At 39.3% G+C, this 57,671-nt stretch carries 44 protein-coding genes and 1 riboswitch (1 of these 45 running past the window's edge); of the genes, 21 read left to right on the top strand and 23 right to left on the bottom strand.

What is annotated here, in order from left to right; translation table 11 throughout:
• The 5 genes from ACRD69_RS10530 to ACRD69_RS10510 form a co-directional block, all read left to right on the top strand.
• Nucleotides 1–2,570: the 3' portion of a SusC/RagA family TonB-linked outer membrane protein gene (locus ACRD69_RS10530; protein WP_430815042.1), read on the top strand. 634 nt of this gene lie to the left of the window's left edge; the window shows 2,570 of its 3,204 coding nt (coding positions 635–3,204); the start codon falls outside the window, past its left edge; the stop codon is at nt 2,568–2,570.
• A 10-nt stretch (nt 2,571–2,580) separates the two neighbouring features.
• Nucleotides 2,581–4,095, top strand: coding sequence for a SusD/RagB family nutrient-binding outer membrane lipoprotein (locus tag ACRD69_RS10525; RefSeq protein ID WP_430815041.1), 1,515 nt, complete (start codon nt 2,581–2,583; stop codon nt 4,093–4,095).
• 457 nt (nt 4,096–4,552) lie between these two features.
• Entirely contained in the window at nt 4,553–7,720 is a 3,168-nt protein-coding gene (locus tag ACRD69_RS10520; protein ID WP_430815040.1) for a SusC/RagA family TonB-linked outer membrane protein, read from the top strand.
• Between the two features lie 11 nt (nt 7,721–7,731).
• Nucleotides 7,732–9,309: a RagB/SusD family nutrient uptake outer membrane protein gene (locus ACRD69_RS10515; protein WP_430815039.1), complete on the top strand. Its 1,578-nt coding sequence runs from the start codon at nt 7,732–7,734 to the stop codon at nt 9,307–9,309.
• Nucleotides 9,310–9,361: 52 nt separating this feature from the next.
• A complete protein-coding gene (locus ACRD69_RS10510; protein WP_430815038.1) occupies nt 9,362–10,144 on the top strand; it encodes a hypothetical protein in 783 nt (260 codons plus the stop codon).
• A gap of 55 nt (nt 10,145–10,199) precedes the next feature.
• Here ACRD69_RS10510 and cobU read toward each other — a convergent pair whose 3' ends face one another.
• The 9 genes from cobU to ACRD69_RS10465 form a co-directional block, all read right to left on the bottom strand.
• The gene (gene cobU / locus ACRD69_RS10505) at nt 10,200–10,709 is read right to left on the bottom strand and encodes a bifunctional adenosylcobinamide kinase/adenosylcobinamide-phosphate guanylyltransferase (protein WP_430815037.1); all 510 of its coding nucleotides are present in this window, start codon (nt 10,707–10,709) and stop codon (nt 10,200–10,202) included.
• Nucleotides 10,709–11,278: an alpha-ribazole phosphatase gene (gene cobC / locus ACRD69_RS10500; protein ID WP_430815036.1), complete on the bottom strand. Its 570-nt coding sequence runs from the start codon at nt 11,276–11,278 to the stop codon at nt 10,709–10,711. The genes cobU and cobC overlap by 1 nt, the downstream gene beginning before the upstream one ends.
• Nucleotides 11,279–12,082, bottom strand: a complete 804-nt coding sequence (locus ACRD69_RS10495) for an adenosylcobinamide-GDP ribazoletransferase (RefSeq protein ID WP_430815035.1) — start codon at nt 12,080–12,082, stop codon at nt 11,279–11,281.
• Between the two features lie 21 nt (nt 12,083–12,103).
• A complete protein-coding gene (cobT, locus tag ACRD69_RS10490; protein ID WP_430815034.1) occupies nt 12,104–13,138 on the bottom strand; it encodes a nicotinate-nucleotide--dimethylbenzimidazole phosphoribosyltransferase in 1,035 nt (344 codons plus the stop codon).
• Nucleotides 13,139–13,219: 81 nt separating this feature from the next.
• Nucleotides 13,220–13,413, bottom strand: a riboswitch (cobalamin riboswitch).
• A gap of 177 nt (nt 13,414–13,590) precedes the next feature.
• A complete protein-coding gene (locus tag ACRD69_RS10485; RefSeq protein WP_430815033.1) occupies nt 13,591–14,349 on the bottom strand; it encodes a hypothetical protein in 759 nt (252 codons plus the stop codon).
• Nucleotides 14,350–14,370: 21 nt separating this feature from the next.
• The gene (locus ACRD69_RS10480) at nt 14,371–15,069 is read right to left on the bottom strand and encodes a YkgJ family cysteine cluster protein (RefSeq protein ID WP_430815032.1); all 699 of its coding nucleotides are present in this window, start codon (nt 15,067–15,069) and stop codon (nt 14,371–14,373) included.
• Between the two features lie 193 nt (nt 15,070–15,262).
• Nucleotides 15,263–15,811: a DUF4136 domain-containing protein gene (locus ACRD69_RS10475; protein ID WP_430815031.1), complete on the bottom strand. Its 549-nt coding sequence runs from the start codon at nt 15,809–15,811 to the stop codon at nt 15,263–15,265.
• 245 nt (nt 15,812–16,056) lie between these two features.
• A complete protein-coding gene (locus tag ACRD69_RS10470; RefSeq protein WP_430815030.1) occupies nt 16,057–17,358 on the bottom strand; it encodes a M18 family aminopeptidase in 1,302 nt (433 codons plus the stop codon).
• A 589-nt stretch (nt 17,359–17,947) separates the two neighbouring features.
• Nucleotides 17,948–18,139: a cold-shock protein gene (locus tag ACRD69_RS10465; RefSeq protein WP_212189250.1), complete on the bottom strand. Its 192-nt coding sequence runs from the start codon at nt 18,137–18,139 to the stop codon at nt 17,948–17,950.
• A 401-nt stretch (nt 18,140–18,540) separates the two neighbouring features.
• Between ACRD69_RS10465 and ACRD69_RS10460 the strand changes: the two genes are divergently transcribed.
• From ACRD69_RS10460 to ACRD69_RS10430, 7 genes are all read left to right on the top strand, one after another.
• Nucleotides 18,541–20,898 carry a type IA DNA topoisomerase gene (locus ACRD69_RS10460; protein WP_430815029.1) on the top strand — a complete coding sequence of 786 codons (2,358 nt, stop codon included), beginning with the start codon at nt 18,541–18,543 and terminating at the stop codon, nt 20,896–20,898.
• A gap of 94 nt (nt 20,899–20,992) precedes the next feature.
• The gene (locus tag ACRD69_RS10455; protein WP_430815028.1) at nt 20,993–22,468 is read left to right on the top strand and encodes an arylsulfatase; all 1,476 of its coding nucleotides are present in this window, start codon (nt 20,993–20,995) and stop codon (nt 22,466–22,468) included.
• Nucleotides 22,469–22,618: 150 nt separating this feature from the next.
• The gene (locus ACRD69_RS10450; RefSeq protein ID WP_430815027.1) at nt 22,619–24,988 is read left to right on the top strand and encodes an amino acid ABC transporter substrate-binding protein; all 2,370 of its coding nucleotides are present in this window, start codon (nt 22,619–22,621) and stop codon (nt 24,986–24,988) included.
• An 82-nt stretch (nt 24,989–25,070) separates the two neighbouring features.
• On the top strand, nt 25,071–27,020 hold the full coding sequence (locus ACRD69_RS10445) for an ABC-F family ATP-binding cassette domain-containing protein (protein WP_430815026.1): 1,950 nt from the start codon (nt 25,071–25,073) through the stop codon (nt 27,018–27,020).
• A 58-nt stretch (nt 27,021–27,078) separates the two neighbouring features.
• Nucleotides 27,079–27,825: a 23S rRNA (guanosine(2251)-2'-O)-methyltransferase RlmB gene (gene rlmB / locus ACRD69_RS10440; protein ID WP_430815025.1), complete on the top strand. Its 747-nt coding sequence runs from the start codon at nt 27,079–27,081 to the stop codon at nt 27,823–27,825.
• Nucleotides 27,826–28,052: 227 nt separating this feature from the next.
• Nucleotides 28,053–29,114, top strand: a complete 1,062-nt coding sequence (locus tag ACRD69_RS10435; protein WP_430815024.1) for a uroporphyrinogen decarboxylase family protein — start codon at nt 28,053–28,055, stop codon at nt 29,112–29,114.
• Nucleotides 29,115–29,349: 235 nt separating this feature from the next.
• Nucleotides 29,350–30,888, top strand: coding sequence for a SulP family inorganic anion transporter (locus tag ACRD69_RS10430; protein WP_430815023.1), 1,539 nt, complete (start codon nt 29,350–29,352; stop codon nt 30,886–30,888).
• Between the two features lie 88 nt (nt 30,889–30,976).
• On the opposite strand, the gene ACRD69_RS10425 is transcribed toward ACRD69_RS10430, so the two are convergent.
• From ACRD69_RS10425 to purB, 3 genes are all read right to left on the bottom strand, one after another.
• Nucleotides 30,977–31,627: a hypothetical protein gene (locus tag ACRD69_RS10425; protein WP_430815022.1), complete on the bottom strand. Its 651-nt coding sequence runs from the start codon at nt 31,625–31,627 to the stop codon at nt 30,977–30,979.
• 300 nt (nt 31,628–31,927) lie between these two features.
• Nucleotides 31,928–33,748 carry an ABC transporter ATP-binding protein gene (locus ACRD69_RS10420; protein WP_430815021.1) on the bottom strand — a complete coding sequence of 607 codons (1,821 nt, stop codon included), beginning with the start codon at nt 33,746–33,748 and terminating at the stop codon, nt 31,928–31,930.
• A 133-nt stretch (nt 33,749–33,881) separates the two neighbouring features.
• Nucleotides 33,882–35,237: an adenylosuccinate lyase gene (purB, locus tag ACRD69_RS10415; protein ID WP_430815020.1), complete on the bottom strand. Its 1,356-nt coding sequence runs from the start codon at nt 35,235–35,237 to the stop codon at nt 33,882–33,884.
• A 97-nt stretch (nt 35,238–35,334) separates the two neighbouring features.
• Here purB and ACRD69_RS10410 point away from each other — a divergent pair, with 97 nt between their 5' ends.
• Together ACRD69_RS10410 and proC are read left to right on the top strand one after the other, a co-directional pair.
• Nucleotides 35,335–36,123, top strand: coding sequence for an EI24 domain-containing protein (locus ACRD69_RS10410; protein WP_430815019.1), 789 nt, complete (start codon nt 35,335–35,337; stop codon nt 36,121–36,123).
• 114 nt (nt 36,124–36,237) lie between these two features.
• Nucleotides 36,238–37,044 (top strand): pyrroline-5-carboxylate reductase, encoded by an 807-nt coding sequence (gene proC / locus ACRD69_RS10405; RefSeq protein ID WP_430815018.1) that lies wholly within the window; start codon nt 36,238–36,240, stop codon nt 37,042–37,044.
• Between the two features lie 72 nt (nt 37,045–37,116).
• Here the strand turns inward: proC and ACRD69_RS10400 are convergent, their stop codons facing one another.
• From ACRD69_RS10400 to ACRD69_RS10370, 7 genes are all read right to left on the bottom strand, one after another.
• Nucleotides 37,117–38,241 (bottom strand): PLP-dependent cysteine synthase family protein, encoded by a 1,125-nt coding sequence (locus ACRD69_RS10400; protein WP_430815017.1) that lies wholly within the window; start codon nt 38,239–38,241, stop codon nt 37,117–37,119.
• Nucleotides 38,242–38,481: 240 nt separating this feature from the next.
• Nucleotides 38,482–39,369 (bottom strand): hypothetical protein, encoded by an 888-nt coding sequence (locus ACRD69_RS10395; protein WP_430815016.1) that lies wholly within the window; start codon nt 39,367–39,369, stop codon nt 38,482–38,484.
• A 99-nt stretch (nt 39,370–39,468) separates the two neighbouring features.
• Complete coding sequence (locus tag ACRD69_RS10390; protein WP_430815015.1) at nt 39,469–39,972, bottom strand: Spy/CpxP family protein refolding chaperone; 504 nt, start codon at nt 39,970–39,972, stop codon at nt 39,469–39,471.
• Between the two features lies 1 nt (nt 39,973).
• Nucleotides 39,974–40,321 (bottom strand): hypothetical protein, encoded by a 348-nt coding sequence (locus ACRD69_RS10385; protein ID WP_430815014.1) that lies wholly within the window; start codon nt 40,319–40,321, stop codon nt 39,974–39,976.
• 45 nt (nt 40,322–40,366) lie between these two features.
• Nucleotides 40,367–40,942, bottom strand: a complete 576-nt coding sequence (locus ACRD69_RS10380) for an RNA polymerase sigma factor (protein ID WP_430815013.1) — start codon at nt 40,940–40,942, stop codon at nt 40,367–40,369.
• 101 nt (nt 40,943–41,043) lie between these two features.
• On the bottom strand, nt 41,044–42,048 hold the full coding sequence (locus ACRD69_RS10375; protein ID WP_430815012.1) for an endonuclease/exonuclease/phosphatase family protein: 1,005 nt from the start codon (nt 42,046–42,048) through the stop codon (nt 41,044–41,046).
• A complete protein-coding gene (locus ACRD69_RS10370) occupies nt 42,035–43,459 on the bottom strand; it encodes a hypothetical protein (protein WP_430815011.1) in 1,425 nt (474 codons plus the stop codon). The genes ACRD69_RS10375 and ACRD69_RS10370 overlap by 14 nt, the downstream gene beginning before the upstream one ends.
• 249 nt (nt 43,460–43,708) lie before the next feature.
• Between ACRD69_RS10370 and ACRD69_RS10365 the strand changes: the two genes are divergently transcribed.
• Nucleotides 43,709–44,824, top strand: coding sequence for an AI-2E family transporter (locus ACRD69_RS10365; RefSeq protein WP_430815010.1), 1,116 nt, complete (start codon nt 43,709–43,711; stop codon nt 44,822–44,824).
• Nucleotides 44,825–44,971: 147 nt separating this feature from the next.
• On the top strand, nt 44,972–46,069 hold the full coding sequence (locus tag ACRD69_RS10360) for a phosphotransferase enzyme family protein (RefSeq protein WP_430815009.1): 1,098 nt from the start codon (nt 44,972–44,974) through the stop codon (nt 46,067–46,069).
• Nucleotides 46,070–46,132: 63 nt separating this feature from the next.
• Here the strand turns inward: ACRD69_RS10360 and ACRD69_RS10355 are convergent, their stop codons facing one another.
• Complete coding sequence (locus ACRD69_RS10355; RefSeq protein WP_430815008.1) at nt 46,133–48,367, bottom strand: TonB-dependent receptor plug domain-containing protein; 2,235 nt, start codon at nt 48,365–48,367, stop codon at nt 46,133–46,135.
• Between the two features lie 437 nt (nt 48,368–48,804).
• On the opposite strand from ACRD69_RS10355, the gene ACRD69_RS10350 reads away from it, so the two are divergent.
• Complete coding sequence (locus tag ACRD69_RS10350) at nt 48,805–50,988, top strand: B12-binding domain-containing radical SAM protein (RefSeq protein ID WP_430815007.1); 2,184 nt, start codon at nt 48,805–48,807, stop codon at nt 50,986–50,988.
• 4 nt (nt 50,989–50,992) lie between these two features.
• Here the strand turns inward: ACRD69_RS10350 and ACRD69_RS10345 are convergent, their stop codons facing one another.
• Nucleotides 50,993–51,727, bottom strand: coding sequence for an acyl-[acyl-carrier-protein] thioesterase (locus ACRD69_RS10345; protein WP_430815006.1), 735 nt, complete (start codon nt 51,725–51,727; stop codon nt 50,993–50,995).
• 255 nt (nt 51,728–51,982) lie between these two features.
• Between ACRD69_RS10345 and ACRD69_RS10340 the strand changes: the two genes are divergently transcribed.
• Nucleotides 51,983–53,653 (top strand): alpha-amylase family glycosyl hydrolase, encoded by a 1,671-nt coding sequence (locus tag ACRD69_RS10340; RefSeq protein ID WP_430815005.1) that lies wholly within the window; start codon nt 51,983–51,985, stop codon nt 53,651–53,653.
• 200 nt (nt 53,654–53,853) lie between these two features.
• On the opposite strand, the gene ACRD69_RS10335 is transcribed toward ACRD69_RS10340, so the two are convergent.
• Entirely contained in the window at nt 53,854–54,387 is a 534-nt protein-coding gene (locus ACRD69_RS10335; RefSeq protein WP_430815004.1) for a DUF4251 domain-containing protein, read from the bottom strand.
• Nucleotides 54,388–54,564: 177 nt separating this feature from the next.
• Between ACRD69_RS10335 and ACRD69_RS10330 the strand changes: the two genes are divergently transcribed.
• Together ACRD69_RS10330 and ACRD69_RS10325 are read left to right on the top strand one after the other, a co-directional pair.
• Nucleotides 54,565–54,762 (top strand): hypothetical protein, encoded by a 198-nt coding sequence (locus tag ACRD69_RS10330; protein ID WP_430815003.1) that lies wholly within the window; start codon nt 54,565–54,567, stop codon nt 54,760–54,762.
• 10 nt (nt 54,763–54,772) lie between these two features.
• On the top strand, nt 54,773–55,318 hold the full coding sequence (locus tag ACRD69_RS10325; RefSeq protein ID WP_430815002.1) for a hypothetical protein: 546 nt from the start codon (nt 54,773–54,775) through the stop codon (nt 55,316–55,318).
• A 375-nt stretch (nt 55,319–55,693) separates the two neighbouring features.
• Here ACRD69_RS10325 and ACRD69_RS10320 read toward each other — a convergent pair whose 3' ends face one another.
• The gene (locus ACRD69_RS10320) at nt 55,694–56,458 is read right to left on the bottom strand and encodes a YdcF family protein (protein ID WP_430815001.1); all 765 of its coding nucleotides are present in this window, start codon (nt 56,456–56,458) and stop codon (nt 55,694–55,696) included.
• A 95-nt stretch (nt 56,459–56,553) separates the two neighbouring features.
• Between ACRD69_RS10320 and ACRD69_RS10315 the strand changes: the two genes are divergently transcribed.
• Nucleotides 56,554–57,087, top strand: coding sequence for a nitroreductase family protein (locus ACRD69_RS10315; RefSeq protein WP_430815000.1), 534 nt, complete (start codon nt 56,554–56,556; stop codon nt 57,085–57,087).
• Nucleotides 57,088–57,671 lie beyond the last annotated feature (584 nt).

Genomic DNA, 57,671 nt, shown 5'->3' with positions numbered 1-57,671 from the left:
ACCTTAACCCTGCTGATATTGAAAGCATCAATATTCTTAAAGGTAGTGCTGCGACGGCGCAGTATGGTAGCCGTGGACAGAACGGTGTTATTATGATCACAACCAAGTCAGGTAAGGCTGGTAAAAAATCATTCGCAGTAGATGTTAATTCTGGAATCTCTTGGGAGAGTGCTTATATATTCCCAAAACAACAGAAGGCCTATGGTGGTGGTTTAGGTGATTTCAAAACTGAAGAGATTGGAGGTACTGACTATGAAGTAGTTCGTTATGGAATGGACGAAAGTTGGGGACCAAAGTATGATCCAAACAGACAAGTGTTACACTGGTGGGGTGCAGCCGATTATGAACAAGGTCTTACATCGACTCCGGAAACAGCACCATGGGTTTATCCAGAGGAGAACTTTGAAAAATTCTATGAAACAGGTGTTGCATATACAAATTCGGTATCTGTTCGTTCAACAAATGAAACATCAGCTTTACGTGTTGGATATACCAATGTTAACATGACTGGTACATCACCAAATCAGAAGCAGGAAAAGCATACCTTCAATATTAATGGTAGCGCTAAACTTTGGGATGGTTTTGCTGAGGTTAATGCCAATATGACATATGTAAATACCTATACAAAAGGTCGTCAAGAAGGTGGATATGGTGATAAGTCAGTTTCACAAAAGTTCTACCAGTGGGGTCAAACTCAATTAGACATGAATAGATTGAGAAATTATAAAAACCCTGATGGAACGCAACGTACATGGAACAGAACAGCCTGGGATGATCCTACTCCTGTTTATTCAGATAACCCATATTGGATGGTATACGAAAGTTATGCTGATGATGACAGAGCGCGTGTATATGGTACAACAGGTTTAAAATTGAATTTAACTGATTGGTTAACAGCTGAAGGTAATGCATACCTGGATACATATACTTTCAATATCCAGGATAGAATGGCAGTTGGTTCACAAGCGCAATCATATTACTATAAAGCAACCAGACAACGCACTGAATTAAACCTTGAAGGAAAACTTAACTTCAAGAAACAATTCGATAATTTCAATATTTTTGGTTACGTTGGTTTGAACCAGAGAAAAGAAAATTATCAGTCTTTAATCGGACAAACGGATGGTGGTTTAGTAGTTCCAAATCTTTATGATTTAAATAACTCCGTAAATCAACCAACAGTTTTTGATTATAAAGAAGAGAAAAAAGTAAATAGTTGGTTTGCATTTGCAAGTTTTGGTTGGAGAGATATGCTTTATTTAGATGCATCTATTCGTCAGGACTATGATACATCCTTACCTTCTGATGATAATGTATATACATATCCTTCGGTTTCTCTTAGTTATATTCTGTCTGAAAACCTTGATTTACCATGGTTAAATATGGCTAAGATACGTGCGAATTATGCAGGTGTTGGTAATGGTACTGATCCATATCGTGTTAAAACATTATTTGAAACAGGTACACCTTTTAACGGAACACCTACATTTACTTTGCCAAGTACATTAAACAACCCTGAATTAAAGGCTGAAAGTACTTCAGAGTATGAAATCGGTGCTGAAATTTCAGCATTTAATAACCGTTTATTTGTTGACTTTAGTTATTATAACCGTGAAACGAAAGACCAGATTATTGCATTGGATTTAAGTCCAACAACTGGTTATGCAAGCAAGTATATCAATGCTGGTAAGATTCGCAATAATGGTATTGAATTATTAATCTCCGGTACTCCTGTTCAAATAACTAATTTTAAATGGGATGCTACTATTACATATGCTAAGAACAGCAGTGAAGTACTTGAATTACCTGATGAAATTGATCGTGTTCAATTAGGTCGTGCGCCATTTGGAGGAGCTTATGTAAATGCTTCTCAAGGTGATCCGTATCAGATGTTATGGGGATATGACTACGTATATGATCAGAATGGAAAACGTGTTGTTGGAGATGATGGATTCTATTTAAGAAATGGAGAATTGTCACCAATTGGTTCTGCATTACCTGATTATAATATGGGTATCAGAAACACGTTTACAATTTTCAAGAGCTTTGATGTTTCTGCATTAATTGATGTACAAAAAGGTGGTAACTATTACTCACTAACAAATATGTGGGCTATGTATTCAGGTATGGATGCTAAAACGGCTACTGCAACTTCTGGTGGAAATACAATTCGCGAGGATGGTTTAGTCTTAGACGGAGTAATCGCAACTGCATACGACTCTGACGGTAATGTTACAGAAAGTCGTCCTAACGATATTAATATTTCAGCTATTGATTATGGTGCGAATCATTATCATGGTTTTGGTACACCTAGTGCAACCAGCTTCTTTGATGCTTCATATGTAAAATTAAGAGAAATTACAATTGGATATACATTACCTCAATTTACTGATGTAATAAAGAATGTTCGTGTATCTCTTTATGGACGTAATATTGCTGTATGGAACTTAGACAATGAAGGTATTGATCCTGAAGGTATTGTTAATGGTTCTGGTAATATTCAGGGACTTGAAGGAGGTATTATTCCGACAACAAGAACATTTGGATTTAATGTACAACTAAATTTCTAAAAAGCGGATTATGAGATTATTTAAATATTATATAGCAATTATTTTTGTTGCTGCGTTGACTGCTTGTGATGTTGAGTATTACGACAGTCCAAACCAGGCAGCAGTTGTACCAACACCCGGTATTCTTAACCGAGTGCAGAAGCAGTTGATGGTAGATACCAGGGATGAATGGTTCTCAGGTCGTCAGGCACTTCTTTGGGTTCAGTACTGGGGACAGGTAAATTACACAGAAGAAGATCGTTATCAGTATCGAGAAACTGTTAATGAGGCATCGTGGTTTGATTTTTACCTACATGCAGAGGATTTAAAGGCAATTATCGACTTTAATACAAATGAAGCTACTATGGGTGATATGGCAGCATATGGTCCTAATGAAAATCAGATAGCTGCATCTCGTATTATGTTGGCTTATATCTTTTCAAAGGCTGTAGATGTATGGGGTGATATGCCATATTATTCGTATGGAAGTGATGATCCTGATTTTCAGGCATTAGATTTGGTTGAAAATAATCAAACATATCCTGCTTATGCCAGTCAGTCGAAAATTTATGAAGATATACTTAAGGAACTGGATGAGGCTGAAGCACAAATTACAGGTGATTTTGTAATGGAAGGAGATAACTTCTTTGATGGTGATGCTGCTCAATGGAAGAAGTTTGCTAACTCTTTACGTCTAAGAATTGCTAACCGTATTAAAGGTGTAAATCCAACATTAGCTAATCAGCATATTGCTGATGCATCAACAAATGTAATGACAAGTAATGATGATAATGCTGGTGTGACTTTTACTGCAGATAATAATGCAAATACAGCTCCAATGTATGCTGCGTTTTATATTGATAATCGTTTGGATTTTGCTCCTGCTCATACATTTGTTGAGTTATTAAAAGGAGAAAGAGGTCCATTCGGTGCTGACCCTCGTATTGATGCTATGGTAGCTGATAATGCTGAAGGACAAAAAGTTGGTATTCCTGCAGGTGCAAGTCGCGATGTAGTAGGTGAATTTGAATGGGAATCATTGCCAGGTGATGGTATCCTTGATCCTAAATACAAAGAACTTTATATGGAATATGCAGAGGTATGTTTCTTATTGAGTGAAAACAATGCTTGGGATCAAACATGGTACGAAAGAGGAGTTGAAGCTTCAATGCAAAAATGGGGCGTTGCTCAAGCGGATATTGACGCTTATTTAGCAACATTACCTGCTGCTACAATGGAAACAGTTTTAACTCAAAAGTATATAGCTCTTTATATGCAACCATATGAAGCATGGGCCGAGTATCGTCGTACAGGTTATCCAAATACCCTTGTGATGCCTGGAGGTTCATACGATGTTGTTGTGCCTAGAGGTGATGGAACAACCACTACATGGAGTTATGATTTTGATCCTCTTGAGGATTTAACGGATCTACCTGATAGAGTTCGCTATCCTTTATTGGAACAAAACCTTAATGGTGATAACAGAGCTGCAGCTGCAAATGCTATAGGAGGTGACGAAATGGACACTGAATTATGGTGGCAGTAAAAAAAATATATCATAAACTTTTAAGCTGTGATGGAACGTAGATTAAAGGTTTAGTTGTGTGAGGAAGGGGATGTCAAAGGACATCCCCTTCTGATTTTTATAAACTTTTATATGTGTGTTAGGGAATTAACTAATTAATTAAAAATAGTTAAATATTGTAATTTCATATTAAATTCATATATTAGTATTTCGAATACCCTAATAGGCTGTTCGAAACGACGATTATAGTTGGTGATTTGATTGATAAAACAATTCATACGAACTGATAAAATCGTATTAACTTAAACCAAAATCTAGTCCCAGTAGATTTTTAATTATTCCTGACATGTATTTGGACGTATGCCAAGAGGCATATGCGTCTTTGCTATTGCTACAGGTTTAATAGTTGTGTGAATTTCAAAATACTAATTCTGCCCACGAGGCACTAAACACAATTATTAATTAAAACCTTTAGTCTATGCGGAAATTTGCATGTTTGTTGTTCGCACTTCTTTTAGTCGGACAATCTATTTTGTTTGCTCAAACAACCATTACTGGTCGTGTTATCAGTAGTGAAGACGGAGAACCCATTCCGGGTGTATCTGTTGTCGTAAAAGGCACATCCATTGGTACTGTTACCGATTATGAGGGTAACTATTCTTTAGCCACTCCTGATGATGCACAAATTTTAATTTTCTCATTTGTCGGAATGACCACTCAGGAAATCGCCATTGAAGGACAGACAGTCATTAATGTCAACCTTCAGGGTGATGAAGTTAAAGTTGGTGAAGTTATGGTTGTAGCTTATGGTACGGCCAAAAAAGAATCATTTACCGGTTCAGCCGAGGTTGTAGGAGTTGAAAAACTCGAAAAAAGGGTTGCTGCCGACATAACCAAAGCCATTGATGGACAGGTGGCCGGTGTGCAATCAACTTCAGGTTCAGGACAGCCTGGTGAGGGAGCGTCCATCCGAATCAGGGGATTTGGTTCTATAAATTCAAGTAACGCCCCTCTGTACGTTGTTGACGGTGTACCTTATGATGGTAATTTAAATGCGATCAGTAACAGTGATATTGAATCTGTTACAGTATTGAAAGATGCTTCAGCAGGAGCTTTGTATGGTTCGCGTGGTGCCAATGGTGTTGTATTAATTACCACAAAAAAAGGTAAAAGTGGAAAAACATCTATTGAGCTTAAGGTTTCAAGAGGTATTGCCAACAGGGCTATTAAACCTTATGAAACACTTAATGCCACTGATTTTATTGAAACAGCTTTTCAGGGGTATAAGAACCAGTTGATTTATCAGAAAAATGTGGCGCCACATTTAGCGGGTGAATTGGCTATTAGTGAAATGAATGGCAATAATGGCATTTTTGGTTCTAATGAGCAGTATAACTTCTTTGATGTTCCGGTGGCCAGCCTGATTGATCCTGTAACAGGTAAGGTTGATCCTAATGCCAACCTTCGTTTTGAAAGTGACTGGCAGGATGAAATTACCAATGATAATGCTTTGCGCCAGGAGTATCAGATTCTGGTTAATGGAGGTACTGAAAAGATGCAGGTATTTTCTTCGTTTGCCTACCTTGAGGAGGAAGGATTACTTAAGAATACCAGTTTTGAACGATTCTCAGGCCGTGTAGGTGCTGAGTTTGAGACAGAACCATGGATTAAATATGGCGGTAACGTCAATTTTGCCAAAACAAAGACCGATTACCTTTCGTCAACTGGTTCTGCATCGTCGAATGTATGGTATTCAGCTCAGTTTATGCCATCTCTTTATCCGGTTTATATTCGTGACCGTAATGGTGATTTGATCTTATCTGAAACTGGTGAAAAACAGTTTGATTATGGTCCTAACCGCCCTGGTGGAGCCAATGATAACTTTAACTCAGTAGCCACATTATATGAAGATGAGAGTGTTCGTAACTTTGATAATGTATCCGGACGTTTTCATATCGATTTAATTGGTGATGGAATTGGTGGTTTCATAAAAGGATTAAGCTTATCAACAACTCTTGGTTTTGACTATGTCAATGAAAACCGACACCTTTATAATAACCCTGATTTTGGTGACTATGCTTCGGCCAACGGTTATTTGTATAAGTATAATATCCGAACTTTTTCTTATACATGGAACCAGATACTCAGATACACCAGGGATATTAAGAATCATAGCTTAAGTGTGTTACTCGGGCATGAAAATTATGAATACAAGTATAACTACATGCTTGGTGTTAAGTCTGGTTTCCCATTTGCAGGCATCAAGGAATTGGCGCCGGGAACTACCACCAAAGATTTAACTTCCTATGAAGATAACTATGCTATCGAATCATATTTTACCAATGTGACTTATGACTTTAAAGATCGATACTATGTAAGTGCGAGTTTCCGTGCCGATGCATCATCCCGTTTCCATAAAGATAACCGTTGGGGTAATTTCTGGTCAATTGGTGCCTCCTGGCGAATGTCTGAAGAAGGCTTTATGGCAGGAATTGAAATGATCGATAATTTAACCCTAAAGGCAAGTTATGGTCTCCAGGGTAATGATAATATCAATACCGTGGATGAAGATAACTATTATGCGTGGCAAACACTTTATGATTTAACATGGCCTAATGCAACGCTTGGAGGTTCACGCCTTGCTGATCTTGGTAATGAAGATATCAAATGGGAAGAGAACTTAAACTTCAATGTGGGAATTGAGGCACGTATGTTTAACAGGGCCAATTTCACCCTGGAATACTACAACCGTAAAACCATTGACATGCTGATGAAGCGACCAATGCCGTTATCGGCTGGTTTTGACAGCTATTGGGATAATGTTGGTGAAATGCAAAATAAAGGTATTGAGTTCAGTACTGCTATTGAGGTGATTAAATCAACTAATTTCAACTGGATTGCAACAGGTAACCTGTCAACGGTCAAGAATGAGATCCTTAAGCTGGATGGCGAGACGGATCAGATTATAAGTGGTATCCGAATCAATCGTGTAGGAGAGGAGATCAATTCATTCTGGCTGGCACAGAGTGCAGGGGTTGATCCGACCAACGGAGCTCAGTTATATCATGTATTTGAGGAAGACGAAGAAGGAAACAGAACGTATTCGATTTCTGACCAGAAGAATGAGGCTGTTAATTCAAGTGCCATAAGTGGAAGTCGTATTCCTGATTTCTATGGTTCATTTGGCAGTGAATTCACTTTCCTTCGCAATTTTGATGCATCGTTCTTAACAACCTTTTCTGTAGGTGGATATGTGTATGATTACTTATATCAGGATTTGCTTAATCCAATTTATATTGGAGCTAATTACCACAAGAATATTAAACGAGCATGGCAAAAGCCTGGTGATATAACCGATATACCGCGTGTGGAAAATGGTACCGGTTTTGCCAGGGCACAGAATGACGCCGGCTTAATTGATGCTTCTTATTTTGCTATCAAGAACGTGACCGTAGGTTATACACTGCCTCAAAATGTCGTTTCTTCAATCGGTATAGATAAGGTTCGTTTATATGTAACCTTAGATAATATTGCCTTATTCTCTCACCTTGATGGTTTAGATCCTCAGTATAACTTCTCTGGTTCAACCGATTATGTTTATGCACCGGTTAGTACTACATTATTTGGTATCGATGTTAAATTTTAATGACTGAAAGAATGAAGAACTTAAAATATATTTTACTGATATGCATGGTATTTGCCATTGCATCCTGCGAAGATAACCTGGACACCTTCCCAACAGACCAGGCTGGTGGGGCTGAATTGTTTTCTGATGTTGATAAAGCGATGAGTACCATCAACGGGCTTTACAGAGCCATGTATGTTACCGAATGGGGTACTGGTTGGGAACATGAGCAATTTGGACACATCTCTATTATTCACTCAGGTAACCTGATGGCCGAAGATATGGTTCAGGCTGAAATGGGTAGCGGCTGGTTCTATTATGATTATATGTACCAGGTTAAATCTGATTTTACCAATACGCAGGGACGCCCTTATTCGAGCTGGAATTTTTATTATACTTTGATTACCAATGTTAATTCAATACTGGCTTCCAAAGATGTACTTCAGGGCGCTCCAAGTAAGGTGAATTCGCTAATGGGGCAGGCATTTGCTCTCAGGGCCTTTTCTTACTTTTACCTGGCGCGTTTCTACCAGCAGTCTTTAGCAGTTGGAGGTGGTGATTTACCGGGTGTGCCAATCTATACACAACCAACTTCCATTGAGACTGAAGGTGTTGGAAGAGGCACGTTAAGTGATGTTTATGAATTGATAAATGCTGATATTGATAGTGCTATTGTACGCTTACATCCTGATGTATCCCAGGAACGGGTTCATATTTCAAATCTTGATTACTATTCAGCTAATGGCCTTAAAGCCCGCATTGCACTGGAACAGGAGAACTGGCAGGAGGCCTTTGATGCAGCTGCCGAAGCGTTAAAAGGAGGTACATCCATGTTGGCAGGTTCTGATATATCAGGTGGTTTTGCCTTTAACGATTCAGGTCAGGATTGTGTATTATGGGGATTTGAAATTTTAGATGATCAGGTGGCCGGTGCCGGACGAGCAATGTTATTTGGTCATATGGATGCCAGTGCCAGCGATTATTATGCCAGCCGTTCACGGGTATGCGTCAGCAGTTGGTTATATAACCAGGTTAAAGCGAATGATGTGCGTAAAAACTGGTGGTATGGTCCTATTGAGGATGAACAGGCAACAGGAACACAAAAGAGCTATAATCAGTTTAAGTTCCAGTTTGCCAATGTAGCTACGGGAGCAGGCGATTATATTTTTATGCGCCATGCCGAAATGTTGTTAATGCAAGCCGAAGCTAAATGTATGTTGGGACAATATGGAGAGGCAAGAACTATTTTGGAAGCTTTAATGGCCGATCGTCAACCTGGTTATGATATTAGTGGCCTTACAGATGCCAATACACTAACAGTTGATAGTGAAAACGGACCAACAACACCTGCATCAGGAAGCCTTACTTTACTGGATGAAATTATGTTGCAACGCCGCATCGAATTATGGGGTGAAATATCACGCTTATATGATGTGAAACGCCAGGGAACAGGGTTTACACGCGATTTTGAAGGAAGCAATCATAGCGAATTAATTCCGTATGTTGATTCACAAAACCCCTTATGTCCTGACTGGGTTATGGCAATACCACAGGCTGAGTTCGATGGCAATAGTGCTTTGGACCCTGTTATTGACCAAAATCCATGGTAACAGTTGATATGTTAGATGTGATATTATATCAGTTTAATTTAAAAGTAAAAAGATGAAGAAAATAATATATGCTTTAATGATTTGTCTTGTAGCACTCAGTGCGTGTGATCAGGACAATATACAAACGAAATATGATACAGGAGGTGTTGATTATGTCGCTGTTGGTGTAACTGCCGTTGATGAACCGTATAAATTAAATGCAGATAACAGTTACACGATAGCATTTCCTATACACCGCTCACTTAAAGATGTTTCAGGAACTGTTGCCAACCTGGTATTAGTCAGCAGTGATGAAACAGGACTTTTTGAGCTGGAGAGTGAAAGCCTGACGTTTGAGGATGGAAGTGCGGTGGCTTATGCAAATATAACGGCTACTAATCCTTCCGCTATTGATCCGGCTACTATCTATTCGTTTGAACTGATGGTAGTTGGTACCAATGCATCACCATTATACCACACGGCTGCATTTAGCGGACAACTTGAGTTGAGCTTTGAAACGGTAGGAACAGGAAGCTTTGAAAGTACCTGGGATGAAGTAACACGTCCTGTTAACCTTTATAAGGCAGTTGGTTTAGATATTTATAAGGCTGAGGCTTTGTATGAAGATGGTTATGATATTCTTATCATTGCCGATGAGGGTGCTGCAACAGTGTCGTTACCTGAGCAAAGAGGATGGTTCCATACAGGTGTCGAATTACCTGTTCGAATTGCCGGATCTGGCACGATTTCAATCAATGGCGATGGTAAAAAGGTCTTTACAATGCAAATAGAACATTATTTGCCGGAGTATGATCATACATGGGGCGAATGGGATGAAATTATCACGTTCCCATAGTACCTTGTGGTTTAGATTTAGTGATGATGCCCCCGGGAAACCGGGGGCATCTTTGTTATTTTACTTTTAGCGGAATACCCGATACCATCAGGTATACTTCGTTTGCACGCTCTGCAATATATTGATTCATCCAGCCTTGCAGGTCGGTGAATTTTCGCTGAACAGGATTTTCGGGCATACCGCCCAGACCTATCTCATTGGTGACAAATATAAAGGTAGCCTCTTGTTGTACCAGGACATTAAACTCAGCTTTCGCTTCTTCAAGCGATTGCTCAATGGCGCTATCATTATCGAAAAAGAAGTTGGTTAACCACAGGGTGATACAATCAATTAGTACGGTTTTGCCTTCGAATTTATGTTTCGACAGCTCTTTTTCTTCTTCTATATTGACCCATTCATTACCTCGGTCGGCTTTGTGACGCTCTATTCTTAGTTGATGTTCTTCATCCCAAATTCTTGAGGTAGCCAGGTAAATGGGATTTGGAGATAACTGCAGTGCCATATTTTGTGCATGAGAGCTTTTGCCTGAACGTTGTCCGCCTGTTATAAGAATGATTTTTGCCATTATGCTTTAATAAATTTTACTTTCTGATACTTTTCAGAGTGAATTGTGGCTTTAACAATACAACCAAAGGATAAATCAAGGCTGAAGACTTTTGTTTCCGGTATTTGAAGGTACCTGATCAGAAAGGCACGGATAATTCCCGAATGTGTAACTAAAGCAATGGTGTCGTCAGAGTCGGTATTAAGTCCGTCAATAAAAGCATTTGTTCGCTCAAGTAGCTGTCTGAAGCTTTCTCCATTGGGAACCTGATTGTTAATGTAGTCATCACTCCATTGATTCATTTCATTCCGGGGTATGGCTTCCCAGGGTTTACCTTCCCAATCACCAAAGTCAATCTCTTTAAGAAGATTACTGTATGTAATTTCATGTTCGGGAAATAATTCTTCAGCAAGCTTTTTACAGCGTACCAGCGGACTGGCAAATACCTGTTTGAAATCTATAGCTGCCAGGTGTGTTTTAATAGCATCAGCTTCTTTTTTAAACGAATCAATAATGTTTAAATCGAGCTGTCCATAGCATATGCCTTTGTCGATGTCGGGGGTTGTATGCCTGATTAACCAGATGTCCATTTAAAAGATGTTGTTTAATTGAATGTCAAAGGAATATTGATGTGCCTGGTAGTTTGCAACAGCCAGAATTGTCAGGTAAATAACAACTTCAGTAACTTGTTGTATGCTACCTAAACAGTCACCTGTGTAACCACCAATCCACTTTTTAAAATAGCGTTCCAGCCAAAATTTGGCAATAAAAGCAGGTAAAAGAACGACAAAATACAAGGCATCACCAAATAAAAGTAAAACAGGAAGAGAAAGCATAAAAGCCAATGCCAGATCTTTGTTTTGAAGTGATTTGGTGATAGGTTTTGATTTACTGCTTTCATCTTCCCTGACATAGTTTAATGAATGCATTGTCCACACGGCCATTAGGCGGCTTATTACATGTGACGAGATAATTGATTTAATGACCAAATCGGCTTGTATTTCATTAATTGCCACGAATTTCAGCAGTAATAAAAGAAATATGCCAATCGCACCATAAGCTCCCACTCTGGAATCCTTCATGATAAGAAGGATCCTCTCCCTGGTCCAGCCACCACCAAAAGCATCGCAGACATCGGCAAAGCCATCCTCATGAAAGGCACCTGTTAGCAATACCGATGTGATCATTGACAGGATAACAGCTACTGTACCTGGTAAAAATAGTGAAGCAAGGTAGAATACCAATGCAGTGATACTGCCGACAAGCAATCCCACAATTGGCAGGTAACGATTGCATCGATTCAGGTTCTCTTGCGAAAAGGCTATTTTAAATGGAATGGGTATACGTGTGAAAAAGCCAAAAGCGGTAAGCAGCAGGTTAATTTGTTGTTTCATCGTTCTTCCGTCCTCTGTTTATTATAAATTACTCACTCCGGCGTCATCAAAACTACTCATCTCATTGATGAAATTAACAGCCGACTGAATAATTGGGAAAGCAACTGCCGAGCCGGTTCCTTCGCCTAGGCGCATGCCTAAATGAAGAATTGGTTCGGCCTTCAGGTGCTGAAGCATCAATTTATGACCTTGTTCATTGGACTCGTGGGCAAACAAGCAATACTCAGTTACATGAGGGTTAATAGCATGGGCTGCAATGAGGGCTGATGTGGCGATAAAGCCGTCTGATAGAATAATCATTTTTAGTTCAGCAGCTTTTAAAATAGCGCCACAAATAGTTGCTATTTCATATCCGCCAAACGTGGCTAAAATCTGCACGGCATCTGTTGTGTCGGTATGTAAGGCTAAGGCTTTTTCAATAACTGCTGCTTTGTGTTGAATACCTTCAGCATCAAGTCCTGTGCCTGCACCTGACGCTTCAGATGCACTGTAGCCGGCATATTTGCAGAGCAAGGCTGTTGCTGCAGTTGTATTGCCTATGCCCATCTCGCCAAAGCCAACAATGTTAGTGCCGTTTTTATGAAGTTTCTCGATCACTGAGGCACCGTTTTTCATGGCGGTTTCACACTCTTGCACTGTCATGGCAGGTTCAACAGCGAAATTGCGAGTCCCTTTTCTCACTTTTAAATCCAACAGTTGCTCCGATGGTTCAAAGTCAAAATTGACACCAGTATCGGCCACCAGTAAATTAATGCTGTGCTGACGGCAAAATACATTGATGGCGGCCCCGCCACCTAAAAAGTTCATAACCATCTGAAAGGTTACTTCCTGTGGGAAAGGACTTACTTTTTCCTGGGTAATGCCATGGTCGCCCGCACAAACCAATATAGATGGTTTATTGAGTTGCGGTGACAAGGTGTTTTGAATACGGCTCACTTTAAAAGCGATCTTCTCCAATGTGCCCAACGAACCCAGAGGCTTGGTCTTTAAATCGATTTTCTTCCGGATTTGCTCATCCAGACTTTTTTCAACAGTAGTGATTTTTGACTCCTGCATTGTTAATTGTTTAATAGTTTAACATGCTTCAGGAGGATACATGAAAGGCATTAGCTTAAAGCTAATCATTTTCACTTTACCCCGAAGTATCATGTTAAGGCAGGTCTTCTGGCTTACCTCAGTCTTGTTACCTTCCCATCGGCCCAAAGCAGATAGTGGTATACTACAAAACTTGTTCAATGAGGCTTACAGCTACGGGGATAGCTCCGGAATTTGCAAACTGCAGCACCGGATTCCCATTTTAAGCTTTATGCACCTTAACAGTTGCAAAAATAGAAATAATAGAGCTTAAGACCTTAGTTCTGGCCGAAATTATCTGTTGCACTTACCAGTGTTTGTGAATCAGTGATTAAGCATGCAGTTAAACACACGCCTGAATTTCACATTGTTATTGCAGATCTTACAGTCGGGAAGTGGCGAGGACAAAAAGGGATTACATTGCTTTAGTATCATCACCATTGAGTATCCAACATATGCTCTTTCTTGGCATTATCCATATCAAGAACTGAAATATAAATGTCTTTGTCAGGCATTAGCTTTTTCAGCTCGTGGTAAATGATTTTAGCAGGCATGGCATCTGTTGAAAAATCATTCATGTAATGATAAACCGAATACAGGTAAATGGAATTATCAACCGCCTTAAGCATATAATAGTCAATAATCGAGCCTCTGTTAAAGCGTATGTTGTCAATGGCCCGGCTTACATCCTCAATAATATTTTGTGGTGTTTGAGGCGATAGCTTAATGCGATTATCTCTTTGAGTACTTATTAGCTCTGCATCATCATTGAGATAATCACTATGCACATTAATTTCTTCGTTATATCTGATTATAAAGCCGTCTTCACAGTCGTACTCATGCCTTTTTGATGCGTCACGAAATACCCTGTCAACAATGTGCTTGGGAGGATATGGTTTCAGAACCCTGAAATTAAGTGAGTCGCCTAGTTCCAGATCCTGACCCATTACATAGTCGATCTTATCAAAGTAGGTGATATCATTGTGCTGGTAATAATACTTAAGCGTATAGACTTCGTAGCGTCCTCCTTTAAAGATACTTTCGCCATATACTTTTCCAGGTGCAATGGCATTAAATACCAAAACATAGTAGTACAGGTAGATAACTACCACATTAAGTACCAGTATTGATGATATAATAATGGTACGCATCCGAAATTTTCTGCGTTCTTCGTTAGAGCTGTATTGGTTCATGGGTAAGGTAGGTTTGTTGGTTTACAATTCTTTAAAAAGCGGGTGCCTATTTAATTGATCTTTATCTGTTTTTTCTCCGTTGTTGTGAGCAATTAATAATCCTTCTTCCATCAGGTATTCATTGTTGCTGATGGCAAGTTTCTTCAGGCCTTCAGAAAAGCCTTCGTTCATCATCTGCCCGGCACGTAGGGGAAATTCGAGTAATGCCGGATAGTTTTTTTCATCCTCAGGGTGATCGTGATACTGTTTGCAGCTGGCCTCTGACATTGATAAATATATACGACAAGCCATTGGGCGGGCAGGATAGGCTCTGCAGGCACCGTTCTTCAGCAAGGGGCAGGGGAGTTTACTTTTTTCCAGTTCTGACTGGGATAAACGCCCTCGTTTCTGGTAGTTGTCAAAAGCATTTTGAAGCACCTCTTTCTGTTCGTCTTCACTCATGTTGAGCTGGATAAACTGCCACAGATAATGAAATTCGTGTGAAACACCAAAAATAGGCTGATGACAGCACCAGCTGCAGCCTTTACGACAATTGATGGTTACATTGTGCTTTTGAGCTTCCTCGCTCAAGGCGCCAATAAGACCTTCCATGGCGTCTTGCTCCTGTCTGGTTGCCTGCCATAATTTCTTCTCATCAAGAGTGTCAACAATGGTGTCTGCTAGTCGTAAGCCATCCTGAAAAAAGGCCTTGTCGGTATCTGAGAGTTCTGATTTATTCATTGTGCTAATTTGCTTGTTACCATTAGGCTTGTATTACGAATTGGAGTTAATGTGCGACTGTTTTTTGCCGTGTTAATGCATATTAACCGTTTTTAAATAACGAACCAAGCTTGTTACAAAAGTAATAATTATTTAAAGCAAAAAGGGTGACCAGTTTATTGCCGGTCACCCTTTCGCTTATTTTATTGTTTAGCTATTTTGAGGGAGCCAAAGGATATGTATTAAAAATTTTATTAATGATCCTGTCAACTGATTCTTCCGTTAGTTTCTTTCCATTTTTAGCTGCACCACTGGCTCTTCCTTGCCAGATCAACTCTTTTTTCTCACGGTCGATAATATCAATAATGATGGTACCTTCGGTATGTGTGTCATAGCTAACCTTATTAACACCTGTGTTTAAACCCCATCCATATGGGTAATATGTGCTGCCATAATAGAAATTGTCATTACGTTGCAATGATGTTGTCTCCTTGGTTTGTGTCTTGATCATCACCTTAACCAGCAAATCCGGGCTCTTGTTTTCGTTATAGCCTCTTCTTGTCATTTGCTTATTAATCGCTGAATGCAGCCATCCTTTGGTATTGTCATTGACAGGCATTGATTTCATATGCTGCAACACCATAAAGTTGCTGTAGCTGTCAAACTTGGCATTAGGATCAAAGTCAGAGTATATCTCTGTTGTTTTACATGCGCTTAATGAGCCAATGATAAGTGTTATAAATAGAATGTTCTTCAATTTCATGTATTTGAGTTTTAGGTTTAATTCAACTTCTCTTTAAAATATTATGTCTCTCCAAAATTAAGTTTGGCTTAAAAGTAACATTTTTGAGCATAAAAATGGCAGTGCTGAAGAAAGCACTGCCATCAAATGTTTTAATATTATGCCGGGCGTGATTTAATAATAAGTTGTCAGCCCGCTGAAACAAAGGGCAATATCAGTGTATAATGCAAGCTTTTGACGCCACTTTGCTTCTTCGTCAAAGGTTTTTACATATTGTAAAATGTTTCAAAGGCCTTCATCACATATGTATGATCATTTGTACCACCTAACTCACGAACCGAGTGCATACCCAGCATAGGGTTACCTATATCTACGGTACGAATATCAATTTTACCTGTAGAAACGTTTCCAAGAGTTGAGCCACCCACCATGTCAGAGCGATTGACAAACTTTTGAACAGGTACATCGGCTTGTTTACAAATCGATTCAAATATGGCTCCACTTTCACCATCGGTAGTGTACTTTTGGTTAGCATGGATTTTGATAACAGGACCTGCATTCATAAGCGGATGAAGCACAGGATCATGTTTTTCAGGATGATTAGGGTGAACAGAGTGCGCCATATCAGCCGAAATCATAAATGACTTATAAATGGTACGCTGGTAATCTTCCTGTGATTTGCCCAGTTTTTCCATTATGCGTTCAATTATGTTGCGTAATACTGGCGAACCGGCACCTTGCTTGGTTACACTGCCAACCTCTTCATTGTCAAATACGCAAAGAATGTTGGTTGATGCGGGGTTATCGCTTGCCACTAATGCTTTTAATCCGGCGTGTACCATTGCCAGATCATCAAGTTTAGGCGACGAAATAAACTCCTGATTCGGACCAACAAGGCATCCTTTTTCGTATTCATATACAAACAGATCAAAGTCAAGAATGTCCTCGCTGTTGACTTTTAACTCATCGGCAATAAGTTTAAGAAGGTAGTTCTCCTTTTCAAGCGTGTCTTTTACAATGGTCATTAGTGGTAACATATCAACCTGCTTGTTAAGCTCAATGCCATCGTTAACACTACGATTAAGGTGAATTGCTACACTAGGGATGATCAATAACGGCTTTCTGAAATCAACCAACTGGTGCTTTGGGTTTAAAGCATCTTCACCTTTTAGTAAAACACGTCCGGCCAATGATAGTGGACGATCGAGCCAGCTCATCAGAATAGGACCTCCGTATACTTCGGTATTTAGTTTAAGGTATTTGTTGTCCACAAGCATTTCGGGCTGTGGCTTAATTTTGAAACCTGGTGAATCACTGTGTGCACTAACCAGTTTTAAACCAATATTTTCTGTTTCATCAGTTCCGATTTGAAAAGCAAATAATGCCGAACCACTTTTGGTCGTGTAATATTTACCACCTTTGGTTATATTCCAGGGAGAAGTAATGTCAAGGTATTCATAGCCATTTGCCTCCAGTTCTTTTGCCGTATTTTCTACAACATGAAAGGCCGTTGGACTTTGATGGATAAACTCAATTAATTCTTCTGCCAGTTTAATCTCTTGTGCCATTATAATATGTTTATGGATGTTATCAAAAATGGCAAGATATAGATTTTCAGATTCAGATAAGATGAGAAAGGTCATTTATTGCTTAGAATCGGCTATGGTATCGATAAGAGGATTCTACACAATGAAAAATCCAATAGCAGTATCATAGTATGATGTTTGGCGATTCTCCAATTTAGCCGATAAATTCCTTCAGAACTGATTTACAGCTTATAATTACAAACCATGGATCAATCGGATTTAGCTTCGCTGATTTTCAACTAACAGATTATAATGGCTTTGGCTTAGGAATTTGCCTGATTACTAAGTTCAACATTTAAATACCTTTCCCTTTCAAAGCAATAGTTTTGACAGAGCCTTGACATGTCTCCCGTCTGAGCAGGGACAAACGGCGCGAGCAGGCAGTGGAGAGATATACAAGAATGAAGGAGGAGATTGGCTTGTGTGAACGGAAGAATTCATCAAGGATGCCATGGTCTTAATCGTAACATGATCCGCTATCCGATAAATTCATTTAATCAATTGTATAAAACGAAAAAAAGCTGCTTCGACGGAAACAGCTTTTAATAATCTCATTAAATATAAATCTAATCTATGCTAGTTTTACATTTACCGCGTTTAAACCCTTACGGCCTTCTTGAAGCTCGTAAGTAACTTCATCGTTTTCTTTGATTTCGTCAATAAGACCTGTTACGTGCACAAAGTACTCTTTGTTGCTTTCTTCGTCTTTAATGAATCCGTATCCTTTAGAATCATTGAAGAACTTTACTGTACCTTTATTCATTTATAAAAAATTGTGAGGCGTATTTGTATTAAGGAGCCTCTTGTAAATAATTGTTCGGTAACAAATGTAGGAACATTTTTGACATATGTTCTCTTTTTACCGAGTATTTGATTCAAAAAACTTCAATTTATTTAAAAAACAACATAAATGCACTAAAAGTTAATGATTTATTAAAATTATTTTACTTGTTAGTCAAGGATTTAATTTTAAATGTTGATAACTCGTTTAATTTGCTGAAAGTGTATTTTTTCAGGAAATAGTATATTCGCTTTTAAAAAATTGCCCCAATTTTGTTTTTGATGCCTGGATCAGTTGTCTTGGTATTGTCAAAAAAAACAAAATTGAAGCCGATTATAGCATTAGTTAATAAAGTAGTCTGAATCCGCAGTAAAAGAAAGTCAATGATTGTTTGTATTGCTGAGAAACCGAGTGTAGCGAATGAAATTGCCCAGATAGTTGGTGCGAAATCCAGGCGTGATGGTTATTATGAAGGCAATAATTACCAGGTTACATGGACTTTTGGTCACCTTTGCACTCTTAAAGAGCCGCATGAATACCTGCCCGAATGGAAGCGTTGGAGCATGGGATGGTTGCCTATGATACCATCTCGTTTTGGTATAAAGCTGATAAGTGATTCGGGTATTGAAAAGCAGTTCAAAACCATTGAAAAGCTGGTACAAAATGCTGAAGAGGTTGTGAACTGTGGTGATGCCGGACAAGAGGGAGAGTTGATTCAGCGTTGGGTATTGCATAAAGCCGGTACTAAATGCCCCATTAAGCGACTTTGGATTTCTTCACTAACAGAAGAAGCGATCCGGGAAGGATTTGAGAAGCTTCGTTCAAACGATGAGTTTAATAATTTATATGCAGCTGGCACATCGAGGGCTATAGGTGATTGGCTGCTGGGAATTAATGCTACCAGGTTATATACCTTAAAATATGGCCAGCAAGGACAGGTGCTTTCCATCGGAAGGGTACAAACACCAACACTGGCATTGATCGTTGAACGTCAAAAAGCCATTGATAACTTCAAGCCTGAACCGTTTTGGGAGTTGAAGACTAAGTATCGTGATGTGGTGTTTTCGGCCACCAAAGGACGTTTTACAAAGAAAGAAGAAGGAGATACTTACCTTGAAACCATTAAGTCGACAGAATTTGAGGTGAAGGACTTCTCAAAAAAGAAAGGGAAAGAAGCACCTCCGCGCTTGTTTGACTTAACCTCATTACAGGTTGAGTGCAATAAAAAGTTTGGCTTCTCAGCTGAGGAAACGCTTAAAACTATTCAGTCCTTATATGAAAAGAAACTGACAACGTATCCGCGTGTTGACACCACTTTTCTTAGCGATGATATATATCCGAAAGTGCCAGGTATATTAAAGGGGATGAAAGATCATCATACCCTGACTGAGCCTTTGTTAAAAGCCAAGCTTAAGAAATCGAAGAAGGTCTTTGACGACAAAAAAGTAACAGATCACCATGCCATCATTCCCACAGGGGTTTATGCCAACAATATGAGTAGGGATGAAAAACTGGTGTATGAACTGGTCGCTCGTCGTTTTATTGCAGCTTTTTATCCCGATGCGACCATTTCCAATACCCAGGTGCTGGGCGATATTAACGGTGTTGATTTTAAGGCGACCGGTAAACAGTTGCTTGAGCCGGGCTGGCGCATTGTGTTTATGGATGGTAAAGAAGCTGAGAAAAAGCAGGATGATATAATGCCTGAGTTTACGGTTGGTGAAAAAGGGCCGCATGAGCCATTGTTGATAGAAAAAGAAACACAGCCTCCAAAGCCATATACCGAAGCGACCTTACTGCGCGCCATGGAAACGGCTGGTAAGCAGGTTGATGATGAAGAGTTACGCGATGCCATGAAAGAAAATGGTATAGGACGACCATCAACCCGCGCTGCTATTATCGAAACCATTACTCGTCGTAAATACATTACTAAGGTACGTAAGAATTTGCATCCTACTGTGACTGGCATTCAGTTGATTGATACCATTAAAAATGAGTTGCTGAAATCGGCCGAACTAACAGGTATATGGGAGAAGAAACTACGCGAGATTGAAAAAGGGCAATACGATGCCGGTGAGTTTATGAATGAGCTCAAGCAGATGGTATCTGATATTGTTTTTCATGTGAAGCACGACAGAAGTGAGAAGAAGATTGAAATAGTTACGGAGGAAGAAAAGAAAAAGAAAGCGACAAAGGAAAAAAGCGCTTCTAAACCCAAAGAACTGACTTGCCCTAAATGTAAGGAAGGGGTCATGCTGAAGGGAAAATCGGCCTGGGGCTGTTCCAAATATAAAGACGGATGCAAAACGCTTATCCCCTTTGAGTTCATGGGGAAGAAGCTAAGTGATAAGCAAATTGAGCAACTTATTATTAAAGGGCAAACAGCTAAGATCAAGGGATTTGCAGATGGTGACAACAAAGTTGACGGAGTAGTTAAGCTCGATGCTGAATTCAAATTGACTTTTGAAAAGACCGAAGCGGCCCTATGGATATGCCCTGTGTGTAAAGTAGGTACTGTTGTTAAAGGAAAGGCTGCTTATGGTTGTAATAACTTCAATAATGGATGTCGTTTGCGCATTCCTTTTGAGTTTTTGGGCAAAAAGTTAACCGAGAAACAGGTCGAAGCTTTAGTGCTGAAGCAAAAAACACCTCTTATTAAAGGCTTTATTAATCCGGATAACAATGAGGTGTTCAATGGCCGAATTATCATTAAGGAGGGTGGTCAACTCTCAGTTGAATAAGAATTCCACCAAATTACCCTCATTTGAACATATTTATCTGTTGCCAGAATGTCAGATTCTGCAATTTTGTAAGGAATAGTCAAATAAAAAGATCATGAAGAAGCTGTTTTTTGTCTTGCTTGTATCACTGTGTGCATTTGTGTCTGCACAAGATAAGCCGCATGTTTTTTTAATAATGACCGATCAGCAGAGGGGCGATTGTATTGGGAAAGAGAATCCAGATATAATAACACCTAATCTTGATAAGCTGGCTGATGACGGGGTTTGGTTTTCCAACGGATATTCCTCAGTTCCGAGTTGTACACCGGCACGCGCAGGATTGCTAACGGGTATGTCTCCCTGGAATCATGGTATGCTGGGTTACTATAAAGTGGCCGAACATTACAGATATGAGATGCCTCAGATGTTGCGGGACAATGGCTATTATACCCTTGGGATAGGTAAAATGCATTGGCACCCTCAGCGTAACCTGCATGGTTTTCACCAAACATTCCTGGATGAAAGCGGACGGGTTGAGTCGGATGATTTTGAGAGTGATTACAGAACGTGGTTCAGGGAGCAGGCGCCCCATTTAGATCCTGATGCCACAGGGATTGGCTGGAATGAACACAGGGCAGGGACTTATGTGTTGGCCGAAAATCTGCATCCGACATACTGGACAGCCCAAAAAGCTATTGATTTCGTAGAAACCTATGGTGAGGAAAAGCCTTTGTTTATGAAAGTGAGCTTTGCTCGTCCGCACAGCCCTTATGATCCGCCAAAACGTTACCTGGATATGTATGAAGGAGCCAGCATTCCCGAACCGTATATGGGAGAGTGGGCAGGTAAATTTGCTGATTATCCGGAAAGCAAGGATGCAGCATTTGGTGATTATGGAACGAACCATGCGCTTAATTCGCGCCGGCACTATTATGCTGCTATCACCTTTATTGATGAACAGATCGGACGCTTTATTAATGTGTTGAAAGAAAAAGACATGTATGATAATGCATTGATAATTTTCACCTCAGACCATGGCGATATGTTGGGAGACCACAACCACTGGCGCAAAACATATGCCTATGAAGGTTCAACCAAAGTGCCTTTTATTCTAAAGTGGCCTAAGAATCATACTGCCGGTGCGAAAACGTCTGGTGAACAATTGCATTGCGTTGAATTGCGTGATATTTTACCTACCATGCTTGATGCTAGCGGAGCAGAAGTTCCGGCAGAGATGGATGGCCAATCGATGATGAATATTGTTGAAGGAAAAGATGGTGAATGGCGTGAATTTATTGATCTGGAGCATGCGACAACCTACGATGAGCACAATTACTGGTGTGCCCTTACCGATGGAAAAATGAAATATGTCTGGTTTTTTAAAACAGGTGAAGAGCAATTATTCGACCTTATAAATGATAAGGGAGAAGAGCGCAATTTACTGACAGACGCTGCTTATAAAAAAGATATGAAGCAATGGCGTAAAAGAATGATCAGCCACCTTAGGGAGAGGGGTGAACCGTACGTGACAAAAGGAAAACTGACACCTTTCGATAAAAATATCCTGATCAGCCCGAATTATCCACAATAGGGCAAAGCTTTTAAAAAATATTAATTGCGGTATTACCTTTGTTTGGTAGCACCGCTTTTTTTATTTTTGGACATTCATCTCGAAATCTATCTTAGTATTATGACCAGGATCCAATATGAGATGATAGTATCAACATGATCAATGAAACATATGAAGTATTTCGCAATTACACTGATAACTATATTCATTTCTTTTTCTGCATCTTTTGTAACCCGGGTTATGGCGCAGGAGTCTATTCCTGAAGGAACAGAAAAAACAATTGTGGATGGGAAGGAGTATTATCTGCATAAAGTGCGTAAAAGCGAAGGCTTATATCGTATTGGGGTTATTTACGGCGTTTCACAAAAAGAAATATTAGAAGAGAACCCTTCTGCTGCTTTTGGCTTAAAACTGGGGCAGATTATAAAGGTACCTGTAATTAAAGGTCGAAATAGTACTCAAGAACAGCTACAGAACGAAAAATACATTTACCATACCGTCGAGCCGGGTCAAACCGTTTTTTACATCGCTAATAAGTACCGGGTTGACAAGCAGGATATTTATGACAATAACCCCGGAAGTGAGGAAACTTTGTTGTTGGGCACAATCATCAAAATACCTAAGCAAGAGGTGCGTCGCGAAAATGAGGATAAACGTGAAGATGGCTATTATGTGCATAAGGTTGAGCCCAAAGAGACATTGTATGGTATTGCCCGACGTTATAAGCTCCGTGTTGAAGATATTCTGAAGCATAATGAAGGGCTTGAATCGGGCATGCTAAAAACAGGGACTTATGTGCGTATTCCAGCTGATTCGATTAACAAGGAACAGCCTGTTCTGACAGAGAAAATAGAGGGAACGGAAGATGCCTTGTATTTCTATCACAAAATTCAGCCTGGTGAAACATTGTTCAGTATTGCTGATAAATACAATGCCAAACAAAATGAAGTGGCAGTGGCCAATAGTTCCATACATGCCAATGACTTGCCGGTTGGTTATATACTTCGAATACCCAAATCAAGCATTAAAGCAGCAAAGGAAAACAAATTTGCGGGAGAGGCTGGTCTGATCAATCACAAAATAAAGAAACGTGAGTATTTGTACGATGTTGCTAAAAAGTACGATGTTCCGTCGGAGATGATTGAGAAAGTAAATGAAGCAGCCGGCATTGATCTTAATAAATGGCGTAAGGGAATGGTTATTAAAGTGCCTTCCAAGCAATGGGTTGAGCAGTATTATGAGTCAGAACGTCAGGCTAAGGAAGTTGATACAGATCGTAGTTCTGAAGCTGTTTTTGCTTTCGAGAAAAAAGAGTGCGACAATTATGATTATAGTCTGACTAAGCCAACCCTTAAGGTGGCCTTGCTTTTACCTTTTAACGTAGAGGCTACGCGAAAAATGAATTTCAAACACGAGGAAGTTGATGGGGAAATTGTTGAGATAGCCAGAGAAAAGCGTCGATTGTCCATGCGTTCAAAGGTGTTTGTGGAGTTTTACCAGGGAACATTGCTGGCCCTTGAAAGACTTAAAGAGGAAGGTGTAAATGTCGATTTATTTGTGTTTGATACAGCACCGGATAGCAGCAGGATTCAGGAAATATTGCAAAAACCGGAAATGCTGTATGCCGATCTGATCATTGGTCCGGCTCAGTCATCTAACCTGAAGTATGTATCTGATTTCTCTAAGAAGCATAATATTCCATTGGTGTTCCCTTTATCAACCTTGGATCAGGCAATGGATAACAACCCTTTGTTATTTCAGGCTAATCCTTCAGATACCTTAGTGTTCGATAAAATGGCCACTCAAATGATCCAAAGCTCTAGGGGAAATCGCCTGGTTATGATTCGAACAGAGAGTGTGGATAACAAATTTGAACAGCGTTTAAGCCAAACGATCAGGGATAAAGTGTATTGGGAGAGTTTTAAGAATGGTGAGGTGCCTGACTTTGTTGAGTACAAGTTTAAGCAGGATGACCTGGTGAGCCTTGAGCGTATGTTTGATAAGAATAAGGGCAATACGATCATCATCCCATCAAAAGAAGAAGCGCAGGTAAACCGCATCGTTACCACCGTAAAGGGAGCTGCCGATAAAACAAAAGCCGATGTAACACTTTGGGGCTTGCCGGGGTGGATGAAGTTTAATACAATTAACCCAGAAGATATACATAAGTTAAACGGTCATATCTTTAGTAATTATGCGGTGGATTATAACAATGAAATAAACGATGAGCGCATTAAAGCTTATCGCCATTGGTTTAAAACAGAGCCTTTTGCCATTTCTCCGTTTTTCCAGACTGCTTCTGTACAGTCAAATATGAGTCGTTACAGTTTATGGGGGCATGATGTGACCTACTACTTCATTAGTGCATTACGCGATTATGGGGCGGATTTCCCTCATTGTGTGCAGCATCATCATCCGCATACAATTCAATCAAAGATGAACTATTTACGCGTGTCAAACTGGGGTGGATTTTATAACCAGGGATTATTTATATTGAAGTTTAACCCTGATTTCACCCTGGACATTGAAGATCTGCAATAAGTATTAAAAAGATAAATTTACCCGAAGCTGATGGCATCTCGCTGTCAGCTTTTTTATGCTATCTTTGCACAAATTTTAATGAATGGTTTCAATTAATCAGTTAACAGTTGATTTTGGTGGCTTCAAACTATTTGAAGACGTATCTTTTTTGATCAATAACAAAGACCGTATTGGTTTGATCGGTAAAAACGGAGCTGGTAAGTCAACTTTACTAAAGATCATTTCAGGTCATCAGGAGCCTACTGCAGGCACAGTATCCTTGCCCAGAGGTGCTAAAATAGGGTATCTTCCTCAGCATATGAAGTATGATGATACCCGTACAGTGGTTGAGGAGGTTGAGCTTGCATTTGCAGAGCTGAAAGGTTTGGAGAAAAAGATAGCGGATATCAATTTAGAGATAGCCGAACGCACCGATTATGAATCGGAATCATACATGGCACTTCTTGACAAGCTGAATGAGTATAATGAGCGTTTTAACCTGTTGGGGGGAAGTAACCATGAGGCTTTAATTGAAACCACATTAAAAGGATTAGGCTTTGAGCGAAGCGACTTCGGTCGTAATACAGGTGAATTCAGCGGAGGTTGGCGAATGCGCATAGAACTGGCAAAAATTCTGCTTGAGCAACCTGATATTTTCCTGCTTGATGAGCCCACTAACCATTTGGATATTGATTCGATACAATGGCTGGAGGACTTCTTAAAGACATATAGCGGAGCTGTAGTGCTTATATCGCACGATAAAGCATTTTTGGATAATATAACCAAGCGTAGTATTGAAATATCCCTTGGCAGGATCTATGATTACAAAGCCAGTTATTCAAAATTTATAGAGTTGCGCAAGGAAAGGCGTGAACAGCAGTTGAATGCCTTTACCAATCAGCAGAAAAAGATTGAGGATACCGAAAAATTTATAGAACGATTCAGGTATAAGGCAACCAAGGCCGTGCAGGTGCAATCGCGTATTAAGCAGTTGGAGAAGCTGGACCGGATTGAGGTCGATGAATTTGACAACTCAGCCTTGAATATAAAATTTCCTCCTGCTCCTCGTTCAGGAACCGTTGTGGTAAAAGGAGAAGAAGTTACTAAGTCGTATGGTGACCTGCTGGTGCTCAATGAAGTGGATTTGACCATAGAGCGCGGGGAAAAGGTTGCTTTTGTTGGTCGTAACGGCGAGGGTAAAACAACAATGGCCCGCATCATAATGAGCGAACTGGCCCATCAGGGTAAGTTAACCATGGGGCACAATGTTAAGATAGGCTACTTTGCCCAGGACCAGGCCGAGCGACTGGATGAAAGTCATACGGTGTTTGAAACCATAGACCTGGTAGCCGTAGGCGATATCAGAACCAAGGTGCGTGATCTGTTAGGTGCTTTTATGTTTTCGGGCGAAGATGTGGATAAAAAGGTATCGGTGCTTTCAGGAGGTGAGCGAACACGTTTGGCAATGGTTAAATTATTGCTGGAGCCGGTCAATTTGCTTATTCTCGATGAGCCGACCAATCACCTTGACATGCGTTCCAAAGATATTCTCAAGCAGGCATTGCGTGATTTTGATGGTACAGTCATTCTGGTTTCCCATGATCGTGAATTTTTAGATGGTCTTGTTGATAAAGTTTACGAGTTTCGTCATAAAAAAATTAAGGAACACCTGGGGGGTATTTACAGCTTTTTGGAGAAAAAGAAGATGGAAAGTCTTAATGAGTTGAATGCATCCATTGCTTCTAAAAAGAATGAATCACCAAAACAGGAAAGCTCAAAAGGTAAACTGTCATTTGAAGAACGAAAAGAACTTAATAAGCAAATAAAGAAAGCCGAGCGACAGGTTGAGCAGAGTGAAGCGAATATAGCAAAGCTAGAAGAGAAGATCGAGGAGTTGAATACCAGGATAAGCCTGCCCGAGAATGCATCTGATACAAATTTGTTTACCGAATACAAAGAAACTGAGACCGCATTGGAAAGTGAGATGACATCGTGGGAGGAGGCAAATGAGAACCTTGAGAAACTGCAGCAGCAGAAAGCAGAGCTGGATTAAATGCAACTAAGAAATTAAATTAACACATCACGGGCAACTAACAATACAAATTACAACTATGTCAAAGCAAGAGAAGGAACAACAAATGATATTCGGTATTCGTGCCGTACAGGAAGCCATTAGTGCAGGAAAAGAGATTGAAAAAGTGATGCTTAAGAAAGGTCTGCAGGGGACCCTGTTTCAAAACTTTCTTGATCTTGTTCGTGCCAACAACATACCATTTCAGTTTGTTCCAATTGAAAAGCTGAATCGTATCACACGCCAAAATCATCAGGGAGTAATTGCGATGATCTCGCCTGTTACATACCAGGACGCCGAGCAGCTGATTCCATCCTTATTTGATGAAGGAAAGGATCCGTTTGTATTAGTTCTTGACCATATTACCGATGTGCGTAACTTTGGCGCAATAGCCCGTACTGCTGAATGTGCAGGGGTTGATGCTATCATTATTCCGGAAACAGGCGCTGCTGCCGTTACATCTGATGCCATCAAAACATCAGCAGGAGCTTTACACACCATACCGGTTTGTCGCGTTCGCAGTCTTATTTCAACTGTGGAGTTTCTGCAGAATAGCGGACTTAAAGTTGTTGCTGCAACAGAGAAAGGTGCTATTGACTATGATAAAGCCAATTATCGCGGACCAATTGCATTGGTTATGGGAGCCGAGGACAGAGGGGTAAATCCTAAAATTTTAGCTGCTGCCGAGATCAAAAGTAAGATACCGATTCTCGGCGATATTGAATCGCTTAACGTATCCGTAGCTGCAGGCATATTAATGTATGAAATTGTTAAAGTAAGGGAGTAATTTAACGGTTTTGTAAGTTTTAATTGATATAAAGTTAAAATTTAACATTTCTACCGTTTATAGGTTAAAACACCTGTAAATACTCGGGAATAGACAAAGTTATACCTCTATTTTAGTCATAAAAAACAGGCCTTTCATCCTGAAAAATTTGATTTTTGTCATATCTTTTCTAAATTCGATGAGTTTTGCGATGAGAAAATTCATTTTTTAAATCAAAAGCAACGCTTATGATTCACAAGGAAAGAGTCCTGAAGGCACTGAACCACGAACAAGCGGATCGAGTGCCATTTTTCTACTGGGACGTCCCTGAGTTTGGTGCTAAGTTGATGGAGCACCTGGGATTTCAAAATCGTGATCAACTATTGGAATATCTGGATGTTGACTTTCGTTGGGTTGAGCCGGATTATGTAGGAAAAGAATTAGTGGGGGATGATGGTCTTACAAAGACCGATATATGGGGAGTTGGTTATTCAAGAGTAAACAAAGGTGACTTTTCGTTCTGGGAAGCCACCGGTTTTCCTTTGGAAGGACAAACAGACCCGGCTGTGTTGGATGATTTTAACTGGCCTACAACCGATTTGTTCGATTTTGATTCGTTGCCAAAGAAAATCGAAAAGTACAAGGATTACGCAGTGATGTCGGCTCCCGGGTATTCGTCACCGGGTTTGTTCCGCATTATTCAGCGTTTATTGGGACGTGATGCATTTATGGATGTTATTATGTATCACCCCAGATTCTTTAATGCTCTAACACAAAAAGTTAGTGAGTTCTATTTAGATTTCATATCAAAGTTTTTTGACAAGGCTAATGGAGGTGTTGATTTTATCAGGATCGCCGATGACTTTGGGTCTCAATCGGGTTTGGCAATCAGTAATGACATTTGGGAACAATATTGTAAGCCTAGCATTGAAGCTTTTGTTGAAATTCCGCGCCAGAATGGTGTGAAGTTCTATATGCATTCGTGTGGTGGAGTAAGGAAATTACTACCAGAATTTATTAGCTTGGGAGCTGATGTTCTTGATCCTATTCAAACCAGGGCCAATGGAATGGAGCCGGGTGGTTTGAAAGAGGATTTTGGCAGGTATATCACCTTTTCAGGAGCTTTAGATGAAGAGTTGTTACTGCGCAAAGGAACTGAAAAACAAGTTAAAGACGGAGTTAAGCAATTGCTTGACACCATGGCGCCGGGAGGAGGTTTTATTTTAGGTCCTTCTCACAAATTAAAGGTGGAAACACCTGTAGAAAATGTGGTGGCTATGTATGAAGCTGCCAAAGAGTGGAGATATTAATAGTATAATAATCGCATTACTGGCCTTGTTTCATGAGTGGTGAAACAAGGCTTTTTTTTACATTCTCTTAAAATTAAAGTTTTCGTCTTAGCTGCATTATTCCTATCTTTGCGCCCGCTAATTCATTATCCTTTTATGGCTGTTTGATAAACAGTTAAATCCCCAACTATAAATATTGCGAGAGCATTGTTAATTCAATGCCTGATTGTGCTGTAGTAACTTAAAATAACTATACATGACTTTTATTAAAGAACTGATTCATGGTTCAAGTGTTAAAAATGAAATTTTATCAGGTATAACGGTCGCCATCGCGCTGGTTCCTGAAGCCATCGCATTCTCGTTTATTGCAGGTGTCGATCCGCTAATCGGCTTATATGCAGCCTGTATTATGGGATTCTTTACTTCATTGTTAGGTGGTCGCCCAGGTATGATTTCAGGTGCTACAGGAGCCATAGCAGTTGTTGTTGCCGCTACTGTACAAACTTATGGTGAAGCATATTTATACCCTACGATCATATTGGGTGGGATTATGCAAATGGCTGTAGGTGCATTGCGACTGGGTAAATTTATTCGATTAGTACCCCACTCGGTGATGCTTGGGTTTGTAAATGGCCTTGCCATTGTCATCTTTATGGCTCAATTTCCAATGTTTGGTAGTGATGCTTCAGGAGTGTTTGCATATTATACAGGTACAAAACTATTTACATTGTCCGCACTGGTGGTATTAACCATTGTAATTATGGTTGTGTTACCCCGATTTACCAAAGCCATTCCATCGGCACTGGTAGCTATTTTAGTCATTGCCGGTTTGTCCTTTATGCCTGGTATTGAAACACCAACTGTCTTAAACCTTCTGAAAGGAAAATCGATGCAAGGGGGGCTGCCGTCAATATTTACGGATTATCCGGCCGACCTATTTAGCATGGCGACATTAAAAATAATCTTTCTGCCGGCGTTGAGTGTCGCTGGAGTAGGATTGATTGAAAGCCTGTTAACTCTAACGATCATTGATGAGCGCACCGACACGCGTGGTAGTGGTAACCGGGAGAGTATGGCGCAGGGTATTGCCAACTTTATTTCCGGTTTATTTGGAAGTATGGGTGGATGTGCGATGATTGGACAGAGTATGATCAACATTAATTCAGGAGCACGTGGTCGCTTGTCAGGTTTGGTTGCAGCCATCACCTTATTGATGTTTATTATGTTCTTGTCGCCTGTTATAGAACAAATACCTGTTGCTGCTCTTATTGGGGTAATGTTTATGGTGGCTTATGGTACCTTCGAATGGTCCAGTATTAAAAACTTTAAGAAAACACCGTTTGCCGATTTTCTTATTATGATCATCGTGGCTGTGGTAACAGTATTTTTCCATAACCTGGCACTGGCAGTCGCTATTGGTGTTATTCTATCTGCTTTATCATTTGCATGGGATCACGCTACAGGTATTCACGCGCGTCGTCGAACAGATGAGAATGGTATTAAACATTACGATATTCATGGTCCGTTGTTTTTTGGCTCTACGACTGCTTTTGCAGAGATATTTGATGCGAAAAATGATGAAGACAAGATTATTGTTGACTTTGAAAGCAGCCGTGTGGTTGACCAAAGTGGGATAGAGGCCATTAGAAAGCTGAATGATAAGTACCTGGAACTTGGTAAGGAAATTTCGTTCGTCAACCTCTCAAAGGGGTGCAAAGACTTGTTGGCGACAGCGAAAATTGATGTTTCAATTGACCCGGATAAGCGTAAGTTTATGGTGGTATATGATGCCTGATCTTAGTAAATAATATAAATAAAATAGCCGGTGGAATGATGCTTCACCGGCTATTTTACATTTATATCTAAAGATGACTAAGGCATTGTTATGGTCGCGGTCGTGTTGATTCCATTTGTGATAGAATAGTAACCGGTGACATATATACTTCTGATTTAAAGCTTTTGTATTCCTCGCAGGCATCGGAGTCATGTAGCACAAAAGAAGCCCATTCGTACAAGTGTTGACCAAAACCCGCAGCAATTGTCAGGCTGTCTGTGTAATGCTCTACTTTTTTCTTTCCATTCTGTGACAGGTATTGAAAACCACGCTCCATAACTCCTGTCACTTTACGACTTTCATAATCACGAATGTGCATTAACTCGTGGGCGAACAATCCAACTCTTGCTTCAGATGGTACATCTTTTAAATGAACACCCTTGAACGATTCTTTTTTGTTGACCAGGATAACGTAACGGCGATTTCTTTTACCCAGCAGTAAAGACAAGAAATGTGGACGTGCCGCCATGGTTGTTTTTAGTTTCTTGCTTTTAATCTTGATCTTACAATTATGAAGGTCTGCAAATTCCTGGTAAGGTATCATAAAATCATTCAGGTATGTGCAATTAAAAGTTGTGTCAACTTTTAAGTTTCCTATTTTATTGTAACGTTTGATTTTGGCATCAACAGCATTTTGTGCTGTAACAACAGAAGATATTACTAAACCTGTAACTAACCCAACCCAATCTTTCAACATCATATCCTACAAGTTTTTAATATGTATTTATGTAGTTTGATGCCGAAATGTTACGGAATTGATGTTAAAAAATGTGAAGTATTTTATAATGTTCAGATAGTCAGTTGCTAATGAAGTTGTGGTTGAGTGTCTAAAACTTGCTTTTCATGTCATTAAATGCCAAACGAGGTCGTGTTTGTCAAAGTAGACTTCTGGTATTTGTTCAAGAGCACCACTTAAAATTGATTGAAGCTATACCTGTTAAGACATAAAAAAACTGTCCCTGAATTTCTTCAGAGACAGCTTTATTTATCATGTATAGGTTTAGCTCATTTGCATAGAATGCAGCTTTTTGTATATGCCGTCTTTTTCAATCAGTTCATCATGGGTACCTGTTTCTACAATTTGCCCCTCATTGAATACGCATATCAGGTCAGCATTGCGAACAGTTGACAAGCGGTGGGCAATAACCAATGATGTCCGGTTTTTCATCAGGTTCTCCAAAGCATCCTGTACCAGGCGTTCTGATTCGGTGTCAAGAGCAGAAGTTGCTTCATCCAGAATCAGTATTGGAGGGTTTTTCAGAATAGCACGCGCAATACTCAAACGCTGGCGCTGACCACCTGATAACTTGCTGCCACGATCTCCGATAACCGTTTGATAGCCATCTTCTGTCGATGTGATAAAATCATGTGCATTGGCAACTTTAGCTGCATTAATAACTTCTTCTTCAGTGGCGTGCTCAACACCAAAAGTAATGTTATTGTAAATGGTATCATTAAATAGAATGGCTTCCTGATTTACATTACCCATTAGTTCACGTAAATCAAATAGCTTGAGATCTTTAATATTTGTGCCATCTATATAAATACCACCACTTTGCACATCGTAAAAGCGTGGAAGCAAGTCTACAAATGTAGTTTTTCCGCTACCAGACTGCCCAACCAATGCCACTGTTTTGCCTTGAGGTATGGTCAGACTAACGTCTTTCAGAACTTTTACATCCTCGTACGCAAAAGTAATGTTACGGTATTCCACATGGCTTTTAAACTCTTTGATTTCTTGAGATCCATCGTGCTCCTTGATGTCCAGGTCGGCTTCCAGTACTGCTTCAATACGTTCATAAGCTGCCATTCCTTTTTGAATGCTATAGGCTGCCTGCGAGAATGCCTTGGCCGGATTGATGATCTGATAGAACATACCCAGGTACGCAAAGAATGTTGACATGTCGAGGCTTTTATCCTCATTAAGGATAAGTGAACCACCATACCATAGGATGATAACAAAAACAATTGTACCGAGAAATTCACTGGTAGGATGTGCCAGGTGTCTGCGTCTTTGCAGCTTATTCATTGTTCGGCGATAGCTTTCTACCTCCTTGGTAAAGCGTCCGGCCATTCTGCTTTCTGCATTAAATGCTTTAATGATCCTTAAGCCGGAAAGGGACTCTTCAATAATGCCAAGGATCAGGCCTAATTTAGTCTGACCTTCACGTGAAGTCTTCTTAAGACTTTTACCGATGCGTCCGATAGCAAAGCCTGCAATGGGCAGAACGAGGAATACAAACAGGGTTAATTCAAGGCTCACATAAAACATTGAGATCAAAACCACAATAATGATAATTGGATTCTTCAGGAACATATCTAAAGATGACATCACAGATGTTTCAACTTCCTGAACATCGGCAGTAGAACGAGCCATCATATCGCCTTTGCGTTCATTGCTGTAGAAGCCTAATGGAAGTTCTATCATTTTGTTATAAATGGCTTTTCTGATGTCACGTGTAACGCCATTGCGGATGCCCACCGTTGTATAAGAGGCCAGATAAGAAAAACCTACTTTTAACATTGTAGTGATTATACCGAATAAACCCAGGTAAAGTAAAGTGGAGCCAGGTCCATATTTGTTTTTTACAATGGTGATGTAGTAGTTGATATTATTAAAAAGAGCATCCTTATCAAGAGACCATGCCATCAGGTTTGTTACTTCCTGATCATCCTGTAATATAACCTTAAGCATAGGGATCATTGCTAGCATTGAAAAGACAATGAACAATGCACCCAGCAGGTTAAATAAGAAACTTAATGCTAATTTGACTTTGTATGGAGGCAAATAAATGCGTAGTACTCTAAAAAAATCTTTCATTATTGATTAATTGCTTTTGATGTCATTATGACAGTTATTGGCCGTTATACACGTAAGTCAATCTTCTTGCCATAAATGCAAAACGGGCAGTAAAATTATGCTTTTACTGCCCGAATCACAAGTAATGCTAATGTTATATCTTAAAAACGCCGGTGTAAGAGTGAGGAGTCAGAGCTCTCATTTCTTCTTTTACCTCTTCCGAAACTTTTAATGTTTCAATAAAGGCAGCCATTGTTTTGGCGTTAATTTCTTCATTGGTACGTGTAAGCTCTTTTAAAGCTTCATATGGGTTAGGATAACCTTCACGACGAAGAATGGTTTGAATACCTTCAGCTACAACCGCCCAGTTATCTTCCAGGTCGCGCTTAATAGCGTTTTCATTCAATAAAAGTTTACCTAAACCTTTAGCTAATGAGCGAATAGAAATAACCGAGTGTGCAATTGGTACACCTATGTTACGTAATACAGTTGAATCGGTTAAGTCTCGCTGTAAACGTGAAACCGGTAATTTCTCAGCTAAGTGAGAGAAAATAGAATTGGCAATACCCAGGTTACCCTCAGCGTTTTCAAAGTCAATAGGGTTTACCTTGTGTGGCATTGCACTGGAGCCAACTTCACCTTTTTTAATCTTCTGCTTAAAGTACTCCATCATGATGTATGTCCAGAAGTCACGGGCCAGGTCCAACAAGATTACATTGATGCGCTTGAAGTTATCAAAACTGGCAGCCATGTTATCGTAGTTCGAAATCTGGGTTGTAACTTGCTCGCGGTCTAACTTAAGGATGTTATTAACGAAGTTGTTACCAAAATCAACCCAGTTAATTTCAGGATAAGCAGCATTGTGAGCATTGAAGTTACCTGTTGCACCACCGAACTTAGCAGAACAAGGAATGCCCTTTAATAAGGCCAGTTGTTTGTTAAGGCGCTCAACATACACTTTCATCTCTTTACCTAAACGGGTAGGAGAGGCTGGTTGTCCATGTGTTTTGGCCAACATTGGAATATCTTTCCATTCAGTAGCCAGCTGATCCAGCGTTTGAATTAATTCTTCCAATAATGGATAGTAGATATCGTGCACTGCATCACGCAATGAATAAGGAACAGCAGTATTATTAATGTCCTGAGAAGTTAAACCGAAGTGGATAAACTCTTTGTATTTCTCAAGCTTTAAATCATCAAATTTTTCTTTGATGAAGTATTCAACTGCTTTTACATCATGATTGGTTACCGATTCAATTTCTTTAATGCGGTCGGCATCTTCCAATTCAAAGTTCTTATATACTTTGCGCAAGTCTTCGTAAAGCGCTTTGTCAAAGTCGGCCAATTGAGGAAGAGGTTGCTCACATAGAGCAATAAAGTACTCTATTTCAACAAGAACACGATAGCGGATCAAAGCGTATTCAGAAAAATACAAAGCTAATCCATCTACTTTGTTTCGATATCGTCCGTCAACCGGCGATATGGCAGTCAATAATTGAATATCCATCATTTTTTCTATTTGATTTTTTGGCAGCACAAAAGTAGTAAATTTTCGGCTAAAAGCTTAGTTTTGGCCTCGTGTGATTTTAAAAAGAGAGACATTAATAATGAACTATCGACAAGGTTTTCAGTTAGGTTTGAAATCGTATTCACGGGCAACATCTTTTATGTTCCGTAATAAACTGGGCTGGTATTTTATTTTTCCCGTATTATTTAATATCCTGCTTTTTATTGGTGGGTTCTGGTCAGTAACAACACTTAGTGATGGTGTTATTACCTCCATCAATGAGTGGATGAATATTGAAGCCTGGGATTTTTGGGGCTCAGGCTTTGTAATTAGTCTGATAAAAGGATTTATCTGGATCGTGTTACGATTGTTGTTTTTCATCATTTACGCATATATAGGAGGCTATATTATACTGATAATGTTATCTCCTGTTTTTGCCTTTCTGTCTGAGAAAACCGAAGAGATTATATCGGGAACAACAATACCTTTCAATTTTCAGCAATTTATGCGTGATATCCTACGGGGAGTATTGCTGGCTATGCGTAACTTATCGGTTGAACTGTTTTTTACAGTGTTGCTATTTCTGTTAAGCTTCATACCTGTTGTTGGATATCTTACGCCTGTCGCCCTGTTTCTGGTCTCGGCTTATTTTTATGGTTTTTCATTTCTCGATTATACTTTTGAGCGCAGGCGATTTAAAATAGATGTCAGCATACGATTTATGAGGCGCAATAAAGGCCTTGCTATTGGAAACGGCTTTGTGTTCTCGCTTGTATTATTGATACCTTATATAGGAGTTATGTTAGCCGGTTTTATCTCCATTGTTTCTGTTGTTGCTGCTACGCTGGCAGCGCATGAAGTAATCGAAAATAACAAATCAATTGCCTGATAAAAATGGGCTCAAACAATGATATATTTCACCATTATTGGTGATTTTTTTATCGATTATCCTGTCTAGCTTTGTGCAGTATATTATTGCTTATCAAACACAACATAAAACAGGATGATATCTAAAAACATTGCGATTCTTGGAGGAGGCAACCTCGGCTCTTCCATCGCAAAAGGGCTTGTAAAAAGTGGCTTAATGACCGCTGATCAAATTACGATTACCAACCTTGAACTGGAATTTATTCAGCACTTAAAAGACGAGGATGGATTTAATATCACCACAGACAACGTAAGTGCTATTAATGGCGCTGAAATTGTGATCATTGCTGTAAAACCAACTGCTGCACGTGCACTGTTAAGTCAGGTGAAGGAAACATTGGTGTCTGGTGATCATGTCGTAATTTCGGTTATATCAGGAATTAAGATCAATGATCTGGAAGAATATCTGGGTGATATGCCAATTATTCGAGCAATGCCTAATACGGCTATAGCTATCCAGGAATCAATGACCGCATTATCGTTTAACGAAAAAGGCTTATCCTATAAGGAAGATGTGGTGAATATTTTTGATCAGCTTGGATCAACAATGGTCATCCCTGAAGCTCAAATGCCTGCTGCCACAGTATTGGCATCATGTGGAATTGCTTTTGCACTGCGCTTTTTACGTGCTGCTTCTCAGGGAGGCATTGAGATTGGATTCTCATCGAAATTATCGCAGGAAATTGCCGCACAGATTATGAAGGGTGCCTCAAAGTTGATCATTGAAAATAACTCTCACCCCGAACCGGAAATTGATAAGGTGACAACACCACTGGGAGTAACGATAAAATCACTTAATAAAATGGAGTATGAAGGATTTAGTTCTTCATTAATACAGGGAGTTGTTGCTGGTTATAATAAGATACTTGAAACAGAATCTTAAAAAAATAAGCCACCTCAATTCGTTTATTGAGGTGGCTTATCAAACCAAAACTTTATCAAACTATTATAAAAACTAATTACTTACTGTCTCTCTTCTTGGGCAGGCAGGTAATTTTACTTCCCTTTCACCGCCTTCGTAGCACGATTCCAGGCAATCTTTAGGGTCACAACAGGTATGACAGACACGTTTGAAGGCTGCATAGCTGTGAAGTTCAACACCTGTAGACATAAAGTCTTCTTTTACCGGCTCCTCATTCATAAGGTCAGTACTCAGATACTTCTTATTATCATCTGCAAAAACAGTAACCACTACTGCATCAGGACCCAATTCCTCCTGGATTTTAAGAGCTCCAAGGAAATTGGCGCCACTTGAAATTCCAACGCCTAAACCAAGTTCAGCACTTAATTTCTGCGCCATAATTATTGCGTCACCATCGTCAACGCTGACAATTTCATCCAATTCATCCAGTTTCACTATGGAAGGAATAAACTCATCTGAGATACCCTGGATACGGTGTTTTCCAACTTTATACCCGGTTGTCATAGTGGGTGAATTGGATGGTTCAAGGGGATGAATCTTGACACCTTCTATTTTCTCGCGGAGATATTTTCCTACGCCCATAACAGTTCCTCCGGTTCCTACACCCGCCACAAACGCATCAGGAATAAGTGAACGGAATTTTAACTGCCAGTATAATTCAGGGCCTGTTGTTGTATAATGTGCCTCGCAATTGTCGTAATTTGAAAATTGACGAGGTAAAAATGTACTGTCATTCTCTGAAGCCAACTGATTGGCCATATCTATACTTCCAAGGAAGCCGCCTTCCTCAGGTGTTACCAGGCGTATATCAGCACCAAAACTTTTAATCAGGTTCTTGCGTTCCTGACTCATCCAGTTAGGCATAAAAATGGTAACCGGATGTCCCATTGCTCTTCCTACACCAGAAAAAGCAATACCTGTATTACCACTTGTCGCTTCAATAATTCTGTCACCTTCTTTTAATTGACCTTCCTCATATGCTTTACTTAGGATATGGAAAGCCATACGGTCTTTAATACTACCCGTAAGGTTAAGAAATTCAGCTTTGGCGTAAATTTTTCTAGTTGTTCCTTTATACTCGAATTCAATAGCCAGGAGTGGGGTATTACCAACTAATGTTGACAGACCCTGGATTCGTTTGCATTGCTTTTCATTCATGGTAAATAATCTTATTAAGGATTTAGCTTATGATTTGTAACTTTACTTTAAGACACTCAATCAAACGTTTAGGGTGACAATACTACCTTAAAAAATGGATAATTGCTTATGATTTTTATCACTCACTCCAAATTAAAATATTTAAGTATTTACATATGAGCAGGTTTGCTTATTTGGGTATTTAAAAAGCCCGATTGAAAATATTTTCAATCGGGCTTTTTAATAATGTGTAATATTGATTTAATTCATCGCGTTATAACGCATTCTTTGCATTTGCCTCTTGTCAAACCAAATTTTTTCCTCGTCACTTAACTGACTTCTTATATCAAGTTTATGCTTGCTTTTTAATTTGGCAAGTTCAAGCTGTATAGCTGCTTGTTGATCAATGTTTTTGTCCACTTTCTTTAAATCAATCGTTCTGCCATAGGTTATTGTTCTGTATTGCGCTCGTAATTCATTAAGTTGATTGCTTAAAGGTTGTTCTTGTTTTAACAGTTCAAGACGTGCAGTTTTAAGTTCTTCCTTTAGTTCGTCTGATAGTATGCATTCATTATAGTTGCCTTTGCCATGGCCTCTGCCACAATGTCTTCCGTTTGCATAACCGTGTCCTTTCATTCGATTACCTCCTTTTTTACCATGCATATTTTGCTTACTGCCTTTGCTCATGCACTCAAATTTTCCTTTGCTATCTGCTCCCTGGCCTTTATGCATTCTTTTTCTGTTATTATTCGAATGCTGTTCAAAGGCTATTAGCTGTTCGTCAGTCAACTGTGATTTGATGGCTTGTTGATGTCGAACCCTTTTTTTCGCCATACTTGTTTTAACAGCATTGATATCGCTTAAAACTTTATCAAGGTTCTTCTGGTTCAGAGGTTCGGTTGTTTCAAGGGTGCGCTTTTTTGCCATAAGTTCGCCCAACTGGTTTCTATCTGCCTGAATTTCTTTCTGGAACTTCACTCTTTCCTGCTTCAGGTAGTCTTGTTGTTCTTCAGTCAGGTTGTTAATGCGGCATTCTTGTTGTTTTATATCCCTGTTCGAACGATTAGCTTGTTTCGAATTTCGTTGTGCAGATACTGTTGTGAATGTCAAGAGTACTGCAATTGCTGCGAATAAATATCTGTTTTTCATCGTGTTTAATTTTTAGTTTTATTTTACAATCGGATATAGCTATCACATTCTTAGCAAGCGCGCATTTGCTAAGTGATATAATATCAGTATTTTAAGTGCTTAGTGTTTACCTCTGTGTCCTTTATAACGTCTTTGAGGTCGTCTATCCATTATTTTGGATCGAAACATTTTGTCTAGCTGCTCCCTTTGCTCTTCTGTTTTACAAATGCTTCTTATCCTTCTGTAGTGGTAGAAGTTAGCTTCTTCTATCTGTCTTTGTTTATCGGCTATTTCTATAAATAAGGCTTTAACTTCCAGGCTGTCTGGACTGTCACTGAACGTTTCTGCTTTTAGTACTTGCCTCAGGCTGTCTGAATATTCCTGGAGGGAGTTCATTTTTTTAGAATGTTCTTTCCATAGGGCATACATCTCGTCAAATTGCTCTTCATCAATACCAGCGTTCCTGATAAAGTGTTGACGCATTCCCTGGTGACGTTCTTCCTTACTGAACTCTCTCCGTCTGTCTTCCTGATCGTCATCAAACCACCAGAAACCTAATAGTATGATATTACCAAGCAGGAACAAGGCTAAAATAATCCAGCATATTTTACAGGGTCTTTTCATACTATTTGTTTATTTGATTGTTTGCCAAAAATGTATCATCATTCTCGTAATCGAACCAGTTGGCAGAATTGCTGGTTTCATATACAGAGGTCCAGTCATTCGTGTCTGTATCATTAACACCTAATGAATTGAGTATAACAAATGCATTTGTTATAAACACAAGAATTGCACAAGCCGCGGCCAGTTGAAAACCAATTCTTAAGTACTTATTTGGTGATTTGTGTTGCTCAATGCCTGCAATTTTGGTCATAACATCATCTACAAAACCTGGTGAAGGTTTATAGTCATCAACCGATACCTGGCGAAGCATCTGGTCAACATCAATTATATGTTTTTCATTATTTTTCATAACTAACACTCACTTATATGACGATAAAAAAATAATAATCTTGCGTTAATATATCTCTTCTTTGTGCTTAATCAGCAATTCTTTTAACTTGCGTTTCGCTCTCACTAACAATGATTCAACAGATGAAACGGAGGTATCCATTATATCAGCAACCTCCTGTTGTTTCAATTCCTTGATCTGTGACAATAAAAGGGCCTCTTTTTGTCGTTCAGGCAATTGATCTATTGATCGGTACAGCAGTTTTTTCCGCTCTTCTTCTTCAAGAGAATCACTTGCCAGTTGTTTGTTTGATATATTTATTCTCTCAATTTCTGATTTTTCCATTGAGCTTACTTTACCACTTCCGCGTTTTAAACGTTTGCTTTGCCTGATGTGATCCAGCGATTTATTCACAGCTAAGCGATACAGCCAGGTTGATATGCTCGATTCATTTCTAAAGTTATTGATCGAACGATACATTTCTATAAATACCTCCTGGGCAATATCTTCAGCATCAGTTGGGTTTCCAACATACGATAAACAAATGTGTATGACTTTCTTATGGTTTAACTCAACCAATTCACGAAAGGCATTGGAATCACCTTTTACAACTCTGTCTAAAAGTAGTTTTTCGTCTGTCATTAAAATTATTCTACATACTATTGACGGCAGAAAAAAGGATTTCCTGCTATAGTGCAAAAAAAAATGATAAAAAGCTACACAAAATGCTGATATTATGCTTTTTAGTTTTTGTGAATTTTGATTATGACAGGTAAATGATCACTGATTCCACCCACATACCTTGGTCCTGTGTATGTGCGATGGGGTTTTGATCCGCTGTACGTATTATCAGTTTCAAGCAAGAAGGGGAGGCTGACAATACGGTGATCAAAGCCATATACCGGGTTGTTAAGCCAGGTTTCTGAAATGAGAATATGATCAATTAATGACCAGGTTCCTTTGTATTTATGTGAGCCCTGCACCTTATCCATTCTTATTTCCCTGGCTTTAAGTTGTGAATCTGTTTTTGACCTGGTTAGCAGGTATTGGAGCGAGGGGGAATTCATTTCCGCGTTAAAATCTCCAATGATGACCAGTTTAGCATGTTGATCAGTATGTTTGATTGAATCAATTTTTGAAGCTATTACTTTGGCAACCATTTCTCTCTTTGTCTCTGAAGCCAGCTCACCACCACGTTTGGATGGCCAGTGGTTTACAATTATATGAAGCGTATCGCCAGAGATGGCTCCTTTTACATATAAAGCGTCTCTTGTAAAGAAGTGTTCTGTTGTATCTGAAAGCAGGATTGGTGAAGACTTTATCGGGCTAAAGCCCTTTCTGTACAATAATGCCACATCAATACCACGCTTATCCATCGATTCGTAGTGAATGTATTTGTAGTTCAGATTGTATAAACCGGTGCTGTATATGAGTTTTTTGAGAATATCGTCATTTTCTACCTCACAAAGTCCAATAATGGCTGGAGGATTCCATTCGTTGACTGCCACAATTGTTCTTCCCAGGCCTTTTATCTTGTTGTAAAGTCGGTAATTATTCCAGTTTTTATTGCCATCAGGTGTAAATTCATCATCCTGTTTCTGGCTATCGTTCTCGCAATCAAAGAGATTCTCAACGTTATAGAACATGATTGCGTATTCACCTGTAATTGACTGTGCAATGGTAAATTGAGCGATAAAGAAAAGTGAAATAAGTGTGAGGAAGCTTGAAGTAATTTTACTCTTTCTCATAGCGTTCATAAGCACCCAGATCAGGACCATCGTCTTGTAAACGATTGGCACCAAGAATGTCAAGAGGGAAGGGCTCTGCTAACTTAAAATCGCCTGCATCTTTTGCTGCTGAAAGGGTGTCAAGTTGATAGTTGTAATCACTGATACTAATAAATGAAGGATCCTCGTTTTTAAGGATATCGATAAATTTTGTTTCATCAGAAATATCAAAATCATCTGAAAGCTTGATGATGGCGTGATTGAACAGGTAATTGGCATCAAGTTCAGGAGCTTCATTATTGCTGTATTTTAGATCAAATCCCAGTTCGGAATAATTGTTTCCGTAAATGATGCAATTATTAAAGGTTGCTTCTTTAAGTGGAACAATCTGTTCGTTATCATTGGCATCCACATAATAGTTGCTTAAAAATACTGCCGGATTATTTCTGAAGGTCCAATCGTAGTAATTGGCGAATGTACAATGGGTAAATTCATATGTTCCTCCTACAGTTAAAGCGGCAGAGCTGTTTCCACAATCCCCGAACACACTGTTTGATACACTCAGATTTGAAGTTTGAGCCAATAAACCAAATGTGCTTACATGTTCTATCTTGGTATTGTTTATTGAGACAGGTGAATTGCTAAGACCAACAGAGTCAGCCAAAATACCCATCATGCCATTTTTAATGATACAATTATTAAAGGTCGAAATACCTGAGCCCGGAAGGAGATGAATATAGCCCCATTGCCCGGGTTTATCTTCATACCATTCTTCCTGCCTGTGTCCTGCGAAAACAACAGGCTCTTCTGTTGTGCCATTAACATTCAGAGTGCCAAGTACAAGCATGCTTGCATCTTTGTAGAAATAGAGTTTGGCACCCGGATCAATTGTAACAGTTTCTGCAGAATCAACAACGAGATAATCATATATTAAATAGGGCTTTTCACTTGTCAGGGTCTGGGTTTTTAACCATTCTTTCTTCATCAGAACAACATCCTGCCCATAAGCAACAAGCTGAACAGTTTGTAGTTTGCTTTTGGTTCTGAAATATATGGAATCGGTCACAACGAAGGGGGTATTACTACCCACAGGATCGATGGTAACTTCAACAAAAATATAAAGGCTGTCCTTTGCCCTGATGCGAATTTCTTCTGCATAGCTTTCGGGGTAGCCATTTATATTTAGTCTGAAACCACTATCATCCCCACCGGCTAACTCAATAGATTCGATGGACATGTCTTCGTCATAAGGATTATAAACTCTGAAATTTTTAGTGGTGGAACCAATAGAAGTGAAGATAGTATCGAACATGATGGTGTCGGTCGAAAAGGATAATCCTTCTTCTCCACCACGATACACAAATTCGCGTTCACATGCTAAGAATGCTAATGTGCAGATAAATAATAATATGCAGCGCTCAATCCACTTCATTTCTCTAATTCAAATATCAACAGTTCTGCAAAATTTCAGCTGCAGATAGAGTTAGGGTTATAATATGCAAAGTAACAAAAGCTTCGTCAAAAAACAATACAAATTTTTACATTTAAGCAAATAAATTTTACAAAAATTAACGAATACTTGCAGTATTACTTATAGACAGTAACGTTGGGTGCTTGTATTTATTTTGTGAGTCGGTATAATTGACTTCAATTTTATTACTTTGGCGCAAATTTAAAAAATATGGAAAATTATCAACCTCGCCCTTACACATTTGATCGTGTTGTTAGAATGGTAGTGACAGCTTTGGTTTTTGGAGCTGTTTTATATGTGATTAATCTACTCAAGCATGTATTAGGACCATTTATCATTGCCGTGTTTATAGCCTATTTGCTTGATCCTCTGGTTAATTTTGTTCAGAATAAGATGAGAATCCGGCATAGGGGTCTGTCTGTTTTATTGACTGTTTCTGTTGTAGGGGCCGCTTTAACTGCAATAATGTTGTTTTTAGTTCCGGCCTTTATTCAGGAAATGAATAAGATGGTGCAATTGATCAGGATATATGTACAGTCGGTGGATGTCAGGGATGTATTACCCTTTGATTGGGAACATAGTTTAAGGGATATTATACGTGATACAGATTTGGTATCTTACTTAAATATCGACAATATATACGGGACGATAAAGAAAGTATTACCCGGATTCTGGAATTTGTTTTCTGGTTCAATGCGTGTTATTGCCGGTATAATCGGAATGCTGATTGTCGTATTGTATACTATTTTTATACTGATGGATTTCCAAAGGATGGGACAGTTGTGGTTAGGTATAATACCTTCACAATACCGTAAAGTCGCATCAGAGATAGTTGATGATCTGGGGCACTCAATGGACTTGTACTTCCGCTCACAGGGATTAATCGCCTTAATTGTTGGCGTATTACTTGCCATAGGCTTTAAGATAATTGGATTACCAATGGCAATCATATTAGGCTTGTTTATTGGTGCATTAAACATTGTTCCGTATCTGCAAATCGTTGGATTCATACCGGCATTGTTGCTCGCGCTTTTAAAAGCAATGGAAACAAACCAAAGTTTCTGGCAGATTGCATTGCTTGTGTTGCTAGTTCTGGCTATCGTTCAGATCATACAAGAAACAATATTGGTTCCCCGTATCATGGGTAAAGCATATGGCATGAATCCGGCTATAGTACTGTTGGCTTTATCGATATGGGGAAGCCTGATGGGCTTGATTGGTATGTTGCTTGCTTTACCATTAACATCGGTTATCGCATCCTATTACAAGCGATTTGTTTTGCACGAAGAGCTTCCTGAGCCAGAAGACAATACCATTTCTGAGTAGTTATTTAAAGTTAGGTGTTTGCCGTATAAAATGTATGTACATTTCATAACGAAAGGAAAAGAAAGTTTGAGTATTAAAAAGCAAAGAAAATATAGGATGATTAAAAGTAAATGATAACTTTGTTGTTGTTTTTAAATATAATCAGCTATGGCAATTAATATCAAAGAGGTTGTAGAACAATTTAAGATTGAAGGAACCTATAGTGAAGCTAAAATTTTCGGAGATGGCTTGATCAATACCACTTATAAAGTCAAAACAAGTGAAGATGATAAGCCTAATTACCTGCTTCAAATTATAAATCATCACATTTTCAAAAATGTACCCGAGTTAACGAAGAACATTCAGCGGGTTACCGATCATTTGCGATCAAAACTAAGTAAAATAGAGGGAAGTGATCTGGAACGTCAGGTATTAACTCCCATTGATACCTTTGATGGAAATGGATATGTAAAAGACGCGGAAGGTAATTACTGGCGCATGTTTTTGTTTATTGAGGGGGCGCGTTCATATAACCAATTGTCAAATGCCAATCAGGCTTATGTAGGAGGAAAAGCATTTGGTCAGTTTCAAAGCCGTTTAGCTGATCTTAAAGGAGAGCCCTTATACCCGGTATTACCTGATTTTCACAATACTGAAATGCGCATCATCAACTTTCAGGAACGTGTGAAGCAAGATCCGGTTGGGCGATTGAAAGAGGTGAAGGCAGAAGTAGATTACCTGATGGAACGTTCTGAAGAATACAAGAAGGTGGTGCAAATGGGACGTGAAGGATTAATCCCGGAGCGTATCGTTCATCAGGATACCAAATTCAATAATGTATTGCTGGATGAGAATGATGATATTCTTTGTGTAATTGACCTGGATACTGTTATGCCAGGTTACGTTTGTTATGATATTGGTGATGCCATTAGAAATGGTGCGAATACAGGCCTCGAGGACGATAAGAATTTAGATAATGTGAGTATGAATATCGAGCTGTTTGAAGGCTTTATCAAAGGTTTCCTTGAAGAGACAAAGGGCGTATTAACACCTGCTGAAATTGATACACTCGCTTTTGGAGCTAAGTTGTTAACCTATGAACAGGCGGTACGTTTCCTGGATGATTACATTGATGGTGATAACTATTACAAAACAAATGCCCCTGATCATAACCTTGTTCGCACACGTGCACAGATAAAACTGCTTCAGAGCATGGAAGAGCAATTCGAGCAGATGGAAGCCATTGTTAAGAAATATGCCAATTAATACTATTAATAGTAAGATTGATATAAAAAGCCGGAAGCATCAATGCTTCCGGCTTTTTATATTTTACAAACTGATGTTTAATCCCACCAGGTATAATCCTCCCATTTCATCGGCAAAACCGAACTGACGGTTTGTTGAATTAAACAGGTTTCGGGCATTGACAAAAACCGAATTGTTTTTGTACACCTTATAGGATACTTTAGCGTTAACAATTGTATTTGCCTTCACATTGGCAATACCTGAACCTGTATAGTCAGGGTTTAATTGTTGATTAAAATAATGCATTTGCGAATAGGCATAATCATGCTCATAAGTCTGCTTTGAGTAATAGTTCAAACCGGCAAAAACGCTTAGCTTCTTAGCTGGAATATAATTGACCGAGAAACCACCATAGAATGAAGGCGTTTGCTCATGTTTTTGATCCACTGTTTCGTAAACAGGATTTTCAAACATTGGTCCACCCGGTACTGAATTATCCGGCACAACTAACATCGGAACCAGCTTTTTCTGAAGGTTCTTTAGTTCGGTATTTTGTAAGGTGGCAAAGGCTTTAAAGTAAAGCTTTGAAGTTGGCTTATACAATACACTTGCAGTTGCACCCAGTTGTGCTGCTTCCACCGAAGCATTGTCATACTGGTAAATAATATGGATATAAGGTTGTTCCGCTGTTGGCGCCATTATTGACGGCTCAAATGTAGGGAAGTCCTTTGTGACTGAATAGTATGTTTCAATATCAACCTGTAAGCTTGGTGTAAGCTGTCCGCGATAACCCAATTCAAGTACATTACTGGTTGGTAGTTTCATGTGGTCATTACCCAGGTATTGCAGATAAGCATTGCCAGGTGTCATGGAACCTTCGGAGTAGCTTGCATAAAAATCAACCATTACAGGGCCTCTGTTGGCTTTTGAGTATGACGCTCTGAATAAGTTGTTGTCATTCGGTTTGTAAGTTCCGATCAGCTGGTATGTTAAGTAATTATCATCAGGTTTGTTATAATGATCTGATCGAATAGCGGCAATAAACCTTAACTTGTCGCTGGCCTTATAGTCGCCACGTAAGTAATAAGCAAAATTGGTTAGCACCGATTCATCATTTAAATAACCTGATCCTGGCTTGTTTTCAGGAATATAAGGTGTGTCATCGTACACAATGCTCTGGTAGCTGACACCCGGACGCAAGGTCAGATTGTTAATGGTGTAATCATATTCGGCTATGACATCAAAGTTACTATGGTCATATTTTGATGACGTACCACTACCGGCATATATATCCTGTGTGCCAAAAGTACCTGATAGCTGAACGCTTAAATTGTGAATGTTTGATATGGTATTAAAGTAGAAAGATTCAGATTCTCTTGTTGTTAACATTGTTTTAGAACCTTCCATAAATACGCTTTGAGCTTCTGAGTTCTGAATACCTCCTGATACAGCAAAATTGACCTTTTTCGATGCTTTGAAATCTAACCAGGCATTCACACCATACCTGTCCTTGGCAAGTGAAGGATCAGCAAAGGTAGGATCATCTTCGCCGGTAGGATTGCCGTTAATGTAATCGATCAGTTCGCTATAAGGATCATAAGTTCCGGTAACCCAGTTATAGTAATCGTTGGTGAATCGCTCACGTTGCTCAAAGTTTGCGCTAATGCGTGTTTTAACTTTGTTATCGGCAAATGAATTGCTTAAGGCAAAGTCACCAATCTTTGTGGCTGCATTACCAAATTGGAAATTGCCGTCAATGCCAATTGATTTATCTTCAGCCTTTTTGGTAATGATATTAACAACGCCGCTAACGGCATTAGGTCCGTAAAGCGCGGTAGAGGCGCCCCTGATAACCTCAATGCGCTCAACATCTGAGATGCTAACAGGTAAAGCTTCCCAGAATGTTCCGCCGTTCATGTTATTAAAAACTTTACGCCCGTCTACCATGATGAGTGACATGGAGTTTTCAGTGAAAAAAGTAAAGTTACCTGACGGAAGGTTGTCATTCCCGCGGATATGTACATCATAGTTACCATTGGATTCTTCTCTGACAATAAAGCCTGGTACCAGGCGGAACGCTTCCTCAATGGTTGTAGCTCCCGAATTAATGATTTCTTCTTTTGTGATGATTGATGAAGACAGGGGCGCATCAAAACTGTTTTCAGCTTTTTTTGATACGGCCACAATTTCCATATTCATCAAGTCTTCGAGTGACATGTTAAAATAATCAATGGTATCTCCATCCATTGATTGTGCCCTTGAATTTGTAACACCCAATGCTAATGCGATAAGCATAGCAATCCCAATTCTACATTTCATAAAAATATGAGTTTGATAGATTAATTAATCACCTTCGCTCACAAAGTGGCCAAAGTGGTTTAGATAAAATTCTAGTTGATTTCAGGTAGTTTTACCTGTGAGAAATATTCATTATAGCCTGTTGTACAGGCAGTCCCTTCCCAATGCAATTCCCCTTGCTTCCTTTCTATTCTTCCAAATGTATTTTTCAATTCCCCTTATTTTGATTGTTTTTGCCGGACAACCTCGTGCTGATACGCCTTGATGGCACAAATGTTTCATTATCTCCCAAAAAAGATGTTGTTGTATTTATATCTTGTAATTTGCACGTAATCAACCTGTAAGATTCGAAGATGAGGTTCAAATGTTCGACATTTCAATGTTTAATACGACTCTGTAAAATAACAATTAGAGTAGCTGATTCGATTTCTTTATTTTTGCATTAAGAAATAACGCTTATGACCAAGGTTCTATTAGTATTGCCGCCTTTTACACAATTAAATACTCCATATCCGGCTACAGCTTATTTAAAGGGATTCTTAAACACCATAAATGTGGATTCCTTTCAGGCTGACCTGGGAATTGAAGTCATCCATCGATTGTTTTGTGTTGATGGTTTAACGAAGCTGTTTGATGAATATGTAATAGATGGGCATTTCAGTGAAAATGCCCGTCGCATCCATTTGTTAAGAGATGAATACATCGGCTGTATTCAACGGGTAATGGACTTTATGCGGGCTCCGGATATTATAGAAGCACAAAATTTGTGTCATGGAAATATTTTACCTGAAGCAAGTCGCTTCAATCAATTACATGACGACTCAGAGGCTTTTGGTACCATGGGCTTGATGGATAAGGCGAAGCACTATTGTACCTTATTTCTTGAAGATTTGTCTGATTTTATCATCGAGGTTGCAGACTCCAACTTTGGCTTTAGCCGGTATGCTGAACGCTTGGGACGCTCAGCCGCATCCTTTGATGAATTGTATACAAAACTGCAGGGACCGTCAAGCTTTATTGAACAGATCATGGAGGAAGAATTAAAGCGTTTATTGGAGTATCATAATCCGCAACTGGTGTTGATATCCATCCCGTTTCCGGGCAACTTACTGGGCGCTTTACGAGCAGGGCAGTTCACAAAAAATTACGATAAAGAAATAAAGGTTTCACTTGGAGGAGGCTTTGTCAATACCGAGCTGCGCGAATTAAAAGATGAGCGTGTATTTCAGTTTTGTGATTATATAACTCTTGATGATGGTGAGCTGCCGGTAAAATGTTTGATCGAGTTGATAGAAGGTAAGCGTCTGCAGTCACAATTAAAACGGACCTTTGTTTGTAAGGCTGATGGTGTGGAGTTAATGAATGGCGCCAATGAAACTGATATTAAACAGGAACAACTGGGGATACCCGATTACAGCGATTTAGATTGGAACAAGTATATATCAGTATTGGAAACGGCTAATCCCATGTTTCGACTTTGGTCTGATGGTCAATGGATTAAAATGACCCTGGCACATGGGTGTTACTGGGGCAAATGTACGTTTTGTGATGGCTCACTTGACTACATAAAACGTTATGAACCAGTCAATGCAAGTTTGCTGGTTGATCGCATGGAAGCACTGATTAAAGCAACTGCTAAACATGGTTTTCACTTTGTGGATGAAGCAGCGCCTCCGGCATTGTTAAAAGACCTGGCCATTGAGATTATAAAACGTGAGCTGAAGGTGGTTTGGTGGACTAACATTCGTTTTGAGAAAAACTTTTCTGCAGATCTATGCCTTTTATTAAAGCAAAGTGGATGCATAGCTGTAGCAGGTGGGCTTGAAGTGGCATCAGACAGGATTCTCAAGTTAATCAATAAGGGTGTTAGTATAGAGCAGGTAAGTAATGTGACAACCAACCTTACAGAAGCAGGTATAATGGTACATGCCTACCTGATGTATGGCTTTCCTTCGCAAACAGCCCAGGAGACAATTGACGCATTGGAAGTAGTCAGGCAACTGTTTGAGCTGGGAATTGTAAACTCAGGCTTTTGGCATCAGTTTGCACTGACGGCTCATAGTCCCGTAGGTCTTGAACCTGATAAATACGGCCTTACAATTACCAATGGCTTAGGAGGGACTTTTGCCAACAATGACCTTGAGTTTACAGATCAGGAAGGGACGATTCATGAGCAATTTAGTGAGGGATTAAAAAAGGCGCTTTACAATTATATGCATGGTATTTGTTTTGACTGGCCTTTGTCTGAGTGGTTTGAATTTAAAGTTCCAAAAACTAAAATACCGCCTGGCTATATTGAAAGTAAACTAACAGATGGTATCCTGATAAAAGACAACAGCCGTGTTATCTGGTTAGGTAAAGAACCACATGTAAAAGATTTTACTAAAAAGAAAGGTAAGAAGGATGTAAAAATGACAGAATTGACACTGTTTTCTGGTAAAACCCATGTGCAGGTTACTACCAAAGCTTCACTCGGGTACTGGTTGAAAGATATCCTGAGCAAAGCTTCGTTACGGGAAGAATCGCTTAGTTTCGCCTCATTTCAGCACGAGTATGAGACTAATCAACCGGGCGATTTTAATAAGTTTATCAATAGCTATACATTCTCACAACTTAAAGATGCGGGCCTGCTGATTGTATAAATAATCAGAATTCAACTTTAGTTCTGAAAGCGATTTTGTTTTGAGCGGGATTAAACCCTTCAAAGCGATGAATATTGCTATCAGCCTGGTTGGAAATAACTATTGTTTCCCCGATCATAGTCTCTTTTATGTAGTTGATAGATAGTGATTTTGGATAGTTATTCTTGTGAAAGTCAATGGAGAAGGTATCCATCATCCAATCGACGTAACGTGTAGATGTTACATGTTTGTTCAGGTCAATGTCAAAGTATGTTGGTGTAATGCTTGTTTCAGACTGTTTTTTGACGCCTCCAAGTTTTTCAGGTGTATATTCAAGGGCATTAACATCTTTCAGTGCGGTGAATATTTCCATTTTCTCCTTATTGAAGTACCCCGGGTGCTTAGTATCCAGGTCTATGGCCAGCCAGGCCGAACTCGCTTTGGCTACTATTTTACCTTGTGCGTCTCTTATTATAAAATCACGGATATAGAAGATACGCTCAATGTTTTTGGGCCAGGTTTCCACCTCAATCTGCTCGTTCCACATAAGGGGGCGATAAATCTCAATGCTTAAACGGTTTAATACCCAAAAAAGATGCTCTTCTTTCAGGTCATCAAATCCAAACCCAAGGTTCTCGGCTGAGGAGATGGCTGATTGTATTAAATAATTAACCAATGCTCCGGGCTTTAACCTGGAAAACATATCTGTATCGGCTGATGTTATTGTGTACCTGGTTTTAAGCTGTGTTGATTTAGTCATATTAGTATTATTTGTTAAGGTTATTCAATGGATAAAAGTAGAAATTTTATCAGGAATCCAAGGAAACAGCCATAAGTGATTGATTTCTGCAAACCTTTTCGGAACAGTCAAAATTTAAAAGTGTAGTGGGTTGGAAGTGTTGTATGTGGCAGATAATGAGGTTTATGTGCGTGTGTGTTCTTTGATTGAACCATGAGCTATTACGCAAGTGTTAGCAGGCTTTCTTAAATTTACAGGAAACTAATTGATAAGATTATGAAAAGCATAATGAGCTTGCTATTGCTGGTAGCACTAGGTCTGACATCGTGTTTAACAAAAGAGACGAATACGGATACAAAGAAAGCAGAAGTACCTTTTGTGTGGGAGAACGCGAATATTTACTTTCTTTTGACCGATCGTTTTAATAACGGTAACACATCCAATGATTTGAACTTTAACAGAACAGAAGAAACCGGAACATTACGTGGTTTTATGGGCGGTGACTTAAAAGGTATTACCCAAAAGATAAAAGAAGGGTATTTCACCGATTTAGGAATCAATGCCATCTGGTTTAGTCCGGTTGTGGAGCAAATACATGGTTCGGTTGATGAAGGAACAGGTGTTACTTATGGTTTTCATGGATACTGGGCAAGGGACTGGACAGCTTTGGAACCTAACTTTGGTACAGAGGAAGAGCTGAGTGAGCTGGTTCAAACAGCTCATGAACACGGTATTCGAATTGTGTTAGATGTTGTGATCAATCATACAGGACCTGTTACATCACAAGATCCGCTATGGGGTGATGAATGGGTGCGTACTGAGCCTCAATGTCGTTACCAGGATTACGAGTCGACTGTAACCTGTACTTTGGTTGAGAATCTACCTGATATCAGAACAGAAAGCACACAGGAAGTTGAGCTGCCGAAGTCATTAATGGATAAATGGGCTGACGAAGGTCGTCTGGAAAAAGAGATGGAAGAGCTTGATGCATTTTTTAGCGCAACAGGTTATCCACGTACGCCACGTTATTATATAATCAAATGGTTAACTGACTACATTCGTAAGTACGGAATTGATGCTTTTCGTTTAGATACGGTAAAGCACACAGAGGAAGATGTATGGGCTGATCTATGGAAAGAAGCCGTTAAAGCCTTTGCCGACTGGAAAGCTGCTAATCCTGACCTGGTGATGGATGAAAATGAGTTTTACATGGTAGGTGAGGTGTATAACTACGGTGTTTCCGGTGGTAGATGGTTTGATTTTGGCGATCGTAAAGTCGATTATTTTGCCAATGGAATGCAAGGTCTCATCAATTTCGAATTTAAGTACGACGCCACTAAAACATACGAAGAGATTTTTTCTAAGTATAGCACCGCGTTAAACGGACCGCTTAAAGGACAGGTTATTGTCAATTATGCCGCATCGCATGATGATGGCGGGCCATTTGATAAACAGCGCATCAAAACCATTGAAGCAGGAACCAAGCTGTTGTTATGCCCCGGATCATCACAAGTCTATTATGGCGATGAAACAGGTCGTAGCCTGGAGATCGAAGGTACAGTTGGTGATGCAACCTTACGTTCATTTATGAACTGGGAAGAGTTGGCAAGCAATAAAGATGTGAACGGTATTACTGTAAAAGCCATTCTTGCACATTGGCAAAAACTGGGACAGTTCAGGGCCGCCCATCCATCGGTAGGAGCGGGTGTTCACCAGATGATAAGTAATGAGCCTTACTATTTCAAGCGTGAATATGTATCTGGAGATTATAATGATAAGGTGATTGTAGGCCTTGATCTACCATTGGGTGCCAAGTCTGTTGATGTAAGCGGTGTGTTTGCAAATGGAGATATGGTTAAAGATTACTATTCGGGGCAAACGGTTAAGGTTAAGAACAACCAGGTAGCTTTAAATACAGATTATGATATTTTGCTGCTTGGCAAGTAATATTGATTAAAGGTTAATAAAAACGGGGCTGTCCAAAATGAAAGAAATTGCTCGCAAAGAACGCAAACGAAAAAAAAAACGCAAAGCACGCAAGGTGTTGAAAAATAACATCATATACTTTGTTGTCTTGGCGTAATTCTTAGCGGCCTTAGCGTGAAACTTAAAATTTGGACATCCTCGTTTGTTTATTTTAAAGTACATTACTCTTTATCCTGTTCGTCTTCCAGTTCTGATATTTCACCATTATAACTAATGCTGCTTCGGTTGTTACTGATTACAGTTACAGAGGCACTGCCACTGTATGAGATATCCATGCTAATGCGGAAAGTGTCATTTTCTCCTGCAGCTTCAAAACTGTAGGAGATGCGCATTTTTTTCTCATTTATCTCCAGCTTTTCGTCTTTAATTGCTGTTTTATCGAATTTAATGCCGCCGTCACCACCATAAGGTACAGAGAAGCCACGTCCGAAAAATGGCATGTCACCTTCTGTTTCTGTGTTCATGACCTTTATGAAACCATAGTTAGTTGTAAGGTCAATGGAACGACCACCTTGAGGGAAGGCTCTGTCTGGCACAAAAATAAACGCCTTACTGTCGACCAGCTTTTGTGTTTCGACAAACTGTTCCATCCTGCGCTCTTTTTTATTTTTCTTTTTCTTACTCTGTGCATTTGCATTTTCAATAGGCAATACCAAAATGCTTGATAATACCAGGAGACCAATAAGCGATTTCATAACTCTATTATTTAAGGTTAACTATTATTTACTTGTAAAATGATGTGTTAGAGTGCCCTTTCTACATCACTTTATGCTTTATAAGCCAATTTACGGTTTTAATTACATATTTCTTTATTTCGCACATTCGCATTAAATGTTATATTTTTGTAATCACTTTATTTGTAACCAAATAATATGCCACAGATAATAAATACTAACAAGTTGTATCAATGCTTTGTTTGTGATGCAAGTATTAACGATGGTAATATGAGCTATCATAAGCAGGTCAATATGCCGGTTTGCGATAATTGCAAAGGCTCTGATAAAGAGCGGCAAAAGGTTAATGAACTGCTTGAAGGCTTAGCCGATGGTTTTGTTTGTGGTTGTATCTAATCCCGCAATTATGAAAAGAGTAAAAATTATTCTCGTATGTGCTTTATTAGCTGTTTTCAACCTTGGTGCCATAGCCCAGGAGGAAACGAATGAAGAAAAGCCAGCATTCAAAGACAAACTATTTACCGGTGGTAGTATTGGATTAACATTCGGAGATTATACGAATTTAATCATAAGCCCGGTTATTGGAGCACGCTTAAACCCCAAAGTGTATGCCGGCTTAGGAATCGAGTACCAATATACAAAAGATAAAAGATACGACCCTGCTTTAACCTATAATCAGTTTGGTGGTCGCTTGTTTGCACAATATAATATACGACCATCCCTATATGCTCATGGTGAATTTGCAGGTTACAGCATGGAACGCTACACTACCTTATTGAAAAAAGAACGAAACTTTGTTCCCTTTATATATTTCGGAGGAGGATACAGGAAAATGATATCACAACGTAGCTTCTTGACTGTACAGGTGTTGTTTGACGTGTTGCAGCATAAATATTCTCCTTATAAATCGTGGGAGCCTATTTTTAGTGTAGGTTTTGGTGTTGGTATATAAGAATATACAAACTGTCTTAAGTCGCCGGTAACAATGATTAACGGGGATTTCATTTTTAACATTACCTGTAAAATATAAGACCACACCCCGATAGCTATCGGGGTTCACCAATTAACACAAATAGTTCCGCATACCTGAAGAGGCACTGAGTCGCAGATTTTTATATTAAGAATCAATATAACTCTGAGCCTTTGTGTCACCGTGTTTATTCATCGATGCTTAAAAACAGACAATTATATATTACTGTAAATTTAATCCGCAGGAATGTAATTACATAAATAGGTGATTATTCTGAAATTCTTCCGAGGTTAAAAAAATAAAGGATTATCAAATAGTATTTTAAAGGCATTTTCCCAGGATAACCAGCGGCGACTTTTAGATGTAATGTTTTATTTTATAGACAAGTATTCCCATCCATTCTTTTAATAAAAGAGGCCACAATTGAAGCGTTGTGAGAGAGGGGAGAAAATAATCGGCCGGTTTAAGTGGTTGATGAGAGCTGATAAGGTGTGTTGATATGGCATCAACCTTAAAGCCCTGTTTTTCAAAGCAAGCTTTAGCACGTTTCATATGAAAGGCCGATGTTATCAGGGCGATGTCCTTTTTGAGATATAAGCTATCAAATAAGGCAGCCGAGTATAATGCATTTTCAAAAGTATTTCTCGATTGCTGTTCAAAGTGGATCTTCGATGAGTCAATACCAATATTAATTAAGTATTCTTGCAGGTAATCTGCTTCCGGTCGTTCAGTGAAGTATATTTCTGCAGAGCCACCACTTATTACTATTGGCCTTTCTTTGTTCATGTTATGGAGCAATATGGTCTGTAGCAAACGGTCACTGGCCTCATAAAAATGTATGCGTTGGATGGCATCTTCATAATCCGATAATCCACCTAAAAGAACCAAGGGCTTTACGCTATACTGTTGATCTTGGAGTGAATGAGCCGGATATTCCCAGGCTTTTGTTATTTTCTGAAATATATACGAGTTGGAGAAAAACAAAAAGATAAGAGCCGCAGAAATGAAGCTGAGCTTTTTAACTGATCTCGACTTAATAAATAAAGTAAGTACAAGTAAAAGTACGCACCAGTTAAATGGAATCAGCAAAAAGCTTAATATTTTAGATAGTAAGAAAAACATTTGTTTTAACTAAAATTTGGAAGTTACACCAGTCCTTTTAATTTTGTTGTAAAGAAAAGAAAAACAAAATAAGCAATCGAACAAAATCCTGTTTTATGCATTTTAACCAATTACTTCGCGAGCGATATTCTATCAGAGAATACAAACCGTTAAAAGTTTCTAAGGCTTTAGTCATTGAAGTTTTGGAAGCAGGTCGCATGGCTCCTTCGGCAGCCAACAAACAGCCATGGAACTTTATTCTGATTTCAGATGATGAAAATCTGAATAAGTTGAAGACAGCGTATGACAGGGAGTGGTTTAAAAATGTGCCGCAAATGATTGTTGTTTGTGGCGATCATGAAGAATCGTGGAAGCGATCGGTAGATCAGAAAGACCATTGCGATGTGGATGCAGCTATTGCTATTGACCACATGACCTTGCGGGCCACAGAGCTAGGGCTGGGAACCTGCTGGGTGTGTCATTTTAATCCAACTATTGTAAGGGAAATATTACAGTTGCCTGAGCATGTTGAACCAATAGCGCTCCTGCCTTTGGGCTACCCTGTCGATAATAAAGCACCGGAAAAGAAGCGCAAAGCTTTTTCAGAAGTTGCATTTGAAGAAGTATATGGAACGCCGTTGAAAAAATAATATTATAAACACCTGTGAAACCCGGAATAGCTTGCTGTTCCGGGTTTTTTTATGGATGCTTTTGTATACAGCTGGTAATGGTACTTCCGCGCACTTCAGTTCCATGCACCGGCATAGCCAATGCTCGATTGTGTATAAATTATATTGATGAACAAAGAAACTGATTTTTGTAACCACGGATTTCTTCCTTTTGACCACGGATTACACGGATTATCTAATCGCTTAGCGATTAGTTGTAACAATAATCAAATGGTCTAGTCAATGATTCGTGTACCCTGATAGCCATCGTGGTAATCGGATTTAACGGATTATGGCTGCGCCATAGTAATCGCGTAGCGATTGCACAATTCGTGTAATTCGTGGTTCATTCTTTTTTTATTTATTTAAATCATTTGTTTGTACAATACTCTACTTCCTTTGAAACCACGGTTTTCTTTTTCTTTTTCTTTTGACCACGGATATACTCTAATAAATTACAATTTTTTAAGCCACTTTTTCATTGGAGCTGTTCATATTTCTTTCTCTAGGATCAAGACAAATATAGTCTTGACTGTATGGTTTCTTGTTTTGAACAACACTATAAA

Source organism: Carboxylicivirga agarovorans (assembly GCF_050589845.1).
Taxonomy (GTDB): domain Bacteria; phylum Bacteroidota; class Bacteroidia; order Bacteroidales; family Marinilabiliaceae; genus Carboxylicivirga; species Carboxylicivirga agarovorans.
This window is presented reverse-complemented; position numbering and strand designations above follow the sequence as displayed.

What these genes read in the sequence shown, in the direction of transcription:
- ACRD69_RS10340 (WP_430815005.1), top strand. Translation starts at nt 51,983, where the DNA reads ATGAAAAGCATAATGAGCTTGCTATTGCTGGTAGCACTAGGTCTGACA.
- ACRD69_RS10425 (WP_430815022.1), bottom strand. Translation starts at nt 31,627, where the DNA reads ATGATGTTGAAAGATTGGGTTGGGTTAGTTACAGGTTTAGTAATATCT.
- ACRD69_RS10520 (WP_430815040.1), top strand. Translation starts at nt 4,553, where the DNA reads ATGCGGAAATTTGCATGTTTGTTGTTCGCACTTCTTTTAGTCGGACAA.
- ACRD69_RS10510 (WP_430815038.1), top strand. Translation starts at nt 9,362, where the DNA reads ATGAAGAAAATAATATATGCTTTAATGATTTGTCTTGTAGCACTCAGT.
- ACRD69_RS10525 (WP_430815041.1), top strand. Translation starts at nt 2,581, where the DNA reads ATGAGATTATTTAAATATTATATAGCAATTATTTTTGTTGCTGCGTTG.
- ACRD69_RS10385 (WP_430815014.1), bottom strand. Translation starts at nt 40,321, where the DNA reads ATGAAAAATAATGAAAAACATATAATTGATGTTGACCAGATGCTTCGC.
- ACRD69_RS10380 (WP_430815013.1), bottom strand. Translation starts at nt 40,942, where the DNA reads ATGACAGACGAAAAACTACTTTTAGACAGAGTTGTAAAAGGTGATTCC.
- ACRD69_RS10430 (WP_430815023.1), top strand. Translation starts at nt 29,350, where the DNA reads ATGACTTTTATTAAAGAACTGATTCATGGTTCAAGTGTTAAAAATGAA.
- ACRD69_RS10330 (WP_430815003.1), top strand. Translation starts at nt 54,565, where the DNA reads ATGCCACAGATAATAAATACTAACAAGTTGTATCAATGCTTTGTTTGT.
- ACRD69_RS10350 (WP_430815007.1), top strand. Translation starts at nt 48,805, where the DNA reads ATGACCAAGGTTCTATTAGTATTGCCGCCTTTTACACAATTAAATACT.
- ACRD69_RS10390 (WP_430815015.1), bottom strand. Translation starts at nt 39,972, where the DNA reads ATGAAAAGACCCTGTAAAATATGCTGGATTATTTTAGCCTTGTTCCTG.
- ACRD69_RS10515 (WP_430815039.1), top strand. Translation starts at nt 7,732, where the DNA reads ATGAAGAACTTAAAATATATTTTACTGATATGCATGGTATTTGCCATT.
- ACRD69_RS10495 (WP_430815035.1), bottom strand. Translation starts at nt 12,082, where the DNA reads ATGAAACAACAAATTAACCTGCTGCTTACCGCTTTTGGCTTTTTCACA.
- ACRD69_RS10345 (WP_430815006.1), bottom strand. Translation starts at nt 51,727, where the DNA reads ATGACTAAATCAACACAGCTTAAAACCAGGTACACAATAACATCAGCC.
- ACRD69_RS10455 (WP_430815028.1), top strand. Translation starts at nt 20,993, where the DNA reads ATGAAGAAGCTGTTTTTTGTCTTGCTTGTATCACTGTGTGCATTTGTG.
- proC (WP_430815018.1), top strand. Translation starts at nt 36,238, where the DNA reads ATGATATCTAAAAACATTGCGATTCTTGGAGGAGGCAACCTCGGCTCT.
- ACRD69_RS10410 (WP_430815019.1), top strand. Translation starts at nt 35,335, where the DNA reads ATGAACTATCGACAAGGTTTTCAGTTAGGTTTGAAATCGTATTCACGG.
- ACRD69_RS10370 (WP_430815011.1), bottom strand. Translation starts at nt 43,459, where the DNA reads ATGAAGTGGATTGAGCGCTGCATATTATTATTTATCTGCACATTAGCA.
- ACRD69_RS10360 (WP_430815009.1), top strand. Translation starts at nt 44,972, where the DNA reads ATGGCAATTAATATCAAAGAGGTTGTAGAACAATTTAAGATTGAAGGA.
- ACRD69_RS10475 (WP_430815031.1), bottom strand. Translation starts at nt 15,811, where the DNA reads ATGAAATTGAAGAACATTCTATTTATAACACTTATCATTGGCTCATTA.
- ACRD69_RS10335 (WP_430815004.1), bottom strand. Translation starts at nt 54,387, where the DNA reads ATGAAATCGCTTATTGGTCTCCTGGTATTATCAAGCATTTTGGTATTG.
- cobT (WP_430815034.1), bottom strand. Translation starts at nt 13,138, where the DNA reads ATGCAGGAGTCAAAAATCACTACTGTTGAAAAAAGTCTGGATGAGCAA.
- ACRD69_RS10395 (WP_430815016.1), bottom strand. Translation starts at nt 39,369, where the DNA reads ATGAAAAACAGATATTTATTCGCAGCAATTGCAGTACTCTTGACATTC.
- purB (WP_430815020.1), bottom strand. Translation starts at nt 35,237, where the DNA reads ATGATGGATATTCAATTATTGACTGCCATATCGCCGGTTGACGGACGA.
- ACRD69_RS10420 (WP_430815021.1), bottom strand. Translation starts at nt 33,748, where the DNA reads ATGAAAGATTTTTTTAGAGTACTACGCATTTATTTGCCTCCATACAAA.
- ACRD69_RS10365 (WP_430815010.1), top strand. Translation starts at nt 43,709, where the DNA reads ATGGAAAATTATCAACCTCGCCCTTACACATTTGATCGTGTTGTTAGA.
- ACRD69_RS10315 (WP_430815000.1), top strand. Translation starts at nt 56,554, where the DNA reads ATGCATTTTAACCAATTACTTCGCGAGCGATATTCTATCAGAGAATAC.
- ACRD69_RS10400 (WP_430815017.1), bottom strand. Translation starts at nt 38,241, where the DNA reads ATGAATGAAAAGCAATGCAAACGAATCCAGGGTCTGTCAACATTAGTT.
- ACRD69_RS10450 (WP_430815027.1), top strand. Translation starts at nt 22,619, where the DNA reads ATGAAGTATTTCGCAATTACACTGATAACTATATTCATTTCTTTTTCT.
- cobU (WP_430815037.1), bottom strand. Translation starts at nt 10,709, where the DNA reads ATGGCAAAAATCATTCTTATAACAGGCGGACAACGTTCAGGCAAAAGC.
- ACRD69_RS10355 (WP_430815008.1), bottom strand. Translation starts at nt 48,367, where the DNA reads ATGAAATGTAGAATTGGGATTGCTATGCTTATCGCATTAGCATTGGGT.
- ACRD69_RS10480 (WP_430815032.1), bottom strand. Translation starts at nt 15,069, where the DNA reads ATGAATAAATCAGAACTCTCAGATACCGACAAGGCCTTTTTTCAGGAT.
- ACRD69_RS10465 (WP_212189250.1), bottom strand. Translation starts at nt 18,139, where the DNA reads ATGAATAAAGGTACAGTAAAGTTCTTCAATGATTCTAAAGGATACGGA.
- ACRD69_RS10325 (WP_430815002.1), top strand. Translation starts at nt 54,773, where the DNA reads ATGAAAAGAGTAAAAATTATTCTCGTATGTGCTTTATTAGCTGTTTTC.
- ACRD69_RS10435 (WP_430815024.1), top strand. Translation starts at nt 28,053, where the DNA reads ATGATTCACAAGGAAAGAGTCCTGAAGGCACTGAACCACGAACAAGCG.
- ACRD69_RS10470 (WP_430815030.1), bottom strand. Translation starts at nt 17,358, where the DNA reads ATGGCACAAGAGATTAAACTGGCAGAAGAATTAATTGAGTTTATCCAT.
- ACRD69_RS10460 (WP_430815029.1), top strand. Translation starts at nt 18,541, where the DNA reads ATGATTGTTTGTATTGCTGAGAAACCGAGTGTAGCGAATGAAATTGCC.
- rlmB (WP_430815025.1), top strand. Translation starts at nt 27,079, where the DNA reads ATGTCAAAGCAAGAGAAGGAACAACAAATGATATTCGGTATTCGTGCC.
- ACRD69_RS10445 (WP_430815026.1), top strand. Translation starts at nt 25,071, where the DNA reads ATGGTTTCAATTAATCAGTTAACAGTTGATTTTGGTGGCTTCAAACTA.
- ACRD69_RS10320 (WP_430815001.1), bottom strand. Translation starts at nt 56,458, where the DNA reads ATGTTTTTCTTACTATCTAAAATATTAAGCTTTTTGCTGATTCCATTT.
- ACRD69_RS10375 (WP_430815012.1), bottom strand. Translation starts at nt 42,048, where the DNA reads ATGAGAAAGAGTAAAATTACTTCAAGCTTCCTCACACTTATTTCACTT.
- cobC (WP_430815036.1), bottom strand. Translation starts at nt 11,278, where the DNA reads ATGGACATCTGGTTAATCAGGCATACAACCCCCGACATCGACAAAGGC.
- ACRD69_RS10485 (WP_430815033.1), bottom strand. Translation starts at nt 14,349, where the DNA reads ATGAACCAATACAGCTCTAACGAAGAACGCAGAAAATTTCGGATGCGT.